Raw genomic sequence first — 57,151 nt, 5'->3', positions numbered from 1 at the left:
AGGCGTACGGATATCATGCGACACCCCTGCCAATAATAAGGTGCGCTCTGCATCCAGTCGCGCCAGTGATTCGGCCATTTCGTTAAAAGTATGCGTCACTTCACGCAACTCTTCCACGCTGTCTTCCGGCAGTTTTGGCGCTGGTTCGCCATTGCGCAAACGCTCGGCTGCATGCACCAGCATGGTCAGTGGGCGGTTAATACGCGCAGTCAGCAGATAGGCGCCGACCAGTGACAGTAAGCCTACCACGGCAGCCCAACCCAGCCAGTGCCAAGGGAAAGGGCGGTCAACCTGGATTTTGGGAATCACTACCCAGAAGTCATCCTGGCCAACATTAAAGCTGATCCAGAGGCCGGGAATGTCGTAATGATTGACGGTGATAATGGTTTCTTCACCCAGGCGTTCGCGGATTTTTTGCGCGACCAGGTTGATAAACGGGTCTAGCGGCAGCGGCTCAATGTCTTCGAGGAAGTCGGCCGCATAGACGCGTACGCCTTCGCGTCCGGACAGTTCTGATAGTAAGGCCAGGCGGCGATTTTCATGGGAGGCAATCAGCGAGGCGCGGGTGTAGTTGACGATGGTGACTGCCTGTAAGGCGGCCGCTGTTGCGCGTGGTTCGCGGTCAAAATAATCAAAGATTTTGAGCGAGGCATAGATACTGACGGCCAACAAAATGGCAATCAGTAACATGATGCGGGACAATAGTCGGCGAGGCAGTAAGCGCACGTGAATGAGGCTTAGGCAGGTCGCTTATTGCGGCGCTTCGCCATCTGGAATAAACACATAACCAAAGCCCCACATGGTTTGCAGGTAGCGTGGATGTGCCGGATCTGGCTCGATAATGCGGCGCAAGCGCGATACTTGCACATCAATACTGCGGTCGAATACATCCAGTTCGCGGCCGCGTGCCAATTGCATCAGACGGTCACGCGACAGTGGCTGGCGCGGATGCTCGGTAAATACTTTTAATAACGTGAATTCGCCACTGGTAATGGTGATCGGCGCGCCGTTTTTGGTCAGGCTACGTGTGTTGATGTCAAACACAAATTCACCAAACTGAAACGCAGCACTTTTTTCTTCAACCGCCTGTTTAGGGGTGATTTCATGGCGACGCAATACGGCATTGATCCTGGCCAGTAATTCGCGTGGATTAAATGGTTTGGGCAGGTAGTCGTCAGCCCCCATTTCCAGGCCAACAATGCGGTCCACTTCATCGCCACGTGCGGTCAGCATGATAATCGGCGTCATGTGGTTGGCGCCGCGCAGGCGGCGGCAAATGGCCAGGCCATCTTCGCCAGGCAACATCAGGTCTAGAATCAGCAGGTCAAAGCTTTCGGCAGACATGGCTTTATCCAGCTCTTTGCCATCGGACACGGATTTGATATTGAATCCCTGTTCAGTCAGGTAGCGCTGTAAAAGTTCGCGCATACGCAAATCATCATCAACCATCAATATTTTTTTTAACTGTTCTGCCATACGTACCTTTTTACACAGAAGCGTGCGTTTTGTTAACGCGTCTGGCCGTGATCAGGATGACCTGACATCAAATGCTAAAACGGCTCAGCCATAAAACTTATCTTCATCATTATACTCCAAGCCGTATCTTGCATGAAGTGGGGTAGTTACAACTTGGTTACAAATAGCGCGGGGGATGAAATATTGCATTTACAATCCTGTTGCAAGATGACTGCCTGAAATTGACAGTCATGGCGATGAAAGAATCGCTATTTTTTGTTAAATCAGTTGATGCCGCGACCAGAGTTGCGTTATGTTAGGCAGCCTGATTTTAAAGTCAGGCAATATCTGTCATGTTAATCGTGCTTGGTTCTACTTGAAAAAAAGTGTTTTTCAAAAGCTTGTGTTTCAAAAAGCTTTAAGTGAAGCAAGAATTAGTGAAACAAGAATGAAGGTATTACGTTTGGATGTGGATGTGTAAAGCGAACAAACATTTGAAAGAGGTTTTTTTGCTAACAACGACCATGTTGCTGGCATCGCCTGTGTCTGCCGACCTTAAGTTACCTATTCGGCTGACGGATAATCGCATGATCGATAATGATGATGCGGGCCTCTCCAAAACCCTGGAACATAATTTCAGTCCTGAAGACCGTGCGCGTTTACGCAAGGCACTGTCTGATTATGCCCGTAACACCGACCCTGATCACCAACTCATGCTGCAAAAGCGCAAGGTGATGCACGACAGTATTTCCCAGCGATTTAATGAGTGTAACCGCGACAACGATGACTCGCTGGATCGCGAAGAAGCCACCCTCTGTTTGCCGCAGGTCGCGCGACATTTCTCTTATGTTGATCTTGATGGCAATGGTGTCATCACCCTGGATGAGCTGGAGAATGCTTATGCGCAGATGGTGGAGCGGCAACGCGAAGCTGAGGCGAAAACTCAGGCACAGCAAGCTATTGTGTCGGATTCAGACACTGATAAATCCAAAAATAAATCTAAATCCCCTTCTGCAGTGATTCCTGCCAACAGTACGGTGAACTCCACCGGCAAAGACGTTTCGGTCATACGCAAACGCCCTAGCTAACAATAGCTAAGCCGCTGTTCTATGTCTATCTACATGCCAACCTCAGCCCCGGCGTGTCTTTTTTCTCATCTGCGTCTCATCGGTGCTTAACACCATATGGATATCAGCCAATTATCGTTTGTCTGGTATCGCGGCTTAAAGGATATCCCCGCCGTGGCCTGGCAGGCATTGGCCGGATCTCACCCTATGCTGGATTACCGGTTTTTGCGGGCATTCGAGTTGTCGGCAGCCGTGGATCATCAAACGGGCTGGATTCCCTATCATTTAGCAGTGTTTAATGGCGAGCAACTGCTTGCTGTAGCGCCTTGTTATATTAAAACCCACTCCTATGGCGAATATGTGTTTGACTGGTCGTGGGCCGATGCTTATGAACAAGCGGGCGGCCAGTACTACCCCAAACTGATTTCAGCGATTCCTTTTTCGCCGGTCACCGGGCCCCGGCTGTTAATTCACCCTGATTGCGCTGAGCCGCAGGTTTTGGCAGCGGCGATGTTGTCGCAAATGCGTGACGTCTGTCAGACGCAGGCCTGGTCCGGGCTGCATGTGTTGTTCCCGGATGCCACTTCGGCGCGTGCATGCGCCGAAGCAGATGGCTTGCGTCGGCATGGCGTGCAGTTTCGCTGGGAGAATCCTGGTTACGCCGATTGGGAGGCGTTTTTAGCCGTGCTTAGCCGCGACAAGCGTAAAAAAATACGTCAGGAGCGCAACAAGGTCGCCCAGCAAGGAGTGCATTGCCGCGTACTGAGCGGGCATGACGTCAGCCCGGCAGAACTAGCGTTGTTTTATCAATGCTATTGCAATACCTATCACCGGCATGGCAGCAGCCCTTATTTATCATTGGCATTTTTTGAGCAAATCAGCCGTGACATGCCTGAACAGTTCAGGCTGTTTATTGCCGCACAAGATGGTGAAGATGTCGCTGCTAGTGTCTGTATTTGGGGTGAAGACACCTTGTATGGCCGTTACTGGGGCAGCCTGCGTGATATTTCGTGCCTGCATTTCGAGTTGTGTTACTACCAGCCGCAACAGTTCTGTATCAGCCACGGCATCCGCTATTTTGAAGGTGGTGCGCAAGGCGTACACAAACTGGCACGCGGTTTCACCCCTTATACGACTTGCTCCTATCACTGGCTAAGTCACCCCGATTTTCACCAGAGCGTGGCACACTTTTTGGTTCGCGAAGCCAGCACCATGCAGGATTATGTCGATGAACTTGAAGAGCGTAGTCCTTACAAGGCTAGTTGACCGCCGATAAGATTAAGTATCCAGATGCCACTTAAGCGCTCTAACGGTGCCTCTGCTTCGAGCCCCATCTGCCGCGCCGAGTAGCGCAGGCAAAATAAGGTGAAGGGAGCGGCTGTTCGAATCCCGCGGTGGCCTGCGTTTTGTGCAGGCCGCTAGGATGAGTTTCGCGACCGCTTATTTTGACGAGCAACGCAGGAATCAAGCGGAAGCTGGGGTGCATTTCTTTTGGTTACTTATTCTTTGTGCAAGCAAAGAAAAGTAACTCGCCTATAGGCGAAAGGCAATCCTACGAGTTGCCACTCACCACCAATCACCAAGGAATCTTTTTCCCATCATAAGCAATAAACTGCCCCGATTGCGCACTGTTTAAGCCTTCAATCACCTGCCGTAACCCACGCACACTGGTTTCCGCATCAATCAATCCATTCGGCCCACCCATATCCGTACGCACCCAGCCCGGGTGCAAAGCTGCTACCTGAATATTGAATTCGCGCAGGTCTAGCGCCAGGCTTTTCACCACCATATTCAAAGCAGTTTTGCTGCTACGGTAAATATATTCCCCTCCGCTGCCATTGTCTTCTATGCTGCCCATTTTGCTGGTCATGGCGATTAATTTCGCCTGGCTGGCACGGCGTAGTTGCGGTAAAAAGGCTTCTGCAAGATAGTAAGTGGTCAGCGTATTGACCTGGAACGCGTGCAGCCAGGCTTGTGGGTTGGTTTTACCGAAGGCACTATCAGGGTAGGTGCCAGCGTTACTGATTAAAATATCGATGGTGACTGCCGATAATTGCCCAGCCAGATCACGAATGGCACTCACATCGCTTACGTCCAGCGCCAATACCTGGATGTTCGTGTGTTTGGTCGCCAATTGCTGCAACGCGGTCGCCTTGGCCGGGTCGCGCACGGTGGCATATACCTGTTGACCGCTTTCAGCATATTGTTTGACGTATTCCAGCCCAATGCCACGGTTGGCACCTGTGATTAAAATCGTTTGTGTCGTCATTATTTGCCTCGTTTTCTTGAATCCATTGAATCTGGGATATGATTGAATTTTACGCTGGTTTGTTTGCCAGGGTGGTATTTTTGCAATTGCAACGGAGTGTTGAGTGGATGGGTGTGAGTCATCGTTTGAGTCAGGTGCGAGTCTGGATTGGGTTGTGTTGCATGTTGCTGGTCACACAGGCGATGGCGGGCGCTGTTGATGTCAGTAAAAGAATTCCGCTCAGGCCTTCTTTATTAAAGCCAGAAGATGTCGCAGTGGTTTACAACGTCAATGATGCGCAGAGTGAAGAAATTGCCCGGTATTATTTACAAGCGAGGCAAGTGCCTGCAGAAAACCTGATTGGCGTGGAGCTGCCTAGGCATGCCAAGGATGCGTTGACCGTGCCGGAGTTTGAGTCGTTAAAAGCGCAGCTAGATGCCAAGCTGGGCAATCAGCAAGTATTGTTGCTGGTGTGGCGCACGCCGTTTGCCGTTCAGTGCAACAGCATCACCAGTGCGCTGACCTTGGGGCTGGATTTAAATCAGTGCCGCAAAACCTGTGACCCCGGCCGTGATAGCCCTTACTTTAATAGCCTGTCATTGCGGCCATGGGCAGATCATCATATCCGCTTGTCCATGTTGCTGCCGATTAGCAGCGTAGATGCCGCCAAGGCCTTGATTGACCGTGGTGTGCTGAGTGAGTTTAGCTTAAATGACGCCGATGGCTACTTCCTCAAAACGCGCGATGTTGCGCGCTCCAAACCGCGTGAGCCATTTTTCCCACAAGATGGCATGACCATTAAATCCAAGAAACTCACCCTGCATACCTTGCCCCAGGAGTCGATTGAAAACCAGGGCTCGGTGATGTTTTATTTTACCGGGCAGAAGCAGGTGGATTTCATGCTGACCAATACCTATTTGCCGGGTGCGATTGCTGATCACCTGACTTCCTCTGGAGGCGTATTAGCAAGCTATAACGGCCAGATGCCAGCGTCACGCTGGCTGGATGCTGGCGTCACCGGCAGTTATGGCACGGTTTCCGAGCCCTGTAATTACTGGCAAAAATTTCCTAATCCGCAAATTGTGATGGCGCATTACCTGTCGGGTGAAACCTTGATTGAGGCCTACTGGAAGAGCGTGAAATGGCCGATGCAAGGTGTATTTGTCGGCGAGCCGCTGGCCAAGCCCTATGCCAGAAGTGCCCCGGTCATGGCTGAGTAACTGGTTTGCGGGCCTCTGGGCTGCTGTCATCATCCTGTCATTGCCTGCGCGCAGATGTGTCGTATAATCGCCGACATTGATGTGTTGAGAATGGCTTGTGCAAGATATTCGTTGGAAAGCGTTCTGGAGCCTGCTGTTTTGGGCATTTTGCTGCCTGATGGTTGGCTGGTTCTGCGGTGCGGAAACAGCATGGCTATTATTTACAGTCGGTGCATTGGCCTATCTGGCTGCGCATATTTACTGGATACACCGCCTGTATCAGTGGGCACTTAAACCCAGCCTTAATTTTATGCCGAACGGCAAAGGCATCTGGGAAGACATCTTTGCCAATCTCTATCATGAAATGCGCCGTCATTCGCGCAGCCAAAGCCAACTGAGCAGTACGCTGGAGCGGCTGCGTCATGCCACTAGTGCATTGCCGGATGGCGTGGTGGTGCTCAATAACCGTAACGAAATTGAATGGTTTAACGAACCCGCGATTCAACGCTTAGGCTTAAAGCGGCATCATGATGAAAATCAGCCGATTTATTACTTGCTGCGGCAAGCCGAGTTTGTCACGTATTTGCAGGCAGAGGATTACAGCGAGCCGCTAAAACTCAAGTCCTGGCGTAGCCCGGACGTGACGCTGGAATTACAGATTATTCCGTTTGCCAGCAAACAGCGTTTGCTGATCTGCCGCGATGTGTCGGCCATTGAAAAAACCGAGGTCATGCGCCGCGACTTTATTGCCAATGTGTCGCATGAGTTGCGTACGCCGCTGACGGTCATTGGCGGCTTCCTCGAAACCATTAGCGACATGCAAGGTGAGGTCTCACCGGATATCCAGCCTTATTTTGACATGATGCAGTCACAAACGACGCGTATGCGCCGCATTATTGAAGACTTGTTGACCTTGTCGCGCCTGGAAAATAACGTCACGCTTAAAGATGAAACCGATATTGCCATGCCTGCCATGCTGCAGCAGTTGCAGAAAGATGCGCAGGCGCTGAGCCAAGGCCAGCATACAGTGACGCTGCATATGGAAACCGAGGTCAATATTCGTGGCAGCTACAATGAACTATTGAGTGCCCTGAGTAACCTGACCAGCAACGCGGTACGCTATACCCCGGCGCAAGGCCGTATTGATATTTACTGGCAAATGCGCGGTGAAGATGCTGTATTCAGCGTGCAAGATACCGGCATTGGTATCGAGTCACATCATTTGCCGCGGTTAACTGAGCGCTTTTACCGTGTCGACAGCGGCCGCAGTCGTGATACTGGCGGCACCGGTTTGGGTTTGTCCATCGTCAAGCATATTTTGCATCATCATCAGGCCAGCTTGCAGGTTGAAAGTGAGCCAGGGCACGGTAGTCGCTTCCAGATTGTGTTTCCGGCCCAGCGGGTATTGCCTGCATGAGGTGTTCCGGCTGGTGGGTGATCATTTTACTGCTGGCCGGATGCAGCACGACGCCGGATGGCGGTTATGTAGATTCACCTAACGGGCGGCCGGTGCCAGTGCGGCAAGACCGCAATACCTTGCATCAACTGGCCAAGACTGACCTCGATCGCCTGGCCGATATTGAATATAGTGAAAATGTCAGTACTTTACGTTTGCTCATGCTCAAAATGTACAAGCGCAACCCGGCCGAAGCACAAAAATCAGGGCTGGGGTCGCCAGAGCAAATTGCCAGCTATGTGTTTGAGCAAACAGGTGTGCATCACTGGCAGTTTGATGCGCTGGGTGGCGCGCAAGATACCGCGGCGATTAAACTTGCACTCAATGCGCAATATAGTGGAGACCGCGTGTTGGCGCTGGTGGTTGGCATCCAGTCCATGCTGTTCCGCGCCCATGGTAATAAATCAGCTTTTTTCCTGACCGACAGCATAGAGCCGCAAAGTTTGTATAATGCGGCCAGGAATATTGAAATTGCAGTATGGAAGCTGACCAATGCCAGAAATGCGCAAGGTGACTTATTACTGCTCACCAACAGCCAGCCCGGTGAGGTGCAAAATCTCAGTTTTGAGCGCGAGTTTAGCAAGTTGATTGCCCGCACCGATTTGCTGGCGCTGACCCTGGCTGAAAAATCGCAACGCTTTATTTCGCGCCTGACACAAAGTATTACCACGGCGCCTTTTCTCCCTTTTAGATAAATTGACTCATGCAACAAGCACTGACCTTACTTAATGGCTTAACCCCTGCCGAGTTTATGGCGGAATACTGGCAAAAAAAACCATTGTTGATTCGTGGCGCAATGCCGGGCTTCCAGGGCCTGCTTGATCCTGCAGAATTAGCCGGGATTGCCTGTGATAGCGACGTGCCTGCCAGGTTGATACAGTTTGATCCTGATCGGGCACAGCACGGGGATGGCTGGAAAGTCAGACAAGGACCGTTTGAAGACGATGATTTTACGGCATTGCCAGCGCAGCATTGGACGCTGCTGGTGCAGGGCATGAACCATCTCCTGCCGGAAGCACAAGCCTTGCTGTCCCAGTTTAACTTTATCCCGACGGCCAGGCTGGATGACGTCATGGTTAGTTACGCGCCTACCGGCGGTGGCGTCGGGCCGCATATTGATAGTTATGATGTGTTCTTGCTGCAAGGCGCGGGCAAGCGTCGCTGGCGCATCAGCCAGCAAACCGACTTGCGCTTGATTCCTGATGCACCCTTGCGCATCCTGTCGCATTTTGTGAGTGAGCAGGAGTGGGTGCTGGAGCCCGGTGACATGCTTTACCTGCCGCCCAATGTAGCGCACTGGGGTGTCGCCGAAGATGATGATTGCATGACGTATTCGATAGGCTTCCGCGCGCCAGCTGCCCGGGAACTGGCGGTAGAGTTTCTCGAGGCATGCCGCCAGGATAGCCTGCCGGACGAGTTGTATCGCGACCCTCAATTGCAGCCAGTGGCAGATGCCGCCGCGGTAGATGCTGACATGGTTGGCAATGTGGCCGCCATGTTGCGCCGTTTACCGTGGCAAACTGAACAATTAGGGCCTTTTTTGGCCAAGTATTTTTCTGAGCCCAAGGCATATGTGGTTTTTTCGCCTAATCGTAAACTTAGCCTGGACAAGTTTACGCAGCGAGTGGCACAGCATGGGGTAGTGATGGACCTGCAAACACAGATGCTGCATTGGCAAGGGCAATATTTTATCAATGGTGAGGCGGTTGCTGCGCCTGTCGAGGGCGCGTCCTTGCTCAATGTATTGGCCAATCAGCGTCAGTTGGCCGCCACTTTGTGCCAGGCACCGACGGTCACTTGCCTGTTGCCGTGGCTGCATGACATGTACCTGTCAGGTTATGTACATTTGGCAGAAAATGCGGCTTAATTGCATTGGTAACAAATGATTTAGGCTGGATTTTTGTGAAAAAAACACAGGGATGTTGTTCTTGCACAAAAAAATCCTTTGTTTTTCACTGGATTTACGTTCTTTTTTTAATAAATTACTGATACAATTTTTTCACTCGGCTGGTTCTGCGTTTAGGGGATTGACCGTACATAATTTTTTGCTCATACATACTAAGGAAATAAAGATGACACGTTCTGCATTGTTGGCTGCATTGTTGGCTTTGGCTTTGACTGCTTGTGGTGAAAAACCAGCTGAAGAAGCGCCTGCTGCTGAGGCACCTGCTGCTGAAGCTCCAGCTGCTGAAGCTCCAGCTGAGGCACCTGCTGCTGAAGCCGCTCCTGCTGAAGCTGCTCCAGCTGAAGCTGCACCTGCTGAAGCTGCTCCAGCTGAAGAAGCTAAGTAATTCAGACTTGAGTAATCTGGTTTTAATTAGATCTGGTTTACTTAAAAGATTCACTTAAAATCCAAGCTTGCTTAGATGTAGAAAAGCCGACGAAAGTCGGCTTTTTTATTTGTGCTGCAATCACAGCTAAAAATGGTGGCCTGTCAGGCAGCGCTTTTGAGTGGGGTTAACTCATTTGCAATCTGGCAAATACGGATAAAGTCTTCTGCGACCAATGCCGCTCCGCCAATCAATCCGCCATCGACATCTGGCATGCTGAGTAATTGCGCAGCATTACCAGGGTTCATGCTGCCGCCATATAACAAGGAAATCTCTTCCGCTGCCTGTGCATCCAGCAATTCAATATGGCCGCGAATAAAAGACAGAATAGCCTGTGCATGTTGCGGTGTGGCGGCCTTGCCAGTACCGATGGCCCATACCGGTTCATAGGCAATCACCCCTTTTGATAAGGCATGGATACCCACATGTGCAATCACCGGGTTTAGTTGCCGTACCACTACCAGGTCAGTTTCGCCCTGTTCGTATTCATCCAGTGTTTCACCTATGCACAAAATAGGCGTTAGCCCGGCTTTTAAGGCAGCCTCAAAGCGTTCACCACAGGTTTCATCGCTATCATGACCGCGCTGTCTACGCTCAGAATGGCCAATAATCACATAGGTGCAGCCAAACTCCTTCAGCATCAGGGGTGATACTGAGCCTGTGTAAGCCCCTTTTTCATAGCGGCTCATGTTTTGTCCGCCCCAGCTAATATGGCTGTTTTGCAGCACTTGCTGGGCCTGATATAGGTAAGGGTGTGGCGGGCATACCGCATAACGGGCGCGGTGATGCCGAGTCTGTTGCAACAGGCTTTGCATGAATTGCTGGTTGTCTGGCAAGTTGCCGTGCATTTTGCGGTTGGCAACCACCAGCTTGGGGCGATTTGTCATCACACCGTTTCCTTTGAGGGTTTTCTTTCTATAATGACGGATATTCTACAGAAAACTTGACCTTATGCCCGCATTAGATTTTTCCTTACAACTGGCCTCGGACGCAGCTGATATTCCTGCGGCTGCACAATTTAAGCACTGGGTGCGTACCGCACTGCGGGTAGATACCAGCCTGACTATCCGTATTGTTGATGAGGCAGAAGGGCGGCAGTTAAACGCGGCATATCGCGGACGGGATTATGCCACTAATGTGCTGACTTTCCCGCTCACTGAAGAGCCTGTGCTCATGGGCGATATTGTGATTTGTGCGCCTGTGGTTGCTAAAGAGGCTGTTGAGCAGGGCAAGCCGCTGCTTGCCCATTATGCCCACATGACCGTGCATGGCGTACTGCATCTGCACGGTTATGACCATGAAGTGGATGCGCAGGCCGAGTTGATGGAGGCAATGGAAGTCGCCGTCATGCAAAAGTTGGGTTTTGTGAATCCTTATGCAGAATAACCTTTAACCCCAGGCGGCAAATCGTTACAATCCTTGCATGGAGTTTACCACTCACAGTCCTGTCAAAATCAAAGGCGAGCCGCTGTCGGCGCTCCCGCAGGACTTGTACATTCCGCCGGATGCGCTGGAGGTCTATCTGGAGACCTTTGAAGGGCCGCTGGATTTGTTGCTATACCTGATCCGAAAGCACAATCTGGATATCCTGGATATTCCCATGGCTGACCTGACGGTGCAATACATGGCGTATGTCGATAAGATGAAGGCGGTCAACCTAGAGCTGGCAGCCGAGTATTTATTAATGTCTGCCATGCTGATTGAGATCAAGTCGCGCATGTTGCTGCCCAAACCAACTGAGGTGGAGGAAGAAGAGGATCCGCGTGCGGAACTGGTCAGGCGCTTGATGGAGTATGAAGCAATCAAACTGGCTGCACAGCGGCTGGATGCGATGCCCAAAGTGGGTGAAGAGATTGATGTGGCCGCGGCGTATTACCAGCAGATCAGCCTGGTGAAGCCGCCGGAAGTGAGCCTGGATGACCTGGTGGAAGCCTGGCGCAATGTGCTTAAACGCGCCAAGTTGAATCAGCACCACAAACTGGGGCGTGCCGAGTTGTCTGTGCGCGAGCATATGAGTTTGTTACTGCGCAGGCTGAGTGCCGTGCAGGTGCTGCGGTTTGATGAGTTGTTCGACATTGAAACCGAAGGCGTGCCCAAGCTGGTAGTCAATTTCCTGGCCATGCTGGAGCTGGCCAAAGAGGGCCTGGTGCGTATCACGCAGCAAGAAGCGTTCGGTACCATTTATGTGCAAGCCAATAGTGCGGGTTAGAAGGCGATTGCATGCGTGAACCTGACAGCATAGAAGACATGAAGCGTATTCTGGAGGCTGCGTTGTTGACATCGCCGCAACCATTGGCGCTAGATGACTTGCTCAAGTTATTTGCCGGGCGCATGGAGCGCGCGACACTGCGTATGTTGCTGGATGAGTTAAAAGCGGATTGGGTGGAAAAAACATTGGACCTGGTGCAGGTGGCCAGCGGTTACCGCTTTCAGGCCAAAGCTGAGTATAGTGAGTATTTGTCACGCTTGAACCCCGAGCGGCAGCCAAAATATTCGCGGGCGGTGATGGAAACGCTGGCGATTATTGCCTACAGGCAACCCGTCACACGCGGTGATATTGAGCAGATTCGTGGCGTGGCCGTGAATCCCAATGTGATCCGCCAACTGCAGGAACGTGACTGGATAGATGTGGTCGGGCAACGTGAAGTGCCGGGCAGGCCTTCGTTGTATGCAACCACCAAACATTTTTTGGATGACTTGAACTTGCGTTCGCTGGCGGAATTGCCGCCTTTTGAAGCGTTTGCGCAAACAGAAATCCCGCTGGAGTAAGATAGATCATGCAAGCGTCACTACTTAAAATCAGAATCAACCACGAAGGCAACACTGCACTCGGGCCAGGCAAGATCGAGCTTTTGCAACATATTGCGCAGCATGGCTCAATTTCTGCGGCCGCCAAACAGATGCGCATGTCTTATCGCCGTGCCTGGGAGTTGGTAGACATGATGAACCGCTGTTTTGACCAGGCGGTGGTGGTGAGTTCAGCGGGTGGTTCTCATGGCGGTGGCGCGCAAGTGACCGAGTTTGGCCAGGCGCTGATAGGGGCTTATCAGCAGATTCTGCAAAAGTCAGCGCAAGCCGCCGCGGATGAATTGCATCTGATTACGCAGCATTTGAAGAAAGACTGATTTTTTTAATTATCGTAATGCATATATGGGTATAACGATGGTAGCATCGCATATGTATGATTAATTGATAACTGGGTGGACGTAATGAAAAAGTGGGTGTGGCTGGGGTTGTGCCTGATCAGCGTATTGGCACAGGCAGAAGATAAGAAAATCAAGGTATTTGCTGCGGCCAGTTTGACCGATGTCATGAACGTGCTGGTCAAGCAATATGGTCAGCAAACCGGTGTGCAGGTCGTGCCTGTCTATGGCGGTTCTGGCACCCTGGCTAAACAACTGGAACAAGGCGCGCCAGGCGACCTGTTTATTTCCGCAGACGAAAAATGGATGCAATACCTGAAGGATAAGCAATTGGTGCAGCTTGCCACAATCAAGCCATGGCTGGGTAACCGCTTGGTGATGATTACGCCGCAAAACAAACCGTTAACGATTAAAGCAGATGCCAGTACAGATATCAGCCAGCAAGCACCAGGCTATTGGTGCACGGGCGATACCTTATCGGTGCCGGTAGGGATTTATGCCAAGCAGTCGCTGACCAATCTGGGTTGGTGGGATAAGCTGAAAACGCGACTGGTCAGCACGCAGGATGTGCGGGCAACCCTGAGCCTGGTTGAGCGTGATGAATGCGATGTGGGCATTGTCTATGCCAGCGATGCGCAATCGTCCAGCAAGGTTAAAGTGGCTGGGGAGTTTGCTGAAAGCAGTCATGTGCCGATTATTTACCCGATGGCATTGTTGCCACAGGCGACAGCAGAAACCAATGCTTTTTACCACTACCTGCAATCTGCCGAAGCTAAAAAACTGTTACTCTCTTACGGTTTTAAACCCTTGTTCAACGATTAATCTGCAAGCTGTTTGTGACTGTTATGTGGTCGTTGTCTCCTGTTGAAATCGACATCGTGCTGTTGTCACTGAAAGTGGCTGCCTGCTGTGTGCTGTTGTTGTTGTTGCCAGCCATTGCCATGGCCTGGCTGCTGGCCAGAAAGCAGTTCTGGGGACATGCTGTTGTGGATGCGCTGGTGCATTTGCCCATGGTGTTGCCGCCGGTGGTGCTGGGCTATATGTTACTGGTATTGCTGGGGCGGCGTGGCTGGATTGGTAGCTGGCTGTATGAGCAGTTTCACATACAGCTGACCTTCCACTGGTGGGGGGCGGTAATTGCCTCTGCCGTGATGGCATTTCCGCTGATGGTGCGTGCTATTCGCCAGGCGCTGATGCAGGTAAATCCTTTATTGGAGCAGGCCGCGCAGACGCTGGGTGCCACCCCCATCAAGACATTCTTTTCAATTACCCTGCCGCTTTCTTATCACGGTGTACTCACTGGCGGTATTCTGGCATTTAGCCGTAGCCTGGGTGAGTTTGGCGCCACCATTACTTTTGCGGGTAACCTCGAAGGTGAAACCCGCACTTTGCCATTGGCGATTTATAGCCTTACCCAGTCGCCCGAAGGGGATGCTGCCGCCCTGCGACTGGTGATATTGAGTGTGCTGGTCTCTGTATTCGCTTTGCTGGCAAGCCAGTGGTTGGAGCGCCGTCTGCTCAGGAGTCAGCGCTGATGTTCACGGTTGATATCCAGATACAGCAGCCTTATGCGGCAAGCACTGCATTTAACCTGCAGGCAAGCTTCGCGCTGGCGCCAGGTCAATGCCTGGGAATCATGGGCGCATCAGGTTCAGGAAAAACCACTTTACTGCATAGTATTGCCGGGTTGTTGATGCCGTCTTCCGGCGTGATCCGCAGTGGTGATCATCTCTGGTTCGATCATAAACAGGCGATTCAGTTGCCGCCATGGCAGCGCCCGGTCGGTTTGGTGTTCCAGGATGGCCGCTTGTTTCCGCATATGAGCGTAGAGCAGAATTTACGCTATGGCATGCCCGCAGGCATGGCCAGGATCGTGTTACCCGAGGTGGTGGAGGTACTCGCTATCCAGCCCTTGCTTAAACGCAAGCCCAGCCAGTTGTCTGGGGGTGAAAAGCAGCGGGTGGCCATCGGGCGTGCTTTGTTGCGTCAGCCGTCGGTACTGTTGATGGACGAGCCATTGAGTGGCCTGGATGATCAACTCAAGCAACAAGTCTTACCTTATATCAAGCAGGTGATTGCAACGTTTGGTTTGCCAACGCTGTACGTCAGCCATGTGGGGGATGAGGTGGCGGAGGTCGCCGATGAGGTGTTAACGCTGGCGCAAGGAGTCTTGCGCCAGGCCAAATAAGCTGCTTATGAGGGTAAGCAGCTTGCTACTTAGTGGTGATGACCACCGGCACCATGCACGTGCTGGTGAGAAATTTCTTCCTGGTTCGCTGAGCGTACGCTGGCGATAGTTGCAGTAAACAGCAGGCGTTGACCAGCCCATGGATGGTTGCCGTCAACCACGACTTTGCCGTCTGCAATGTCAGTGATGGTGTACAAAATCACGTCGCCGGTTTCGTCTTCACCTTCAAACTGCATGCCCACTTTCAGGTCTTTGCTTGGGAATGCGCTGGCGGGTTCGATTTGCACCAAGGCGTCATCGTATTCGCCAAAAGCATCTTCCGGATCCAGGCTCACTTCCACCACGTCACCCACGTTTTTACCGTGCATGGCTTCTTCCACTTTCGGGAAAATATTGTCATAACCGCCATGCAGATAGGCAACCGGATCCTTGCTTTCTTCCAAGGTGTCGCCATCGCTATTTTGCAGTTTATAGGTCATGGTGACCACGGTGTTCATCGCTACTTGCATGTCTAAGATCCTAAAGTTCTTTGGTAAAACAGTATTCTAAAGGATATTGTCGGCATGTGTCATTCTTGACGGCGATAATATTGCCCGTAAATTTTTCGCCATTGCCAGGGTGGCATAGGCTGGGCATCTTGCCATAGGCCTAAGCCCTGTTGCTGCGCCTGGTGTTGTAGCGCATCTAGCTCAAAACGTTTTGAATAACGTGCGTTAAACCAGGCCATGCCCAGCGCAATTTGTGCTTGGCTGGCATCGGTGTTGTTGCAATGCAAATGCCCCAGTGTCCTGCCATACATATCACGGCCTTGCAGGTGGACGGCGATATTTGCGTGTTCGCAGAGTTGTTTCAGGCTACGCCTGGACTGTATGCCGAAGGCCTGTTGCCGCTCGGGAGCGTCTATATCCAGCAGGCGTAAGTGGTAGGTGAGGCTGTTGTCACGAATAATAACTGTGTCACCATCAATGACGTTGACCAGCGCAGGCGCTGCATGGGCATAAACGCTTGCCAGCAGCAGGCCAACTAGCAGCCAGGTTTTTATCATGGCACACTAATCCAGCAAGCTGGTGTAGTTGTCTGGCGTCAGTACGCTGGGAATCGCCTCTGGCAACAAGTCAGGGTAGTCTTTGCTGAAATGCAAACCACGACTTTCATGGCGGTCAATGGCACATCGTACAATCAGCTCGGCCACTTGTAGCAAGTTACGCAGTTCGATGAGGTCGTGGCTGACTTTAAAATTGCTGTAAAACTCACCCACTTCGTCCCTGAGCATGTGAATGCGATGCAGGGCGCGGCTCAGGCGCTTGGTGGTGCGCACAATGCCAACGTAGTTCCACATAAAGCGGCGTAGCTCATCCCAGGTGTGGGTAATCAACACCTCTTCGTCGGCATCGGTGACGCGGCTTTCATCCCAGTCAGGCAATGAAATGGTTGGCTGCAAGCCTTGTGCTTCTATGTCCAGTGCGCAGCTTTGACTAAAGGCCAAGCATTCCAGTAATGAGTTGCTCGCCAGGCGGTTCGCCCCGTGCAGGCCGGTGCAAGCAGTTTCGCCAATTGCATACAGGCAATCAATGTCGGTGCGGCCATGCATGTCAGTCATCACGCCGCCACAGGTGTAGTGCGCGGCAGGGACCACGGGAATTGGTTGCTTGGTGATATCAATGCCCAATTGCAGGCAACGTTGATAAATGTTGGGGAAATGCGATTGAATAAATTCGGCTGGCTTGTGGCTGATATCCAGGTAAACGCAATCCAGGCCGCGCTTTTTCATTTCAAAGTCAATCGCGCGCGCGACGACATCACGTGGCGCCAGTTCAGCGCGTTCGTCATGCCACGGCATAAAGCGCGTGCCATCAGGCAACAGCAATAAGCCACCTTCACCACGCAATACTTCTGAAATCAAAAAGGATTTTGCATGCGGGTGATAAAGGCAGGTTGGGTGAAATTGCACGAACTCCATATTCGCCACACGGCAACCTGCGCGCCAGGCCATGGCGATGCCGTCACCGGTGCTGATGTCCGGGTTGGTGGTATACAAGTAAACTTTGCCCGCGCCGCCTGTCGCTGTGACGGTATATTGTGCAGACAGTGTGATCACTTTGCCGGTCTGGTTGTTGAGCACGTAGGCGCCCAGGCAGCGGTTGGGGCCATCGCTGGCGGTTTGCTTGAACAGTTTGTGCGTGGTGATGAGGTCAACCGCGATATGGTGTTCAAGGATGGTGATGTTTGGATGTTCGCGCACGCGATCTGTCAGCGTGGTTTGTACTGCCTGACCCGTCGCATCGGCCACATGCACCACGCGCCTGTGGCTATGGCCACCTTCGCGCGTCAGGTGCAAGCGGTCATCGTCGGCTTCGCGGGTGAAATTTACGCCTTGCTCTAGTAACCACTCAATACTGGCGCGGCCATTAGTCACCACCATGCGCGTCACTTCACTGTCACACAGTCCGGCACCTGCATCCAGGGTATCTTTAATGTGTGCTTCTATGGAGTCTTCGCTGTTGTGTACGGCGGCAATGCCACCTTGTGCCCAGTTGCTGGCACTCAGGGTGAGTTCGCGCTTGCTTAAGATGCATACCCGGTGTTGATCGGCCAAACGTAACGCCAGCGATTGACCCGCCAGCCCGCTGCCAATAATCAGGACATCAAACACTTTATTCATATTGTTTTGAGATCAATGGAACTTTGAAGGGAATGCAGGGTCACATAATTGTCTGTATTGCGTGTTGCAGTGGCAGGCAAAAATAAGGGATGAGGCGATGTTACACACAGCAAATTTAGAGGCGTTAACGCGCACCGGGTTCGTCGAAAATAACACAAAAGCGTATACTACTCCCAATCATAAAATTACCCAAGGGAGTCATCGCGATATGACTGTTCAGGCGGCGAACGCCAAACAGCAAGAGAATAAAGAGTTTGACCAAATGCTGGTTGAGCGCGCTCAGCAAGGCGATAAACGCGCCTTTGGATTGTTGGTAGAAAAATACCACCGTAAACTTGGACGCCTGTTGTCGCGCATGATTCGTGACCAGGCCGAAGTTGAAGATGTGGTGCAGGAGTCTTTTATCAAGGCTTATCGTGCATTGCACAGTTTTAGGGGCGATAGCGCGTTCTATACCTGGTTATACCGCATTGGTATTAACACGGCCAAAAATTACCTGGTGTCTTTGGGGCGCAAGCCACAGGTGATGCAGGATGTGGAAATTGAAGATGTAGAAAACTTCGATGAAGGCGATGACATGCGTACGATGGAAACGCCTGAGACCTCGCTGATGACAAAAGAAATTGCGCAAACGGTGAACGATGCGATTGCCGCATTGCCTGAAGAGTTACGCACCGCCATTACTTTGCGCGAGTTGGAAGGCTTGAGTTATGAAGACATTGCAAACGTGATGCAGTGTCCGATTGGTACCGTACGTTCACGTATTTTCAGGGCGCGCGAAACGATCGCAGCAAAGCTGAGACCATTGCTGGATACGCCTCAGCATAAACGTTGGTAATCGCGCGATATTTGCTATAAAACGGTAGGCTACTAAACGGTAGCGGGTGTGTAGGTGTTATGACAAATTTTTTGTTAAATGCTAACATAAAAACATTGATTGACTTGGGGTTATTATGAAGCAGCAATTATCTGCATTGGTCGACGGTGAAGTCGATGTTGAACGCTGTGAACATATTTTTCTCGCAGCCAAATCTACGGGCGAGGTTGCCCAGGCCTGGCGTGACTATCATGTGATTCGTGATGTGCTTCGTGAAGAGTGCTGGGTGCAATCTGATATGACCAGCCGTATTATGGCGCAGCTGGATGACGAGCCAACCATGCTGGTGCCGCAAGCCGTGACTGTTTCTGACAAAGTCACCCATATCCGCCCGCGTTTCAGTAAATATAGCTGGTCAATTGCCGCTTCTGTGGCTGCCGCTTTCTTTGTCGGCATGTTCGTGCTCAATCAGCCTGAGGTTGGTGCACCAACACAAATTGCGGATAACGACACCGACCAGTATGTCGTCGCGCATCATAACTATGCGCCCAATAGTGCCACTTATTACATGCACAATGTAGCTTACAACGCTGGCGAATAACCTTACTGTCGTTACTGTATGTCACCTAAGAATGATTTCCTGCGGGCATTTCTGCCTGTCTTGTGTCTGGCTGCGATCAGCCTGCCAGCATTTGCCGAAGAGGACCTCTGGGCAACCATGCAGAAAACCGCTTCTGCTGCCCGTGAGTTGAATTATCAGGGCCTGTTTGTGTATCACAATGGGGCGATGATACGCTCGGTGCAGATTACCCATATTTATGAGGGTGGGCGCGAGTTTACCCGCAATGTGGTGCTGGATGGCAGGCCGCGCGAGGTCTTCAGTGAAGGTGATGATATCGTCATCTTCAATGCCAAAAATGACAAAGTCGTGATCGAGAAACGGCGTGGCCAGAATCTGTTTCCGGCCATGTTGCCCACACAGTTATATCCCCTCAAGCAAAATTACAAGCTGAAATTTGTCGGCCAGGAGCGCATTGCCGGGCGGCTGGCGCAAGTCATAGACATGGTGCCGAATGATAATCTGCGTTATCAGTATCGCATCTGGTCGGATGCCGAATATGGATTGTTGCTCAAAATGAGCATGCTTGATATGCAAGGCCATACGCTGGAGCAGATAGGTTTTAACCAGGTGGCCATGCTGCACACCAAAGACCTGGACTGGTTTCAGCCCAAGATCGATGCGACCAAACCATATGTCATGGATGACACCACTGATTTGACGCATACCGTGGATAATCTAGTGGTGGCAAACTTGCCCACGGGCTACAAAAAAGTCGATCAAATCCAGTTGAGAGTACCCGGCAGGACTGCGCCGGTGCAACAGTTGATTTTCTCTGATGGCCTGGCGTCCGTATCGCTGTTTGTGGAGCCCATGGCGAAGGGCATGCAGCCCCGCGTTGGTAAGAAAACCATGGGGTCAACCAATGTCTATGCGCATGTGTTGAATGGTTACCAGTTGGTCGTGGTGGGCGAAGTGCCTGCGCAAACGGTTGAACAAATCGCACAGCAGGTGACATTTAAAAAATAATTTTCATGCCTGGTGAACAATCATTCAACCAGTTCAATGACATGGTGCGCATCCAATCTCTCCGCAACTTGTATTTCTCTACAGCGTCGCCATGTAATGATGGTGACGCTTTCAAGTATCAATATTCCCGTGCTGCATTTAGCAGGATGGCGTAAACGATTTTTTAATCATTAAATGGTAGGATAATCATGATGAAACAATGGATTTCTGGCGTGATGTTGGCATGTGCAATCACCATCGCTATGCCAGTGGTGGCCGTAGAGGCCAAAGATTTGCCGGACTTCACTGAGCTGGCAGAAAAGCAAGGGCCTGCGGTGGTCAATATCAGCATTACTTCTGTGGTGCATGGTGGCAATATTGGCTTTCCTGGCATGCCAAATGACGAAAATCTGCAAGAGTTTCTGCGTCGCTTTGGTATCCCCGGCATGCCTGGTGGGCAAGGCCAGGACGGTGGTCAGGACTATAAAACGCAGTCATTGGGTTCTGGTTTTATTATCAGTGCCGATGGTTACATTCTCACTAACGCACATGTGGTGAATGAGGCAGATGAAGTGTTGGTCAAGCTGTATGACAAGCGTGAATTCAAGGCAAAAATCATTGGTGCAGATAAGCGTACTGACGTTGCTTTGATCAAGATTGAAGCGACTGGCTTGCCTAAGGTGACTGTTGGCGATCCGAACGCATTGAAGGTTGGTGAGTGGGTGGCAGCGATTGGCTCGCCTTTTGGCCTTGAAAACACCATGACCGCCGGTATTGTCAGTGCCAAGGGTCGTGCGCTGCCGCAAGAAAACTATGTACCATTTATTCAAACCGATGTGGCGATTAACCCGGGTAACTCAGGTGGCCCGTTGTTTAACCTGCGTGGCGAAGTGGTGGGCGTGAACTCGCAGATTTACAGCAAGAGTGGCGGCTCCATGGGCTTGTCTTTCAGTATCCCAATTGATGTCGCCATTGATATTTCCAATCAGCTCAAGGCGACTGGCCGCATTGCGCGTGGCTGGTTAGGTATCGGTATCCAGGAAGTGACCAAAGACCTGGCTGATTCGTTTGGTCTCAAGCAAACCAGCGGTGCTTTGATCGCAGGCATTGAGAAAAACAGCCCGGCGGATAAGGGCGGCTTGGAAGCTGGCGATATTATTCTCAAGTTTGATGGCAAGCCAATTACGACTTCAAGTGATTTGCCACGTGTGGTGGCGACCACCAAGCCGGGTAAAGTGGTGCCCGTGGAGATTGTGCGTAAAGGTGCTAATAAAACCTTGCAATTGGGGGTGGGCGAAATGCCTAGCGAGCAACCAGAAGTGGTTGCATCCAGTAAAGAGCCGGTCAAGCCTGAGGCGAATAAGATTGGCCTGACGTTGCGCGAGCTGACTGCGTTGCAGAAGAAGAAGCTAAATGGCAAAAATGGCCTGCTGGTGATTGAAAGTAGCGGTGCGGCGGCACAAGCCGGTATTCGCCGTGGTGATGTCATTCTTGGTTTGAATAACAATGAAAGCCAAAGCGTGGATGCATTTAACAAACAGATCAATGCCGTGGCTGCAGGTAAAACCGTGGCCGTGCTGGTACAACGAGGTGAAAATACCTTGTACGTGCCGATTAAAATCAAGTAAGGGCTGTTTTGATGTTACAAAAAGACAGGTCAGCCTGTCTTTTTGTTTTTTTAAAGGTCGAGATTAACGTTGCCTGCCTGGGCCTGGACGGAAAATAAATCACTGATATTCATGCATTTGTTGTAAAATGCACCCCATTTGAAAGGCGCTTCAAGCGCCTTTCTTGCTTGTAAATAACGCATAACTGAACATGAAAAATATTCGTAATTTTTCGATTATTGCTCACATTGACCACGGCAAATCGACACTGGCAGACCGCATTATTCAATTGTGCGGTGGTTTGGCCGACCGTGAAATGGAAGCACAAGTGCTCGATAGCATGGATATCGAGCGTGAGCGCGGCATCACCATCAAGGCACAAACGGCGGCCCTGCAATACAAGGCCAATAACGGTGAAATTTATCAGCTCAACCTGATTGATACCCCCGGTCACGTCGACTTTAGCTACGAAGTGAGCCGCTCGCTGTCTGCTTGTGAAGGGGCTTTGCTGGTAGTGGATGCCTCGCAAGGGGTGGAAGCGCAAAGTGTGGCCAACTGCTACACCGCGATTGACCTGGGTGTCGAAGTGACGCCTGTCCTCAACAAGATTGATTTGCCCTCTGCAGACCCAGCGCGTGTCTCGCAAGAGATTGAAGATGTCATCGGTGTGGATGCGACTGACGCAGTACGTTGTTCCGCCAAAACTGGTGAAGGCGTGCGCGATGTGCTGGAAGAGGTGGTTGCCAAGGTACCACCGCCAGTCGGTGATATTGATGCGCCTCTGAAAGCCCTGGTGATTGACGCCTGGTTTGATAACTATGTGGGCGTAGTGATGCTAGTGCGTGTGGTGGATGGTGCGCTGAAGGCCAAAGAAAAAATCCGCTTGATGGCGACGGGTGCTGAATACTTGTGTGAACAAGTCGGTGTGTTTACACCTAAATCACTACAGCGCACGCAATTAAGCGCTGGTGAAGTGGGTTTTGTGATTGCCGGTATTAAAGAGCTGGCAGCGGCTAAAGTGGGTGACACGGTAACGCTGGCAGGTAAACCTGCTGCTGAGCCACTGCCTGGCTTTAAAGAGGTGAAGCCACAGGTGTTTGCGGGTTTGTATCCGGTGGAGTCCAACCAGTTCGAATCCTTGCGTACTGCACTGGAAAAGCTGAGGTTGAATGACTCCAGCTTGCAGTTTGAGCCGGAAAATTCGACTGCGCTGGGTTTTGGCTTCCGCTGCGGCTTTTTGGGTTTGCTGCATATGGAGATCGTACAGGAGCGCCTGGAGCGCGAGTACGACATGGATTTGATCACCACTGCGCCTACAGTGATTTATGAGCTGTTACTTAGAAGTGGTGAAGTAGTACAAATCGAGAACCCGTCACGTTTGCCTGAGCCTTCACGGGTGGAAGAAATTCGTGAGCCCATGATTGTGGTGAACTTGCTGATGCCACAAGACTATGTGGGACCGGTGATGACCTTGTGTAATAACAAGCGTGGTATCCAGCGCAATATGCAATACATGGGCCGCCAGGTCATGTTGAGCTACGAGATGCCGTTGAATGAGGTGGTGCTGGATTTCTTTGATAAGCTGAAGTCAGTCTCACGTGGCTATGCCTCCATGGACTACGAATTTCTTGAGTTCCGTGCTGCGGACCTGGTCAAGCTGGATATTATGGTCAACGGCGAGCGTGTCGATGCATTGAGCCTGATTGTGCACCGCGCCAATAGCCTGTATCGCGGCCGTGAACTGGTGTCTAAAATGCGCGAATTGATTCCACGCCAGATGTTTGATATCGCGATTCAGGCATCGATAGGTGCCAACATTATTGCGCGTGAAACAGTGAAGGCCATGCGTAAAAACGTGATTGCCAAATGTTATGGCGGTGATATTACGCGTAAGCGCAAGTTGCTGGAAAAACAAAAAGAAGGTAAAAAGCGTATGAAGCAGGTGGGTAACGTGGAAATTCCACAAGAGGCCTTCCTTGCTATCTTGCGTGTAGAAGATAAATAGTCACTTTTAGTGCAATAGCTTACTCAGGAAACAAGCATGTATTTTGCAATCTTTATGTTGGTGATTTTGCTGGTCTCAGGCGTGATCTGGCTGCTCGATATTCTAGTCTTGCGCAAACAACGCCAGGCAGGTGCCTTGGGCGATGTTGCCGACCCGTGGTATGTGGAATACAGTAAAAGCTTTTTCCCTGTTATTTTGCTGGTATTCATGGTGCGTTCTTTTGTGGTCGAGCCATTCAAGATTCCTTCCGGCTCCATGATGCCAACCCTGCTGGCAGGCGATTACATCCTGGTGAATAAATTCACTTATGGTTTGCGCGTGCCTATCCTCAATAATGTGTTTTACCCGGTGAGCCTGCCTAAGCGTGGCGATGTATTCGTGTTTCATTATCCGCCCGACACCTCGATTGACTATATCAAGCGCGTCATTGGCCTGCCAGGCGACAAAATTCAGTATAAAGACAAGCAGTTAACCATTAATGGCAAAGTCATCAACCTGGATTTTGTGCAACCGTATCAATATGCACTGAATGTGAATGACGAAAGCGGTAATGCGCGCGCAGTGGATGTGACTGCATCCCGCTTGAGCGAGCAATTGGGCGACGTGAAACACGATGTATTGATTCATGACATCATGAACCAGTATAGCCCTGGCAGCGCGGGTGACCGCCTGATGCAAGGGGAAACCATCACCGTGCCAGAAGGTGAGTACTTTGCCATGGGCGACAACCGTGATAACAGTTCAGACAGCCGTGTCTGGGGCTTTGTCGCAGAAAAGCACCTGGTCGGCCGGGCATTCTTTATCTGGTTTAACTTTGACCAATGGCGCCGTATCGGGCAAAGTATTGGTTAAGTGCACGGTGAACCGTGTGGAAACAGACATCTTCTTGAGGGATCGTATAATGAATGACTCAAAGAGCGCTCACCAACACGGTATCGGCTTGATCGGCTTTTTGCTGGTATTAACGGCGTTTGGCATCCTGGGCACCGTCGCCTTGAAGGCATTGCCATCTTATATGGAGTACTATTCCATCCAGGCGACCGTGAATCGTATTGCACATGATCCCTTGTTGCAAAGCGACAGTGATATGCGCACTGCGTTTGATCATCAGATGCAAGTCGACAGCATCCGTGAGGTGACTGGCCGTGATTTGGACATCAGTGGAGGTACGGTGGCCATGCGCTACCAGAAAAAAATCCCACTGACAGACACCATGACGTTGTTGATCGACTTTGATGCCGCCAGCAAACCTTAATGGCTGGCTTGATCGTATTTAAATGAACGCACTCCCGGTACTACAAACCAGAATTAGTTACAGCTTTACGCAGCCTGCCTTGCTGCAACAAGCGCTCACCCACCGCAGCTTTTCTGCCACTAATAATGAGCGTCTGGAGTTTTTAGGTGATAGTGTGCTCAACTTTATTATTGCGCACCAGCTGTTTAATTTGTTTCCGCATCTGCCAGAAGGCGATTTAAGCCGTTTGCGCGCCAAGCTGGTACGTGAAGCCAGTCTGGCTGAAATTGCGACCGACCTCAATCTGGGCGATGCGCTCAAACTGGGTGAAGGCGAACTCAAAAGCGCTGGTTGGCGCCGTCCTTCTATTCTGGCTGATGCGCTGGAAGCGATTGTCGGCGCGGTCTACCTGGATGGCGGCTTTGACGCTGCCCAACAAGTGGTTGCATTGTTGTATCGCGACAAGCTGCAAACCATAGACCCCAAGGCGATCGATAAAGACGCCAAATCACAATTACAAGAATATCTGCAAAGCAAGAAAATGGATCTGCCGGAGTATCAGGTCGTTTCTATTGAAGGTGAGGCGCATGCGCAAACCTTCACCGTGCAGTGTTTTATTAAAAAGCTCAAGCTGACCACCACTGGCGTGGGCACCAGTCGCCGTGTGGCGGAGCAACAAGCGGCCAAATTGGCCATGGACGAGATTCAATCATGACAGAAGAAATTACCCCCGCTACAGACGATTTTCGTTGTGGTACCGTTGCCATTGTGGGTCGCCCCAATGTCGGTAAATCCACACTGCTAAATCATATTTTAGGCATGAAGCTGGCGATCACCTCACGCAAGGCGCAGACCACACGCCATCGCCTGCTGGGTATTCATACCACAGACGATACGCAGTTTCTGTTTGTGGATACGCCTGGTTTCCAGCAAAAACATATCAACGCGCTGAATAAAACACTCAACAAAACCGTCACCCAGGTGCTTACAGAGGTCGATGTCGTATTGTTTGTGATTGAGCCGATGAAATTGGGCGAAGCCGATGAAATCGTGCTCAAGCTGCTGCCTAAAAATAAACCGGTATTGCTGGTCGTGAATAAGGCGGACCTGATGGGTGACAAAGGTAATTTGCTGCCTTTAATTCAGGACTTTGACCTGCTGTTTGACTTTGCCGGCATTGTCCCGGTCAGCGCCAAAAAGAGTTTATACCTTGATGAGTTGCTGTCAGCCGTGCGCGAGCACTTGCCGCAACAGCCTGCCATCTATGCTGAAGATGAATTGACCGACAAGAATGAACGCTTCCTGGCCGCCGAGCTGGTGCGTGAAAAAATCTTCCGTCTGCTGGGTGACGAAGTGCCATACTCTGTGACGGTAGAGATCGAGAAGTTTGAAACGGTTAAAAACCTGCGCCGTATTTTTGCCGCCATTATTGTCGACAAAGATAGCCAGAAGCCGATGATCATTGGCAAAGGCGGCGAAAAGCTCAAGCAAATTTCCACCGAAGCCCGCCAGGATATGGAAAAGCTGTTCGGCTCCAAAGTCTACCTGGAAACATGGGTCAAGGTAAAAGGCGGCTGGGCAGACGATGCGCGAGCACTGAAAAGTCTGGGCTTCTAATAGCAGATTCACTACTGGCATTTTATGGCAGTAAAATCCCCCGATTCCGGTAGCCACAAGCAATCGCAGCAACCGGTTTTCATTCTCCACACCTATCCTTTTAAAGAAACCAGTCTCGTGGTTGAAATGTTCAGCCGCGACCTCGGGCGTATTGCGGCCGTGGCTAAAGGCGCGCGGCGGCCACTTTCTGCCATGCGAGGCATGCTGCAATCTTTTCAGCAACTGGCTGGCACCTGGTCGGGCAAAAACGAACTCAAAACCCTGCATGAGTTAGAATGGATGACCGGCCTTACGCTGCTGCGCGGTGATGCGCTTATGTGCGGCTTTTACATGAACGAGTTACTGCTGCGCTTGCTGCCACGCGATGACGCTCATGCGCAACTATTCGAATATTACGCACAAACCATACAATTACTCTCGACCTTGCAACAGGATGTAGGGAGTGGTCAGCTCGCCGAAATTCTGCGTCGGTTTGAACTCAAAATGTTGCAAGAGCTAGGCTATGCCGTCCCCCTCACGCATGACGAAAATGGTGAGATTATCCATGCGGATGAAACCTATCGTTTTGAAGCGGATTATGGCGCCTGCTCGCCATCGGCAACCCGCAATGGTTTGTTGATACAAGGTGCAACGCTGCTGGAAATGGCGCGGGGTAACTACTCGAATGTGACGACGCAGTCGCAAAGCAAGCAATTGATGCGCTATTTGTTGCAGCATTACTTGGGTGAGAAGCCGTTGCATACCAGGCAGTTGTTGGTGGATTTACAGGGGTTTTAAAGGCGTTTAATTGTCTGAGCGTTTCTTTTCGCCTTTAGGCGAGTTACTTTTCTTTGCTTGCACAAAGAATAAGTAACCAAAAGAAATGCACCCCAGCTTCCGCTTGTATCCTGTGCTACTCGGTTTGCCGGGCGTCCATCGAAACTCGCCCTGACAAGCCACACACTTCGTGGCTTGTTGCGGAACTCGGACAGCCGATGGCCGAGAACCCCCACCAACCCTGCGTTGCTCGGCGCGGTAGATGGGGACCCCGAACACCAAGTGAGCGCAACGGTTGATAATTTAAATAAACGAATCTGTTTTTTAAACCGTTAGAACTTCAACTATATGAGTTTGGCGAGATAAATCCCATTCCATCACGCTGAGTAGCGGAGACAAAATAAGAGTAGAGGGAGCGACTGTTTGAATCCCGCAGTAGCTCACGTTTTGTGTGAGCTGCCAGGTTGAGTTTCGTGACCGGCTTATTTTGTTGAGCAACGCAAGGGAGCCTTTAGGCCGTGATGGCTGGGTGCCCTCTTCTTTGGTTACTTTCTGAGGGGCAAGCATCAGAAAGTGACTCGCCAAGAGGCGAAAGAATATCCATATTTAAACGCGAAGATACGTTCAAGCAACTGGTAAACAACTTGGATTTGGGAAGGGCATGTCTGTTTGCCTGGAAACCTTTAAGTCTAAACAGGAATATCTTTCTATTTTTCGCATGATTAATTTGGTTTACCATCATCAACAGTTAAAATGTTGTCATTCACCCAATTACAAAGAGAGCTATGTTAAAACTAGGCGTTAATATTGATCACGTCGCAACCATTCGTCAGGCGCGTGGCACCAAATATCCAAGCGTGGTGCAGGCCGCATTGCGTGCTGAGCAGTCAGGTGCAGACAGCATTACCTTGCATTTGCGCGAAGACCGTCGCCATATGCAGGATGCAGATATTTTTGCTTTACGGCCCTTGCTGCAAACTAAAATGAACCTCGAGTGCGCTGTCACCAGTGAGATGATTGATATTGCGATTCAGGTGAACCCGCAGGACGTCTGCCTGGTGCCTGAGCGCCGCGAAGAGCGTACGACTGAGGGTGGTTTGGATGTGCTCACACACTACGCCAAAGTAGAGCATGCGGTGAAGAAATTGTCTGATCAAGGCATACGCGTGTCACTGTTTATTGCACCAGATTTGGCGCAGATTGATGCAGCGGCAAAAATGGGGGCGCCGGTGATTGAACTGCATACGGGGACTTTTGCCGATGCTGAAACAGAAAAAGACCAGTTGGATGAACTGGAAAAAATTGACGCCGCGCTCAAACATGCAAAATCGGCCGGCCTGGTCGTGAATGCTGGTCACGGCCTGCATTATCATAATGTGCACCATATTGCGCGCTTGCCAGGTTTTGAAGAGCTGAATATTGGTCACGCCATTGTAGCGCATGCTTTGTTTGTAGGCTGGGATAGCGCCGTGCGTGAGATGAAGGCGCTGATGAAAGAGTTTTCACCTAAATGATGCAATTACACAATCATTGTGGAGAACATCAATGATTTACGGCATAGGCACAGATATTGTCGAAGTTGAACGGATCGAGGCGTCACTGGATCAGTTCGGTGATAGCTTTGCCAAACGGATTCTGGCACCCAGTGAATGGGCAGATTATGAAGCCAGCAAACTCAAAGCCCGTTTTCTGGCCAAACGCTTTGCCGCTAAAGAAGCGTTTGCCAAGGCTATTGGTACCGGCATCCGCGGTGATGTCAGCTTTCAGAATATTGCTGTCACCCATGATGCGCTAGGGCGTCCTTTGTTACAGCTGTCATCGACACTGCAAGCCTTTCTCAAACAGCATCATATTTACCAATCGCATATCAGCATCAGTGATGAAAAAAATCTGGCACTGGCCTATGTCGTGCTGGAAACGACCCAAACAGCATGACCGCAGATCAGTTAGTGGATATTCAGCGCCGCTTTAGTGGCGTACGCCGTTTGTATGGCGAACAAGGCTTGGCCCGTTTGCAAAAAACGCATGTGCTGGTGATTGGTATTGGTGGTGTCGGCTCGTGGGCGGTTGAAGCGCTGGCGCGCAATGCGGTTGGCAAGTTAACCCTGGTCGATTTAGATAATATTGCCGAGTCGAATATGAATCGCCAGATTCATGCGCTGGAAGAGACGTTGGGCAAGGCCAAGGTGACTGCCATGCGCGAGCGGATTGCTGCGATTAATCCGCTTTGTGAGGTGGTTGAGATTGAGGATTTTGTAACCCCCGAAAATCTTGCCTCGATGTTGGCCGAACAGCCGGATGTGGTGGTGGATTGCATGGATGACACCAAGGCCAAAATTGCCTTGGCGGCTTATTGCAAACAGCAGCAATTGGCGTTGATTATGGTAGGCAGTGCAGGCGGCAAGCTGGATGCGACGCGCATACGCCTGGCTGACCTGGCACATGTACAGGGAGATCGCATGCTGGCCAAGGTGCGCAACCAGTTGCGACGAGACCATGGATTCCCTAAAGCATCGGATCATAAAAAATCAGCCAAATTTGGCATTGTGGCCGTGTATTCGGATGAGCCGGTAGAGCGGCCTGAAGAGGCTTGTGAAACGTCGTCGGCAGGGCTGACTGGCCTCAACTGTGCGGGCTATGGCTCCAGTATCTGCGTGACGGCCAGTGCCGGGTTTGTCGCGGCACAACAAGCGATTCAGCAATTGATTGCGCTTTAACGCACTTAAGTCTATTCAGTGCTCGCGGCACGCCATCGGCCAATCAGGTTGAACAATGTGGGCATGGTGGCGTCTATTTTAAAAAGCCAGGCATAAACATTGCATGTTTTCGTGCATTAACCGCGCGGAAACCATCCAGACTTAACTTTTAAATGCGCTGGTTTTCAGCTTGTCATCATGACTTCAAGCGACGGTGCTATCCGTTACAGTGTCATATGGCCCAAGTACGCTTAATCCATTAAAGGTGATTGCCATGCAATTGGATGTGTTTTTAAAGAAGGTTTCTATCAACCATGCCTTGAATGTGCTGGTCTGGCATATTGCCGAGGCGGGGATTGAAATTGCTGCCCTGATCAAGCAGGGTGCATTGGAAGGCGTCACTGAAAAAATGACCAGTACCAATGTCCAGGGCGAAACGCAGATGCAACTGGACATTCGCAGTCACGAGGTGGCTGTGGCTCACTTGCGGGCTTCGGCAGTGGTGGCTGGCGTGTTGTCAGAAGAAGTGGATGCGCCAGTCTTGTTTGAGACGCTGGATGCACCATTCCTGGTCAGCATGGATCCTTTGGATGGGTCTTCCAACTTGGCGATTAATGGTGTCGTCGGTAGTATTTTCTCGGTGATTCCTAATCTCGGCGTGGCTACGCTGGGGGATCAGGCCTTTTTGCAACCGGGGCAGGACCAGCGTGCCGCGGCTTATATCATGTATGGTCCTGCTACCTTGCTGGTGCTCAGCATTGGCCAGGGCACGCATGTATTTACGCTGGACCAAACGACTCAATCATTTGTATTAACGCAACAAACCGTGCAGATGAGCGAGGAAACGTCTGAGTTTGCCATTAATGCGAGTAATCAGCGCTATTGGCAACCTGCCGTTCAGCGCTATATTGCTGAATGCCTGCAAGGCAGCGAAGGCCCGCGTGGGCGCGATTTTAATATGCGCTGGTGCGCCAGTATGGTGATGGATGTGCACCGTATTTTGACGCGTGGCGGCGTGTTTCTGTATCCGCGCGATAGCAAGCAGCCAGTCAAGGCAGGTCGCTTGAGATTATTATATGAGGCTAACCCCATGAGTTTGCTGGTGACGCAGGCCGGTGGGGCAAGTATAGACGGGCTGGAGGATGTGCTGGCCCTTCAGCCGACGGCATGTCATCAGCGTGTGCCGGTCTTGTTAGGCGCTAAGCAGGAAATCCAGCGCTTGCGTGATTATCATCAGCAAGTTTCAAAATAATAAAGGAGTATGACATGGCATTGATTTCGCTCAGGCAATTACTCGACCACGCCGCAGAACACAGCTATGGCCTGCCTGCGTTTAATATCAACAATATGGAGCAGATTCTCTCCATTATGAAGGCGGCCGACGAAGTCGACAGTCCGGTGATTTTGCAAGCCTCAGCAGGCGCACGTGGTTATGCCGGGGAGTCTTTTTTGCGCAAAATGGTTGAAGCGGCGATTGAACAATATCCGCATATTCCCATTTGCATGCACCAGGATCATGGCGCGTCACCCAAGGTCTGCCAGATGGCGATTCGCAGTGGGTTCTCCAGCGTGATGATGGATGGCTCGCTGCGGGAAGATGGAAAAACGCCTGCGAGTTATGAATATAACGTTGAAGTGACACGCCGTGTCGTCGAGTTCGCGCATGCCGTTGGCGTGTCGGTTGAGGGTGAACTGGGCGTGCTGGGCTCGCTGGAAACCGGTATGGCAGGTGAAGAGGATGGGGTGGGTGCAGAAGGTAAACTGGACGAATCGCAGTTGCTGACCGACCCGGATGAAGCGGCTGCGTTTGTCGAGGCCACCAAGGTCGATGCACTGGCCATTGCCATTGGGACCAGTCATGGCGCGTATAAATTCACGCGGCCACCTTCAGACGATACGCTTTCGATTGAACGTATTCGTGAAATCCATGCCAAAATCCCTAACACGCATCTGGTCATGCACGGTTCGTCCAGTGTGCCGCAATCTCTGCTGGAGCAAATTCGGCATTATGGCGGCAATATCAAGGAAACCTATGGCGTGCCGGTGTCACAGATTGTAGAAGGCATTAAAAATGGCGTGCGTAAGGTTAATATTGATACTGATATTCGCCTGGCGATGACGGCGGCGATTCGTGCCTATATGGTCGAGCATCCTGAGGAGTTCGATCCACGCAAATATTTCAAAGAAGCGACCACGGCAGCACAGCATTTGTGTAAAGAACGCTTTGAGGCCTTTGGTAGTGCCGGACAAGCGAGTAAGATAAAAGTAATTTCGCTGGAAAAAATGGCAGCTATCTATTAGCAACATGAGATAAACAGCCTAAAAAAGCAATTATAAATCGAGGGGGCATGAGCAAAGGAATCCCATCATGCGAGAAAAATTAGTCATTGGTAACTGGAAGCTGCACGGCGGCTTGCTTGAAAATCAAGGCTTGCTGAACAGGCTCAAGCAGGAGTTGCACGACCTGGACGGCGTAGCGACAGCCGTGTGTCTACCTTATGTATACCTGTATCAGGCGCAAGACTTGTTGCAAGACTCTTCGATTGCCTGGGGCGCGCAAAACGTCAGCCAGTTTACCGAAGGCGCGTTTACCTCCTGCATTTCAGCCAAAATGGTGGCCGAGTTTGGCTGCACCTATACCATTATCGGCCATTCTGAACGCCGTGCCCTCAAACTCGAAAGTAACCAGGTCGCCACCAAGCGACTGCTCAATGCCTTGCATGCCGGGCTGACGCCTATTTTTTGCGTGGGCGAGACGCAGGATGAGCGCGATGGCAATATGGCCGAACTGATCGTGCGCAACCAGATGCTGAATGTAGTGTATGGCCTGGATGATGAAGCCTTCGCGCTAGCCAAAAAATTCAATATGGTCATTGCCTATGAGCCTGTGTGGGCGATTGGCACCGGCGAGCATGCCACGCCTGAGCAGGCACAGCGCATGCACGCGTTTATCCGGATGATGATTGCTGAGCGCGACCGCGAGTTTGCCGAGCAGATTCGTATTGTCTATGGCGGCAGTATGGCGCCTAAAAATGCCTACAGTTTACTCAGCATGCCAGATATAGATGGTGGCTTATTGGGCCGTGCCGCGCTGGTTGCTGAAGATTTTGTCGATATCTGCAAGATTGCCAGCCGTTGCTACCAGCAAAAAACAGCTGTGCGTGAGTCATCGCGAGCGGTCCCCGTGTTTGAGGCATGAGCCAGAGTTGATCTTTCGATCTGGTGAGCCGGACCTGATGTGCGAGCCGAAGGGCGTGTAATTTCATAAAACTGTCACAATAGACACTGGTTCAGTGGATACAATAATCGCCATGAAAAATACCACGCCTGCTCTGCTTGACAGAGACCTTAGCATTCTCAGTTTTAATGCTCGTGTACTGTCTTTAGCGCAGAGAGAGGACTATCCCTTACTCGAGCGTTTACGTTTTTTATGTATCGTCTCTAACAACCTCGATGAATTCTTTGAGGTGCGCATGCCGTTGCAGATGGAGGCGTATCAGCAAGGTGTGACCAGCGGGCCGGTGTCAGCCACGACCTGTGAACAAGTGGCTACCATGGCACAGGCGCTGGTGGCGCAACAATACCAGTTGTTTAATGATGCGCTGATGCCAGCGCTGGCGAAAGAAAGCGTGCATCTGGTGTCTGGTGGTGTGCGTACGCCGGAGCAAACCACCTGGGTGTCTAATTACTTCAAGCGCGAAGTGTTGCCGTTTTTAATGCCAGTCTCGCTGGATCCATCGCATCCGTTCCCGCAAGTTGCCAATAAGTCTCTCAATTTTATTGTGCGCATTGCTGTTGATGACGAAGAGAAAATTGCGATTGTACGTGTGCCGCGTGTGGTGCCGCGGCTGGTGCAGTTGCCGCCGTCCATCAGCAAAGGCGAACAATGCTTTGTATCCTTGACCAGTATTATCCGCGCCAATCTGGAAGTGCTGTTCCAGGGCGCCAACATCCTGCATTTCTCCCAGTTCCGCGTCACGCGTAACAGTGACCTCGAGGTGGATGAAGATGATGTGATCAACTTGCGTACGGCCTTGCGTGAAGAGCTGGCGCATAGACAATATGGTGAAGCCGTGCGCCTGGAAGTCACACAGGAATGTGATGACACGCTGGCCGAGTTTCTGCTTAAGCAGTTTAACCTGCCGCCGCTCGCGCTTTATCGCGTTAACGGGCCGGTCAATCTGGGGCGTTTGATCCAGTTGCCAGACATGGCCAAGGGCGACCACCTCAAATTTGTGCCTTTTCAACCGCACTGGCCACGACATATCAAACGTAATACCTCCTTGCTGGCACAAATGCGTGAAAAAGACCTGCTGATTCACCAGCCCTACGAGAGCTTTGAGGTGGTCATCCAATTACTGGAAGAAGCGGTCAAAGACGATCAGGTGCTTGCTATTCGCATGACGATTTACCGTACCGGTGCGGATCCACGCATGTTGCGCTTGCTACAAGAGGCCGTGCGTCGTGGCAAAGAAGTGCTGGTGGTGGTGGAGCTCAAAGCGCGCTTTGACGAAGAGGCAAACATTAACTGGGCGGAGGCCTTGGAGTCGGTTGGCGCGCAAGTGGTATATGGTGTTGTGGGCTTGAAAACGCACGCAAAAATGTTGCTGATTATGCGTCGCGAAGGCAAAGTGATACACCGTTATGGCCATCTTTCTACCGGTAACTACAACCCCAAAACCACGCGTCTATACACAGACTGGAGCATGCTGACTGCGGATGCCAACCTGACGCGCGAAATGGAAACGGTGTTCCGCCACCTGACCAGCGAGTTGCCGATTCCGGCCTTGAAACATTTGCTGGTGGCACCATTCACCCTGCAAAACAGCATGATCAAACAGCTGGAAAAAGCACAGCGTCTGGCCAAGCAGGGTAAACAGGCCAGGGTGATTGCCAAAATGAACGCCCTGACAGATGTGCCGTTGGTGGCCGCTTTGATGAAGGCTGCCAGCGCAGGCGTGGAGATTGACTTGATTGTGCGCGGTGCCTGCATCTTGCCGGTCGACTCACCCGCAGTCAAAGGTCGGATCCGCGTGCGTTCTATCGTCGGTCGCTTGCTGGAGCATTCACGCGTGTTTTATTTTGAGCTGGATGGGCAAGTGCATATGTGGCTATCCAGCGCTGACTGGATGAGCCGCAATATGATGCGGCGGGTTGAGCTCGCCTGGCCTATTAAAGACCCGGCCATGCAAAGCCGCATTTACCAGGAAAGCCTGCAGCTTTACCTGCAAGACAACAAGGATGCCTGGCAATTGGCAGAAAAAGGCCAGTATGTGCCTGTGGCACAATTGGCGCAGGATGCCGAGCCGCTGTCTTGCCAGAACCTGTTATTGCAACAATATCATTCCATGTAGTGCCGCGCGATGTCAGTGAAAAATTTGATTTTATGGCGTCATGCCGAAGCCGAAGTGTTATTGCACGGCGCCTCTGACCTTGAGCGCGCGCTGACCAAAAAAGGGCATAAACAGGCCAAGCAAATGGCGAGCTGGCTCAAAAAGTATCTGCCAAAACAGACGTATGTGCTGGTGAGCCCTGCGGTGCGTACGCGTGAAACCGTGGCTTATTGGGGCGATGATTGGCAGGAGGATAGTCGGCTGGCGCCCGAAAGGCCATTGGAGCCTTTATTGCAGTTGCTGGCGCAAAGTCCGTTTGAGACTGTGATGCTGGTCGGCCACCAGCCCTGGATAGGGGAACTGGCAGCACAAAGCCTGGGCATGCCGGACGGGCAGATCAGTATTAAGAAAGGTGCCGTGTGGTGGTTGCGGCTACCAAAATCGGGGCCACCCTATAAATTATATAGTGTGCAAAGCCCCGATTTGATTGAGTAAGCGGTGGCTATGACCTGGCTACTTTAAGTCAGGTGCATGCAGGCTTATTTCTTTGGTCTGCCGGTTTTAATCGTTGGCACGGCCGCCATCGCTGCTTTCAAAGAGGCGTCATCCATTGCTGATAGCAGCTTCAAGCCTGCCCTCAACAGTTCGCTCTTCTTGGCTGGTTTGGCCAGGCCTTCGAGGCGTTTTTTCAAGGTAGCGATTTGCGCATACTCTTCTTTTGGCATGGTGAAGCTATCGCGCTCCATTTTTACCTTGCTGGTTTTGGGTTTGTCCTTTTCAGTCGTTGTCGCTGTTTTGTTCACCACTTTAATGGCTGAGCTGGCAGGAGCCACTTTTTTCGTAGCGGCCGCTGTTTTTGCAACGGCTTTGGCAATCGGCTTGATCGCAGGTTTGGCCGTGGCTGGTTTTACAGTAGAGGGCTTTGCAGCAACAGGTTTCGCGCTGGCAGGTGTAGCGGCAACCGGTTTGGTTGCGACTGGCTTGCTAGTTTTTGCTGTGGCTGGTTTATTGGTGCTCAAGGGTTTGGCGACTGGTTTGCTGGCCATGTGGTTCTCCTGAATTGATATTGTGAAAACAGTGTATACCGTTTTTTGCTGGCGTCAATTGTCATAAATATTTCATATTTTTGTGGTGTTATAGAGGCTGTTTTTCATGACAAAATGCAGCACCTTTAATCAGGGAGTATGAGATGCGCAGGGTATTGGTGGCAAATACCAAAGGAGGCTGCGGCAAAACCACTCTGGCCACCAATCTTGCTGGCTATCTGGCGCAACTGGGGCACAAAATCGTGCTGGAAGATATTGACCGCCAGCAGTCTTCAGCTGACTGGCTGGCGCGCCGCCCATCGCATGTTGCCACCGTGTTTAACGCGGAAGACCTTGGTAAATCTGCCTTGCAGAAAGCAGATTGGGTGATTACTGACTCGCCGGGCGGGCTGCGGGACAAAAAGATTTCTGATGCGGTGACCGAGGCTGACCTGGTGTTGGTGCCTATTGCGCCATCTGCATTTGATATTGGGGCCACGCAGGACTTTTTGGAGCTGCTGGCTGAAGAAAAAGCCGTGCGCAAGCACAAGACATTTGTTGGCCTGGTGGGCATGCGTGTGATGCCTCGCACGCGCTCAGCAGAGCGCCTGCTGGCATTTATGGATGAATCAGGCTTTGCCGTGCTTTCTATGCTGCGTTCATCACAAATTTATGTGACGGCAGCGGAGGAAGGCTTAAGTATTTTTGAATTGTCGAACAGCTTGAAAGAGGTCGACATTGCGCAGTGGAACCCGGTCACAGACTGGATTCTGCAAAACAGTTAAAGCGAGCCTGTGACAAACAGGGAATCAAAGGGAGTGCTATGAAAGACAAGGTAAATCCGGTGTATCTGGATAAAGTAAAACAATTGAGCGCTGATGAGGCTGAACGCATTCTGTCACGCATGGGTGGTAAATTGCCTAAGCGTTTTATCAAGGAAAAACTAAGCCAGGAAGAAGCACTGGCTTTGCAGCTTGAGATTGAAGATGAACAATTGCAGGAGTGGCGCGATAAAGTGGTCAAGCTGCGTGAAGAAGACGAAAAGCGCGACAAGAAGAAAAAAGACTGAGTTGTCATCAACACAATAAAAAACGGGCATACATGCCCGTTTTTTATTTAACTATTTTATTTAGCTATGCCTGATCTCTAGCTGCCAGCCCAGTTTTTGCCATAACAGACATTCCTCTTCCAGCAGGTAATGGGTTTGCGGGTGCTGGCTGGCCCATTGTGACGACAGTGCCAGGATAAATTGCTGTTTATGACGCTCCAACTGCAAGTGTTTGAGCGCTGGCAGGCGGCGCGAATGGCAGAAAATCACTGCTAACCGCAAGGCCATCAACTGGCAGACCAGGTCCTGGTTGTCAAAGTCGGCGGCCAGTTTGCGTAATTTGCCCTGATGGCCAAGTACCAGCAGGCTGATGGTATGCAACTCACTTTGTGCAAAACCCATCAGTTCTGTGTTGTCCAGGATGTAAGCGCCGTGTTTATTGCAGTCGGTGTGCGAAATGGCCCAGCCGATTTCATGACACAACGCAGCCCAGTGCAACAGTGGTTTTTGGCTGTCGCAAGCCTGCATGGCGTCATAAAAATACAAGGCCAGCTTGCTCACATTGTTGGCGTGGTCCATTTCAACGCCAAAGCGTTTACACAGCCGCGCAATCGATGCCGTGCGCAAATCTTCGGTCGCATGGTCAGAGCTCAGCATGTCATATAGCACGCCATGACGCAGGGCGCCGTTCGCCACCATCAGTGTGTCCAGTTTCAGGGTGTCAAACACGGCGGTCAATACCGCCAGCCCGCCACCAATCACGGCACGCCTGTCGTCCTTGAGGCCTTCCATATTCAGGCGGTCGGCAGATTTGGCCTTAATTAAAATTTGCTTCAGCCATTCCAGTTGTGCCCGTTCGATGCGATCTGTAGCAAAACCGGCACCCGCCAAGACATCTGCGACGGCACCCACGGTGCCAGAGGCGCCATAGGCCACTTCGGACTGGCCGACGTAGCGGCTGGCAATCATGTCAATAATGGACTCGGCGGCAATTTCGGCGCGCTCAAAGTTGCGCTCGCTAAACTGGCCATCGGCAAAATATTTTTGTGACCAGCCCACAGAGCCCAAACGCAAGGATTCGGTGACGTTAGCCTTGAAATGCTGGCCGAGGATAAACTCGGTAGAACGCCCGCCGATATCCACTACCAGGCGTTTTTCGTCTGATTGCGGCAGCATGCGGCTCACGCCCTGGTAAATCAGGCGCGCTTCTTCCACGCCGGAGATAATCTCAATCGGATAGCCGAGTACTTTTTGTGCCTGTTTGATAAACTCGTCGCTGTTGGCGGCTTCACGCAAGGTTTGCGTGGCAACCGCGCGTACATGCTCAGGTGCAAACCCTTTCAGGCGCTCGCCAAAGCGGGCTAAGCATTTCAGGCCGCGCTCAAACGCCTGCGGTTTCAGGTTACGTTCTTCATCCAGGTCGCCGCCTTGTCGCACAGCTTCTTTTAAATAGTCGACACGTAGAATCTGGCCGTCCACAACGCGTCCGATTTCGAGGCGAAAACTGTTGGAACCCAAATCTACGGCAGCGAGTTGGGTGTCATGAGTAATATTTAGCATGCGATAATACGGATAGGTTACTTAAGGTAGCGGTTAATGGCCTTGGGGTATTCTGGAAAATAGCGTTCAATCACGCTTAAATCAAAGCTTCTCAAAATACTGGTGTTAGATTCGCGGTCGAGCAAAAACTGGAAAGAAGCCGCCACCAATTCGGCAACGTTGTGCTTGGCATCGAGCAACGGATCCGCATAATCAGGTTTGACACTGACTTGATGCGTAGTGATGTGCGACCCATGTACCGTGACAGAAAACGAGTTCGGACTGGTTTCAGTCACCTCAATAGTCGCCATGCTTGCCTCCCCAGACAAATGCTGCAAACAGTATAAATCGTTATGTTGGCAGAGGCCAGTGAAACTAATATGAAAATGAAACCGCATAGGCAGGCTTGATTTCATCAAATCGTCATGTCAAAAAAATAACATCAAAAAAACTCTAAGATACTATTTATGCGTCACTTATTTTACCTCGTATGCTTACTTTGCATTGCCCACAATGCCAATGCTGCACGCCCATTGGTCACGGATGATGCCCGTTTGACCAATGCCCATGGCTGCCAGTTGGAAAGCTGGATGCGCAGTTATAAAGGCGGCCATGAACTATGGGCACTGCCTGCATGCAACCTCGGCGAGAATTTTGAAATTACCCTGGGCGGCGGTAGCTATCGTAACAGCGATGACAACTATCACACCGAAGACTGGGTCGCCCAGTTTAAGACGCTGTTTAAACCGCTGGAAACCAATGGCTGGGGCATAGGCTTTGCCGCCGGGCGCGTCATGCATCCGGATATTCAGCCTGGGCCCAACCAGTTGGGGAATACCTATTTTTATGTGCCGGTTTCTTTCTCGCTGCGTGATGACGACGTCATTGTGCATGTCAACGTTGGCATGCTGCGCGATCGGCAAGAAGACCGCAACAAGGTCAATATGGGCGTAGGCTCAGAGTTTAAACTTGGCGGCAACTTTAAAGGCGTGGCAGAAGTTTTTGGTGACCATACACAAAATCCGTTTTATCAGGTTGGCTTGCGTTATTCGCTGGTGCCGGAGGTGTTTCAGATTGATGGCACAGTGGGGCAGCAGGTGAATGGCAATAGTCAGACGCAGTGGTTGTCGATTGGGGTGAGATGGACGCCATAGCGGGTGGTTCTTTATTAGTCGTATTTTTTCGCCTTGTTGGCGAGTCACTTTCTGGTGCTTGCCCCCCAGAAAGTAACCAAAGAAGAGGGCACCCAGCCATCACGGCCTAAAGGCTCCCTTGCGTTGCTCAACAAAATAAGCCGGTCACGAAACTCGCCCTGACAAGCCACACTCTTCGTGGCTTGTTGCGGAGCTCAGACAGTCGCTCCCTCTCTTCTTATTTTGTCTCCGCTACTCAGCGTGATGGGATGGGATTATTCTCGCCAAACTCACATAGTAGAAGTTTGGACGGTTCCAAAACCAGATTCTTTTTCTTCAATTCGCGAATGGTTGCAGTCGCATGGTGTTCGGGGTCCCCATCTGCCGCGCCGAGTAGCGCAGGCAAAATAAGGTGAAGGGAGCGACTGTTCGAATCCCGCAGTAGCTCACGTTCTGTGTGAGCTGCCAGGTTGAGTTTCGTGACCGCTTATTTTGACGAGCAACGCAGGAAACAAGCGGAAGCTGGGGTGCACTTTCTTTTGGTTACTTATTCTTTGTGCAAGCAAAGAAAAGTCACTCGCCGAAAGGGCGAAAAGAAATGTTTCCTAAAATCGCCAGCATTCCAATCTGGTCATCAAACCTACTTCAACAAGATAATCCGATTAATCTGCCCCAATCTAAACGCCGTCTTAGTTAATTTGCCCCCTTTTAGTGCCAATGGACGAATCGGGCAGGGCGGGATACGCCGACCATCTTCTAGCAGGGTGTCGTCTTCTGCCGTCGATTGCCAGACACCACCATTCACTGGCCGGAATTGCCAGCGGATATACCCAACTTTGGCACCCAGTTGCAACATTTCGTCACGGTCCGGCGCCTCGCTGACCAGTAGTTCACTTTCGAGTTCTTCGTCATACTTGCCAAACGCCTGTTTGCAGGCGAGGGCTTCATGTTCACTGGCGCCGACATAGGTGCAGGCGCGGTGTTCTTCGCGTTGCACGTCCCAGGCGCCTAATTGCCAGGCGGCGTCAAGTACGGCTTCTTCGACCACCTCAGGTTGCCGCCAGCGGTCATTAATCTGCAAGGCTGAGCCGGGCACGGGCTGCAAGATGGGTTTGAGCATGGGCAGGGCGGGCGTAGGTTGTTTGCGGAAGCCATGCCAATGCAACATGAGTAGCAAAGGCGTATCTGCGCGCGGGACGGCGGTCAGCGTGACTGCGTAAAGTGGCAGTTTCATGACCTGCATTTGCTCGATTAACGTGTGAAAGAGATTCATACCTACTCTCCTAACCTGACATCTGAACAAAGAATGCTGCTTTAACAAATAGCTAGCAAAAACTGTGCTGAATCGACCAGTTTGAATGGGTGAACAAGCAGCCAATGGCGTGTGTTGTGGTCTCTATGCACGCAATGGCGGTATGCTTTAATCACAGGTTAGGCTGCATCCAAGCAATCTCTTCAAATCCCCCTCTTGAAAAACGGTTTTTATTTCCCCATCTAAACGTAAGTTTTTGTGTTCAACCCGTTTTTGGAGAAATTGTCATGACGACAGCGACAGCAGAATCGCAATCTAAACAGACCATGGGCTTTCAGGCCGAGGTCAAACAATTATTACAATTGATGATTCACTCGCTCTATAGCAACAAAGAGATCGTGTTGCGCGAGCTGATTTCCAACGCATCGGACGCGGCTGACAAGTTGCGTTTTGAGGCGATCTCTAACGGCAGCCTGTATGAAAACGACAGCGAGTTAAAGATCAACATCACGTTTGATAAAGACGCACGTACGCTGACCATTGCCGATAACGGTATCGGCATGCGCCGCGAAGAGGTGATTAACAACATCGGCACCATTGCCAAATCTGGTACCAAAGAGTTCTTCCAGAACCTGACCGGTGATCAAGCCAAGGATGCCAACCTGATTGGCCAGTTTGGCGTTGGTTTTTACTCCAGCTTTATCATTGCCGACAAAGTGACGCTGATTACACGCCGTGCCGGTGAAACCGAAGCCATTAAATGGGAATCTGGCGGTGAAGGTGATTTCACCATTGAAACCACTGAAAAAGCCGGTCGTGGTACTGAGGTCATTTTGCATCTGCGCGAAGGTGAAGATGAGTTCCTCAACGACTGGAAACTGAAAACTATCATCCGCAAGTATTCTGACCATATCACTTTGCCTATCGTCATGAAGAAATCCGAATGGAAAGATGGCGAGAATGGCGAAGGCGGCCAGATGGTGACTACCGATGAAGATGAAACCATCAATAAAGCCTCGGCATTGTGGGCGCGTAGCAAAAGCGACATCACTGAAGAAGAGTATAACGAGTTTTACAAACACGTTTCGCACGATTACGAAAACCCGCTGGCTTATACGCACAGCCGCGTAGAGGGCAAGCAGGAATATATTTCATTGCTGTATGTGCCGGGCAAGGCACCGTTTGATTTATACGACCGCGATCGCCGTCAGGGCATCAAGTTATATGTGAAGCGCGTATTTATTCTGGAAGATGCAGAAAAGCTGATGCCGCAATACCTGCGCTTTGTGCGCGGCGTGATTGACTCAGCTGATTTGCCGTTGAACGTATCGCGTGAAATTTTGCAGGACAGCCGCGACGTGGAAGCGATTAAAAATGGCTCTGTGAAAAAAGTATTGAGCTTGCTTGAAGATGTCGCTGAAAACAAACCAGAAGACTACGCCAAGTTCTGGAACGAGTTTGGCCGTGTGCTTAAAGAAGGCCCCGGCGAAGACTTTGCCAATAAAGACAAGATCGCTGGCTTGCTGCGCTTTGCCTCTACCCATGCCGATACCGAGGAACAAAACGTGTCGCTCAAAGCCTACATCGAGCGCATGAAGCCTGAGCAAGAAGCCATTTACTACATCACAGCCGATACGTTTGCCGCGGCGAAAAACTCACCGCACCTGGAAATCTTCCGCAAAAAAGGCATTGAGGTGTTGCTGATGTCGGACAAGGTAGATGAATGGTTGCTGGGCGGCTTGACCGAGTTTGAAGGCAAGAAATTGCAGTCGATTGCCAAAGGCGATTTGGATTTAGGCAAACTGGAAGACGAAGCCGACAAAGAAGCACAAAAGCAGGTTGAAGAGCAGGCTAAGGATTTAGTTGAGCGCATTAAAACCGCGCTGGGCGAGAGTGTCAAAGAAGTCAAAGTGACGCATCGCCTGACCGACTCACCAGCGTGTCTGGTGGCTGGCGAGCATGATTTGTCCGGTAATTTGGCGCGTATCCTGAAGGCTGCAGGCCAGAAAGCGCCAGACAGCAAACCTATCCTCGAGATTAACCCTGGTCACAGGCTGGTTGAAAAACTCAAGGCCGAAGCTGACGACACCAAATTTGCCGACTACGCGCATGTGTTGTTTGACCAGGCCTTGTTAGCTGAGGGCGGACAACTGGAAGATCCGGCCAGTTTTGTCAAACGCATGAACAGCCTGATTCTGTAGTTTTGTTATGAGCTTTGATAAAGCCCGCCTTGGCGGGCTTTATTTTTTATATCTAAAAGTTATAAATATATTTATATTTATTATTTATTGATATTAAATGGCTTTGCTAGAGTACATGGCGAGAACCGTATAAACAGAGGTGAATGTCATGATACGCAGTGTGGCCGCAGTGATTCCATTATTGGTTTCGTTTTCATTTGGTAGTGCTTGGGCAACCGATGGTTATTTTGCGCATGGCTATGGCGTGCGTGCCCAAGGCGTTGCTGGTGTAGGCATTGCCTTGCCGCAAGATGCATTGGCGGCTGCGGCTAACCCGGCGGGTCTGGGGAAAGTTGGTGACCGCATTGATGCGGGGGTGACATGGTTCCGGCCGGTGCGGGAGTCTGAGTTAGAAGGTAGTCCTTCACCAAGTGCAAATGGCACCTACAAAGGCAACGATACGCAGAATTTCTTGATCCCTGAGTTTGGCTACAACAAACAATATTCTGAAGATGTGACGCTGGGTGTGAGTGTGTATGGCAACGGTGGTATGAATACCGATTACAAAAACGGTATTCCACTGTTCCAAAGCCAGGGCCGTGCCGGGGTGGACTTGATTCAGGTATTTGTGGCACCAACGGCTACTTGGAAAGTGTCTGAAAAGCATATTATCGGTGCTTCATTAAACCTGGCTTACCAGCGCTTTGAGGCCAAAGGCTTACAAGGTTTTGATAATGCAAGCTTTAGCGCCGCGCCAGGGCGGGTGACCAATAACGGGCATGACAACTCTTATGGCGCAGGCGTGCATATTGGCTGGCTGGGTGAAATCACCGATACCGTGACCTTGGGCGCAACTTACCAGAGTCGTACTTATATGAGTAAGTTTGATAAATACAAAGGCCTGTTTGCCGAGCAGGGTGACTTTGATATTCCATCTACCTATGGCGTGGGGATCGCAGTGAAAGCGACCCCGGCATTGACGCTGGCGGCAGACTTTCAGCGCATTAACTATAGTGAAGTGGATGCAGTGGGTAATGCTTCACTGACGAATTTGTTTAATGGCCTGGGTAATGACAATGGTGCCGGTTTTAACTGGCAAGACGCCAAGGTGTATAAGATTGGTGCTTTGTATCAATACAGTCCGACCTTGACCTTGCGTGCTGGGTTTAACCATGTCGACCAGCCTATCCGTCGTGGCGATACCTTGTTGAATATCCTGGCGCCAGGAGTGGTGAAAGATCACGTATCACTTGGCGCGACTTGGGTATTAAGCCCACAGTCTGAACTGTCATTCTCTTATACCCATGCATTTGAAAACAAAGTGGATGGAAGTGGTTCGATTCCTGCTGCCTTTGGTGGCGGTGAGGCCAATTTGAAGATGTATCAGGATGCACTGGGCATTGCCTATACCTGGAAACTGTAAAACTTTTTTATTGACGCCGCTTTCGGGCGTTATAATCAAAGGCCACAACATGAATTTTGTGGCCTTTTTTATGTCTGACACATTCTTGTTGTAGGCTTGCTTTTTGCTTTTGACTCACTTAAAGCAAATTTGTGATCAACACCCCAGGGGAAGATGTATGACTGCCAATGTGAAAAAAACACGTAAAAACGCTCAACAACCTGACAGTGCCCAAGCGGCTGACGAATTCGTACTCGAACAATTACCTATCCCACAAGCATTACGTAACCATCTCACTTTTTCATTAGGCAAGTCCAACTCATGGGCGACGACACGCGACTGGTACCAGACTGCGGCCTTTACCGTGCGTGACCACTTGATGAGCCGCTGGGTGAATACGCGCGATGCTTACCGTGATGCTAATACCAAGCGTGTGTATTACCTTTCCCTGGAGTTTTTGATTGGCCGCATGCTGTCTAACGCCGCACTTAATTTGGGCATTGCACCGGAACTAAGCGAGGGCTTGCAGGAGATTGGCCAGAAGCTCGAAGGCGTGGCCGAGCTGGAGCCGGATGCTGCTTTAGGTAACGGTGGCCTGGGCAGACTGGCCGCGTGCTTTGTCGACTCAATGGCGACTATGGATATTCCGGCGACCGGCTATGGTATTCGTTACGACTATGGCATGTTCAGACAAACGATTGAGAACGGCCAGCAGAAAGAAAACCCGGACAACTGGTTGCGCTACCAGAACATTTGGGAAGTGCAGCGCCCTGAGCATACCTGTGAGGTGAAGTTTTATGGCCGCGTGTTGCATGTGCATACCGAACACGGCATTGAGCATCACTGGGTAGACCACGAAACCGTGGTGGCCATGCCGTATGATGTGCCGGTGCCTGGCTATGGCACGCAAACCGTGAACAACCTGCGGTTATGGTCGGCCAAGGCGACGAACGAGTTTGACCTGGCACACTTTAATGAAGGTAATTACGAGAAGTCGGTTGAAGGCCGCCATAGCGCCGAGACCATTTCACAAGTGCTGTATCCCAACGATACTTCTGAGTCTGGCAAGGCATTGCGCCTGAAGCAACAATACTTCTTTGTCTCTGCCTCAACGCAGGATATTCTGCACCGCTTCACCAACTACAACGCTGACTGGAATACCTTGCCGGAAAAAGTGGCGATCCAGTTAAACGATACACATCCGGCGATTGCGGTTGCGGAAATGATGCATCAACTGGTAGATCACTATCACTTGCCATGGGACAAAGCCTGGAAGTTGATCACCAAAATGTTTGCTTATACTAACCACACGCTGATGCCCGAGGCACTAGAAACCTGGTCGGTCGATTTATTCGCGCAGTTATTGCCACGTCACCTGGAAATCATTTACGAAATCAACCATCAGTTCTTGCAGATGGTTAACCAGCATTTCCCTGGCGATACTGCCTTGTTGCAACGCGTTTCTATTATTGATGAAACGCATGGCCGCCGCGTACGCATGGCGCACCTGGCGATTGTCGGTAGCCATACCGTCAACGGCGTGGCCGAGCTGCATAGTGAGTTATTGAAAACTACCTTGTTTGCTGATTTTAATAAAATCTACCCGGGCAAGTTTACCAATGTGACCAATGGTATTACACCGCGTCGCTGGTTAAACCAGGCCAATCCTTTGCTGACGGAATTGTTAACCAAGCATATTGGCGCTGGTTTTCAGAAAGACCTGAGTTTGATCAAAAAGATTGAGCCGCTTGCTGATAATGCCGCGTTCAGAAAAGCGTTCCGTGAGGTTAAAAAAGCCAACAAGCAACGCCTGGCCGACAAAATCCTGCAAAAAACAGGCATCGCCATTAATACCAATGCTTTGTTTGATGTGCAGATTAAACGCATCCACGAATACAAGCGTCAGTTATTAAATGTGTTGCACGTGATCACTTTGTATAACCGTATCCGTAGCGGACAAGTGAGTCAGCACACGCCGCGTGTGGTCATTTTTGCCGGTAAGGCTGCGCCAGGCTATTGGCTGGCCAAGCAGATTATCCGCCTCATTAACGATGTGGCGACCATGATCAATAATGACCCAGCCGTGAATGACAAGTTGAAAGTGGTGTTCTACCCCAACTATGAGGTCAGTGCGGCAGAAATCCTGTTCCCGGGGGCGGATTTGTCTGAGCAGATTTCAACCGCAGGCACCGAGGCCAGCGGCACCGGTAATATGAAAATGGCGTTGAATGGCGCGTTGACCATAGGCACGCTGGATGGTGCTAATGTGGAGATCAAGGAAGAGGTTGGCGACGAGAATATCTTTATTTTTGGCCTGACCACGCCTGAAGTCGCACAACTCAAAGCCAGCAACTATAACCCGTGGGATTATTACCATGGCAACAGCGAGCTGAAACAAGTCATAGACATGATAGGTAACGGCTTTTTCTCGGTAGAAGAGCCTAGCCGTTACCAGGCCATCGTCGACACCTTGTTGCATAAGGGTGACCAATACCTGTTGCTGGCGGATTACGCTGCCTATGTCACCACACAGGAAAAAGTGGCTGCCTTGTATCAGGATGAAGAGGCCTGGTCACGCATGGCGATTTTAAATGTGGCGCGCATGGCAAAATTCTCCAGTGACCGCACGATTGCTGATTACGCACAACGTATCTGGCAGGTTTCACCATTTAAAGCCTGATTTTTTATCTGGCAGCGTCAACAAAGCAAGTCCATCTGGACTTGCTTTGTGCTTTATGGGTACACTGCATTTAACTTGTTAAAGAGCGTTATCATGAAAAACACAGCATGGGTATTGTTGGCCGGTTTATTAATCACAGATGCACAAGCGCTGGACCTCAAAGGCCTGGGCGATATTGTTGAAAAAGTCGGTGGTAGCTCGTCCAGTAGCAGTGGTGGTAATAGTAGCGCCGTCAGTAACTTGAGCGAACAGGAAACCAGCGACGGCCTCAAGCAGGCGCTTAACCAGGGCGTGAGTAAAGCCGTTGGCCTGTTGGGCACGACCGATGGTTTTATGGGCAATAAAGAGGTCAAAATCCCGTTGCCGGATTCATTAAAGAAAATTGAAAAAGGCATGCGCATGGTGGGTATGGGCAGCCAGGCCGATGAGTTGATCTTAAAAATGAACCGCGCCGCCGAACAGGCCGTGCCTGAGGCCAAAACGTTATTGGTGAATTCGGTTAAGCAAATGAGTGTGACCGATGCCAAAAATATTCTCACCGGTCCGCAAGATGCCGCCACGCAATATTTCAAGAAAACCACTTCTACCGATATGGCGGCCAAGTTCCTGCCTATCGTGCAAAAAGCCACGGCCAATGTGCAACTGGCAGACACCTATAATAAATATGCCGAAATGGGCAGCAAGTTTGGCGTGATTAAAAAAGAGGATGCCAATATTAACCAGTATGTGACGCAGAAGGCACTGGATGGTGTATACCTGATGATTGCCAAAGAAGAAGCCGCCATTCGCCAGGACCCGATGGGCCAGGCCAGTAATCTGCTCAAAAAGGTATTTGGTGCTGCCAAGTAGCCGACTCTCATCAGCTTCTATATTGCACCCGCGCGTCGGCGCGGGTGTGTCGACATAATTCCTTCTTTTTATTTTAATCATTTTGTCATGATGCACCTCTAATCTGCACGGCATGTGCAGGTGGTGCAAATGAGCAGTCAAAACTCTTCAATTAATTCTTTCGTGGTTTGGCGTCTGCTGGACGGCAAACCGGGCCATGAGCATCAGTCCTTAGGCCTGGTCAATGCCATGCAGCAGCGCCTGGCGATGCAAGTGGTGGATATTCCTGTGGGCCGTAGCGGCGCTGGCTGGTTATACCTAGCGGCGGGAGTCTGGCCTGCTGGCAAGTCGCTGCCTAAGCCGGATTTGATTGTGGGTGCGGGCCATGCTACACACGGCCATATGCTTGCGGCCAAGCGTGCTTACGGTGGACAAACCGTGTGTATGATGCAGCCGAGCCTGCCTGCCGAACTATTCGATGTCTGCCTGATTCCTGAGCACGACCAATACCGTGGCTTTTCCAGTTTTATCGAAACACGTGGGGTGATTAACCATATCCAGCCTGTAAGCGCGGAAAAAAAAGACAGCAACCAGGTGCTGATTATGGTCGGTGGTCCCAGCAAGCATTTTCACTGGGATGAACTGGGCGTGATTGCACAGGTGTATGACCTGGTGCGCAAGCATGTTGACGTCAATTTTATATTAACCACTTCCAGACGAACGCCCGCCAGTTTTGTGTCGGCCATGCAGCGCGTCAAACTAGCTAACCTGGCGATTATCCCGATTGCCGATACACATAAAGACTGGGTGCAAACCACCCTGGCAACGGTATCCAGCGCCTGGGTTACTGAAGACTCGGTATCCATGGTCTACGAAGCACTGACGGCGCAAGTGGCGGTCGGCCTGATTAGTCTCTCGGCCAAAGGCAAGAGCCGAGTCAGCCGCGGCATCGAAAAGTTAATCGACCGCCAACTGGTCACGCGTTACGACCCTTACGGTTTATACCGCCAGTTTATGCGGCCTGTGCTGGGGTTTAATGAAGCTAGCCGTTGCAGTGATGCTTTGCTGGCTCATTTCAATCATCGTTCTGCACGCGGTCGCCTGGTCTCGCGCTTAGCCTGATGATCACGAGTGGATGATCGAATGCTAGTGGTTAAATTTTAGTGGTTGAATTTTAGTTTTGCGAAAACTGACAGTGTTACAGGTATTACCCGCCTTGCAATCGGGCGGGGTGGAGCGGGGCACATTGGAGATTGCGTCGCACCTGGTCGCTCAAGGTCATCGCTCTTTAGTGATGTCGGCGGGTGGGCGTATGGTGCCAGCGCTAGAGGCGGCAGGGAGCCGCCATTTGACTTACCCGATTGGTCGCAAATCATTACTGACTTTTTTATTGATCCCCAAATTGCGTGAATGTTGGCAGCGTGAGCAGGTCGATATTGTGCATGTGCGCTCGCGTTTTCCGGCATGGGTGGTTTATTTGGCCTGGAAAGGCATGCCTGCGGCACAACGTCCGCGCCTGGTGACCACGGTGCATGGCTATTACCGGCCAGGTCGGTATAGCCGCATCATGACCTGCGGTGAGCGCGTGATTGTGATTTCAAAAACGATACTGGCTTATGCACAACGCGCCTATCAGGTAGATCCACAAAAAATGCAGCTAATCTACCGCGGCGTGGATACCGCTGAATACCGGCCCGGCTATCAGCCGGACGATGGCTGGAAGCAGGATTGGTTTGCCGAATACCCACATACACGCGGCAAACGCCTGCTTGTGTTGCCCGCCAGAATTTCGCGCTGGAAAGGCGCGACAGATTTTGTGGATATGTTGCGCATTGTTTGTCAACAGCATCCGGATGTACATGCCCTGCTGGTCGGCGAAGTGGCCGCTGACAAACAGGCGTTTGCCGAGTGTTTGCAGCAGAAAATTCATGCGGCCGGTTTGGCTGAACACATCACGTTGACCGGTTATCGTCAGGACGTGAAACAGATCATGGCGATGGCGAGTATTGTGTACTCCTTATCGACCGAGCCTGAGGCGTTTGGCCGCACCACGCTGGAAGCCTTGAGTTTGGGCGTGCCGGTGATCGGTTATGCGCATGGCGGGGTGGCCGAGCAATTGGCGGCACTATTGCCAGAAGGCGCCGTGCCAGTGGGTAATGTGGCCGAAGTCGCCATGCTGACACTGAGCTGGTTGGCACAAGCGCCCACTGTGTTGCCTAATACGCATTTTTCATTACAAGTGATGCAGCAGAGAACACTGGATGTGTACCAGGATGTGATGGACGATGCCGGGCGAGGAGATTGACCATGATTATTCACTCAAATACCTCCCTCGCCATGCCGCGCATATTGACCAATGCCTGCTTGCTATTTGCCGTGATGATCATTGCCTGGAGCCCGTTTTCTGGTGGCGCAAGATTGCCCACCTTGTTACTGGCTATGGTCGGTGGGGGATTGTTATTGGTAAAGCTTTCAGCATTACGCGAGCAGCGTGCAGTGCGCCGCTGGACCGTCGTGTTTTTGCTGTTATGGTTGCCGATGTGGTTGTCATTGCTGCATGCCTTTGATGTCAAAGCCACATTTGCCGCTATCGCCTGGTTTGGCCTGATGTACCTGGCAGGCGTGACCCTGGTTGTGTTGTTACAGCAGGCGCTGGTCAGGCAGTTACTCGCGCGCTGGCTGGGTTGGGTCATTGCCCTGTGGATATTAGATAGTGCGATTCAATACCTGTTCGGGGTAGATATGCTGGGCATGCCCAAAACGCCTGAGGGCCGGATTACCGGCATGTTCAGCGATTTGCACCAAGGCATCCTGATGTTGGCTGTGTTACCCCTTATTTTTTATCACTGGCAGCCTAAATATGGCTGGCTGGCCTGGGCAATGCTGCTGGGTGCGGGAGTGGTGGTGGTGTTATCGGGTGCCCGCGGCTATCTCTATATTTATATGTTGCTGTTGTTATTGGGATTATGGCGTCACCAGCCTGGGTGGAAAGCCTGGCTGGCGGTGTTGTCTATCCCACTGCTGGTTGCAGTATTTTCCAGTTTGTTAAATCCGCAATTGGCCAAAACAAAACTTCAGGCCACACAAACCATGGCAGCGTCGGAGCAGACGACATTCGACCGCTTTAATCACGCATTGACCTATCGCCTTAACCTGTGGGAAACCGGATTGCATATGTGGCAAGCCGAACCGCTCACCGGCATTGGCAGCAACAACTACAAACGTGCCTATGCGCAGTATGCTAGCCGCACGGATGACCGTTTTGTGGCTAACCGTACGCATAGCCACAATATCTACGTTGAATGGCTGGCTGAAACCGGGCTGGTGGGTGGCCTGGGCTTGGTCTGTATCATCGTGTTATGTGTACGCTGGTTTAGGCAGGCAACAGTCGCTGATCAATCTCAGGCCTGGCCTTACGCCTTGCCGTTGATGGTGATTTATTTCCCGATCAATACCACACAGCCGATGCTGGTGCCTTGGTGGTTTCCGGTATTACTGTTACTGGCCTGCGCGTTTATTGCCAGCCTGGAGCGGAGCCAAGATGACCATCCAACCTAGGTTGATGTCATATCAGGATGTCGATTGTTTGAGCGCTAGGCTGGATCACACCGTCGTGCGCGACTTGCCACGCGACCCGGCCATTAGGCGCATCCTCATCATGAAGTGGGGCGGTATGGGCGATATCGTCATCAGTACCGTCATCATGGAGGATATCCGGCAGGCTTTTCCGCAGGCCGAATTGCACTTGAACACCATGCCAGCCTGGCAATCACTATTTGCGGATGATCCCAGGTTTCAGCGGGTGTGGTGCGTGAACTTGCAGCAAAAGCCAGGCCGCTGGCGCGCGTACAAACAGTGGCTGGCAGAAGTAGTTTCTATGCAATACGATTTGATTATTGACCTGCAAACCAACGATAAAAGCCGTGGTTTGCTGGCGATGCTCCGTTTGATGGGCAAGGCTCCAACTTGGTTATTGGGTAATCATCCGCGTTTCCCTTACACCATTCGTCAGCCGCAGCGCCTGCCACAGGCACACAGTTTCCAAATCATGCAGCAAACCTTGCTGGCGGCCGGTATTCCTTTGCACACGCATGGTCCCAAGTTACATATTGCGCCATCTTCAGTGACGGCTGCCGAGCAGTTGTTGTCGCAACATGGTTTGCAATCAAAATCGTTTGTGGTTTTTTTGTGTGGTAGCCATGCCAGTGGCCTGACCAAGCGTTGGGGGGCTGCCAATTATGGCGCCTTAGTTGAGTATTATCTGCAGCAGGGCCAACGCGTGGTTTTGCTTGGCGGACGTGATGAGGCGGAAGAGTGCCTGGCAATTGCCCGCCCATATCCGCAACAAGTGGTGAACTTATGCGGGCAGACCAGTTTGCTTGAAGTCCCTGTCATCTGCGCGCATGCCAGTGCGATTGTGGCTAATGATACAGGGACCGCGCATCTGGCCGCGGCGACGCACACGCCCATGACGGTGATCTGTGGCCCGACCAATCCCTTGCGGGTGAAACCACCAGGCCAGCAGGTGCAGGCCGTGCAACTGGACCTCCCGTGCAAGAACTGTTACGCCAAGCAGTGCAGCCATCATAGCTGTATGCAACAACTCACCCCGCAACGCATCCTGCCTTATTTGGCTGAGGCCAGGCATGCCTAAGGTGATTTGGTGGGGGCGGTCAGACCGCAATTATTCGCGCAACCGGATTTGTCGGCAATTGCTGCAATCTATGGGCTATGAGCTGATTGATTTTTCACCGCGCATCAGTGCCCTGGCCGATATTGAGGCACAGTTAAAAGGCCTGCGCGCAGACCTGGTGTGGGTGCCCTGTTTCCGGCATCGCGATGTGGCAGCCGCCACGCGATGGGCGCGCAAGAGAAATATTCCTGTGTTGTTTGACCCTCTGATTAGCGCCTGGCAAAAACAGGTGTATGAGCGGCGGAAGTTTGCGGTTGATAGCAGGCAGGCCCAACAACTATTGCGCCGCGAGTCACAGTGGCTGCAAACGGTGGATATGGTATTGCTGGATACTGAGCCACAACAGCACATGTTTACGCAGCGCTTCATGTTGTCACCGGCAAAAACGGCCTGTGTCTATGTAGGCGCTGAGCAGCCCTTGTTTACCCCGGTGGAGGTTGAGCCGTGTCCGGCGGCGATTGAAGTATTGTTTTATGGCAGCTTTATTGCCTTGCATGGGGTCGCAACCGTGATCAATGCCGCCAAAATGACCGCTGGCCAGTCCCATATTCAATGGGTGCTGTTGGGGGATGGGCCAGAAAAAGCCAGTGCACAACAACAGGCGGCGGGCATGGCGAATGTGCGGTTTGAGGCGGGCATTCCTTATACGCAACTGCCACACCGCATCGCGCAAGCGGATATTGTGCTGGGCGTATTTGGGGATTCGGAGAAAGCTGCACAAGTGATTCCCAATAAAGTATTCCAAGCACTGGCTTGTGCAAAACCGGTGATTACACGTGCAAGCGCGGCTTATCCGGTTGAGTTAAGCCATGACAGGCCGCGAGGGTTGTGGCAAATTGAAGCCGCTAATCCGGTTGCGCTGGCCGAGGCTGTGGTGCAGTGGTCGCGTTGTGCACGTGACCAGGGGCAGGCTGCGCATGGTTGGTATCAAATGCATTTTTCAGAAACCCGTTTGCGTCAGCAGCTCATGTCAGCGCTTAACGCCATCGGTTTGCCGGTTGCATGATGTTGGACGTCCCTTTATGACCTGCGCACGCATCCTGGTTGTAACACTCTCGAATATAGGCGATGCCATCATGACTACGCCAGTACTGGCTTCCTTGCATGCCCAATATCCTGATGCGCGGATAGATCTGGTCTGTGATGTCCGCTCATCAGCCTTGTTTGAACCATGCCCTTATATGGGCCGATTGTTGAAACGGGACAAAAAGAGCGGCTGGAAAGGCTATTGGCAACTGATTGCTGCGTTAAGGCAAACGAATTACGACGTCATTGTGGATTTACGCACCGACTTTCTGCTGTATTTGCTACGCGGAAAGCAGAAATTCAAAAAGTTATCCAATCAAAATACTTTGCACTTGCATTCGGTAGAAAAACACCTGGCAGCCATACACGGCTTGGTTGGCCGTCGCACGCCGCTTGTGCAGTTATGGGCCAGCGAGCAAGATCAGCAAACCGTGGCCGCGCAGTTTTCAACACCAGGGCGCTGGCTGGCGATTGGGCCAGGGGCAAATTTTTCCGGAAAAATCTGGCCAGTTGAACGTTATGTGGCCGTCGCCAATGCCTTGGCTGCGCACATTGATGGCGTCGTTTTACTGGGCAGTGCGGCTGATTGCTCACTGGCAAAGCATTTTACTGCGCAGGCTACCCTGCCGGTCTACGATGCGTGTGGTCGTTTGAGCCTGCCGCAATCCTACGCTCTGCTTAAACAATGCCATGTGTATCTGGGCAATGATTCTGGCCTGGGCCATATGGCTGCCGCCGCTGGGCTGCCTACCTTCACCCTGTTCGGGCCAGGCTCCCCTGGGCGCTACTTGCCGTGGTCCACGCAGGCGTATTTTATCCAGGATCCGCAACAGAGCATTTCTGGCATCACCGTGCAAGAAGTGGTGGATAGATTGCACACATTGCTGCTTCAAACGGGCAAATAAGTGCATGGCCAGCATCTATGTAAAGCTACAACAGGTATAAATAATCCTCATGAATCATACGCAGAGCGCTTACACACAATTAGCCAGGCTGATGGCCTATATCAAGCCTTATTGGCTGACATTTGCCATGGCCTTGGTGTGCCTGGTGGTGCTCTCCGCCAGTAATACTGGCTTTTTGAGTACGATCAAGCATGTGACAGATGAAGGCTTTGCCGGTCACGCAGAAAATAATTCACGCATGTATCTGGCTGCCATGCTGTGTGGCCTGTTATTTGTGCGGGCGCTGGCCGGGTTTGGCTCCAACTACCTGATGCGTATCGTCGGGCGGCGAGTGATTGAAGATGTACGCAATCATGTGTTTGGTCATATGCTCACGCTACCCGCCAGTTTTTTTGACCAGCATGCCATCGCCAATATCACCACCAAAATGACCTTTGATTGCGAGCAACTATATAGTGCGGTCACCAAAGTCATTATTTCCTCCATCCGCGACAGCCTGACCATTATTGGCATTGTGGCTTATATGTTGTATCTGGACTGGAAGCTGACAATGGTGTTTTTAATGCTGGCGCCGCTGATTACCCGCTACCTGAAGAAAATGACGCCCAAGCTGCGCAACTCCGGCAAGCAGGTGCAAGCCAGTATGACTGATATGACGCAAGTCATTGAAGAAGCCGCCAGCGGCCAGCGTGTGGTCAAGGTATTTAATGGCCAAGCCTATGAATATCAGCGTTTCAGTAATATTGCCGCAACAAATCGGCAGATGATGGTGAGGCTAGGGCGCATTTCCGGCTTGAATAGTATGTTTGTCGAAGTGTTGGCAGCGATCGCGTTGGGGACGGTCATTTATTATGCCGCCGGCGAGTTCACCGCCGGCGAGTTCGCCGCCTTTATCGGTGCCTTGCTGATGTTGATTGGCCCGGTGAAAGCCATTGCTTCTGTCAACGAAGATGTACAAATTGCGGTGACCGCCTGCCAGAGTGTATTTGCCGTGCTGGATACCCCGGCAGAAAGCAATCAGGGGCAGTTGCTATTGGGGGCGCCCATTAAAGAGATTCAATTGCAGAATGTGGCTTTTAAATATCCTTATGGGCAGCATGCGGCATTGAAGCAACTCAACCTGACGATCCAGGCGGGGGAAAGTATTGCGCTGGTTGGCATGTCGGGCGGGGGAAAGTCCACGCTGGTCAATCTGTTGCCGCGCTTCCACGAAATACAGCAAGGCAAGATCACGATCAATGGCATCGACATCCAGCAACTGCCATTGCCACATTTGCGGCAGCAATTTGCACTGGTCAGTCAGGACACTGTGCTGTTTAACGACACGATATACAACAATATTGCTTACGGTAGTTTGCGTGGAGTCACGAAAGAGGCTGTGATTACTGCGGCCAAGGCAGCGTATGCCTGGGAGTTTATCGAAAAGCTGCCGCAACAATTGGATACCCATATTGGTGACCGCGGCCTGCGCCTGTCAGGCGGCCAGCGGCAGCGGCTCTCGATTGCGCGTGCGATGCTCAAAAATGCACCTATATTAATTCTGGACGAAGCGACCTCAGCACTGGACAACGAATCCGAGCACAAAGTGCAGGCGGCTTTAAACCAGCTCATGCAGGGCAAAACCACCATCATGATCGCCCACCGCTTAACGACCATACAACATGCCAGTCGAATTATTGTGATGGATCAAGGTCAAATCGTGGAAGAGGGGCAGCACGAGCAACTCATGCAGGCTGGCGGCAAATACGCCGCACTCTACAATATGCATGAAATTAGCAAATAACTGTTGACACTGTTTTTGAAACTTTGCTATAGTCTCACCTCTCGACGCAACACAAGTTTTACTAGTCGATTCGGACGCGGGATGGAGCAGTCTGGCAGCTCGTCGGGCTCATAACCCGAAGGTCACAGGTTCAAATCCTGTTCCCGCAACCAAGCAAAAAGTCGTTTTAAAATTAAATGAATTTGATGCTTGACCGAACGAAAAACCTCTGTATAATGCGCACCTCGTTACGAAATAACGGTAACGAAAACAGCGAAAAGCTGATGTTCTTTAAAAA

Annotated in this window: 58 protein-coding genes and 1 tRNA gene (1 of these 59 cut by a window edge); 48 read left to right on the top strand and 11 right to left on the bottom strand. The window is 51.3% G+C overall.

Going from position 1 to position 57,151, the window contains the following annotated elements; genetic code table 11:
* Both ACIDE9_RS09715 and ompR read right to left on the bottom strand, forming a co-directional pair.
* On the bottom strand, positions 1–726 hold the 5' portion of the coding sequence (locus ACIDE9_RS09715) for a sensor histidine kinase (RefSeq protein WP_370583270.1). 588 nt of this gene lie to the left of the window's left edge; only the first 726 of its 1,314 coding nucleotides appear in the window; it begins with the start codon at positions 724–726; the stop codon falls past the left edge of the window.
* A 24-nt stretch (positions 727–750) separates the two neighbouring features.
* Complete coding sequence (gene ompR / locus ACIDE9_RS09710) at positions 751–1,476, bottom strand: two-component system response regulator OmpR (protein WP_194741642.1); 726 nt, start codon at positions 1,474–1,476, stop codon at positions 751–753.
* Positions 1,477–1,768: 292 nt separating this feature from the next.
* On the opposite strand from ompR, the gene ACIDE9_RS09705 reads away from it, so the two are divergent.
* From ACIDE9_RS09705 to ACIDE9_RS09695, 3 genes are all read left to right on the top strand, one after another.
* Positions 1,769–1,936, top strand: coding sequence for a hypothetical protein (locus ACIDE9_RS09705; RefSeq protein WP_194754635.1), 168 nt, complete (start codon positions 1,769–1,771; stop codon positions 1,934–1,936).
* Between the two features lie 28 nt (positions 1,937–1,964).
* Complete coding sequence (locus ACIDE9_RS09700; protein WP_228519973.1) at positions 1,965–2,543, top strand: EF-hand domain-containing protein; 579 nt, start codon at positions 1,965–1,967, stop codon at positions 2,541–2,543.
* A 96-nt stretch (positions 2,544–2,639) separates the two neighbouring features.
* Positions 2,640–3,788, top strand: coding sequence for a GNAT family N-acetyltransferase (locus ACIDE9_RS09695; protein ID WP_411994438.1), 1,149 nt, complete (start codon positions 2,640–2,642; stop codon positions 3,786–3,788).
* Positions 3,789–4,098: 310 nt separating this feature from the next.
* Here the strand turns inward: ACIDE9_RS09695 and ACIDE9_RS09690 are convergent, their stop codons facing one another.
* A complete protein-coding gene (locus tag ACIDE9_RS09690; protein ID WP_411994436.1) occupies positions 4,099–4,791 on the bottom strand; it encodes an SDR family oxidoreductase in 693 nt (230 codons plus the stop codon).
* A 107-nt stretch (positions 4,792–4,898) separates the two neighbouring features.
* Between ACIDE9_RS09690 and ACIDE9_RS09685 the strand changes: the two genes are divergently transcribed.
* The 5 genes from ACIDE9_RS09685 to ACIDE9_RS09665 all read left to right on the top strand — a co-directional run bounded on the left by ACIDE9_RS09685 (position 4,899) and on the right by ACIDE9_RS09665 (position 9,716).
* Positions 4,899–5,990: a TIGR03790 family protein gene (locus tag ACIDE9_RS09685; RefSeq protein WP_411994672.1), complete on the top strand. Its 1,092-nt coding sequence runs from the start codon at positions 4,899–4,901 to the stop codon at positions 5,988–5,990.
* A 97-nt stretch (positions 5,991–6,087) separates the two neighbouring features.
* Positions 6,088–7,386: a phosphate regulon sensor histidine kinase PhoR gene (gene phoR, locus ACIDE9_RS09680; RefSeq protein ID WP_411994434.1), complete on the top strand. Its 1,299-nt coding sequence runs from the start codon at positions 6,088–6,090 to the stop codon at positions 7,384–7,386.
* Positions 7,383–8,120: a hypothetical protein gene (locus ACIDE9_RS09675; RefSeq protein WP_411994432.1), complete on the top strand. Its 738-nt coding sequence runs from the start codon at positions 7,383–7,385 to the stop codon at positions 8,118–8,120. The genes phoR and ACIDE9_RS09675 overlap by 4 nt, the downstream gene beginning before the upstream one ends.
* Positions 8,121–8,128: 8 nt before the next feature.
* Positions 8,129–9,292 carry a JmjC domain-containing protein gene (locus ACIDE9_RS09670; RefSeq protein ID WP_411994430.1) on the top strand — a complete coding sequence of 388 codons (1,164 nt, stop codon included), beginning with the start codon at positions 8,129–8,131 and terminating at the stop codon, positions 9,290–9,292.
* A gap of 61 nt (positions 9,293–9,353) precedes the next feature.
* Positions 9,354–9,716, top strand: a complete 363-nt coding sequence (locus ACIDE9_RS09665) for a hypothetical protein (protein ID WP_411994428.1) — start codon at positions 9,354–9,356, stop codon at positions 9,714–9,716.
* A gap of 143 nt (positions 9,717–9,859) precedes the next feature.
* Here ACIDE9_RS09665 and tpiA (ACIDE9_RS09660) read toward each other — a convergent pair whose 3' ends face one another.
* Positions 9,860–10,642 (bottom strand): triose-phosphate isomerase, encoded by a 783-nt coding sequence (gene tpiA / locus ACIDE9_RS09660; protein ID WP_194755048.1) that lies wholly within the window; start codon positions 10,640–10,642, stop codon positions 9,860–9,862.
* 64 nt (positions 10,643–10,706) lie between these two features.
* Between tpiA (ACIDE9_RS09660) and ybeY the strand changes: the two genes are divergently transcribed.
* The 7 genes from ybeY (at position 10,707) to ACIDE9_RS09625 (ending at position 15,086) form a co-directional block, all read left to right on the top strand.
* Complete coding sequence (gene ybeY / locus ACIDE9_RS09655; RefSeq protein ID WP_411994426.1) at positions 10,707–11,141, top strand: rRNA maturation RNase YbeY; 435 nt, start codon at positions 10,707–10,709, stop codon at positions 11,139–11,141.
* Positions 11,142–11,178: 37 nt separating this feature from the next.
* Complete coding sequence (locus ACIDE9_RS09650; RefSeq protein ID WP_411994423.1) at positions 11,179–11,964, top strand: segregation and condensation protein A; 786 nt, start codon at positions 11,179–11,181, stop codon at positions 11,962–11,964.
* An 11-nt stretch (positions 11,965–11,975) separates the two neighbouring features.
* Positions 11,976–12,524, top strand: coding sequence for an SMC-Scp complex subunit ScpB (gene scpB / locus ACIDE9_RS09645; protein ID WP_411994421.1), 549 nt, complete (start codon positions 11,976–11,978; stop codon positions 12,522–12,524).
* 8 nt (positions 12,525–12,532) lie between these two features.
* Positions 12,533–12,880 carry a winged helix-turn-helix domain-containing protein gene (locus tag ACIDE9_RS09640; protein ID WP_194754624.1) on the top strand — a complete coding sequence of 116 codons (348 nt, stop codon included), beginning with the start codon at positions 12,533–12,535 and terminating at the stop codon, positions 12,878–12,880.
* Between the two features lie 84 nt (positions 12,881–12,964).
* Positions 12,965–13,720, top strand: a complete 756-nt coding sequence (modA, locus tag ACIDE9_RS09635; RefSeq protein WP_411994420.1) for a molybdate ABC transporter substrate-binding protein — start codon at positions 12,965–12,967, stop codon at positions 13,718–13,720.
* Between the two features lie 23 nt (positions 13,721–13,743).
* On the top strand, positions 13,744–14,433 hold the full coding sequence (gene modB, locus ACIDE9_RS09630; RefSeq protein WP_411994418.1) for a molybdate ABC transporter permease subunit: 690 nt from the start codon (positions 13,744–13,746) through the stop codon (positions 14,431–14,433).
* A complete protein-coding gene (locus ACIDE9_RS09625; RefSeq protein ID WP_411994416.1) occupies positions 14,433–15,086 on the top strand; it encodes an ATP-binding cassette domain-containing protein in 654 nt (217 codons plus the stop codon). The genes modB and ACIDE9_RS09625 overlap by 1 nt, the downstream gene beginning before the upstream one ends.
* 29 nt (positions 15,087–15,115) lie before the next feature.
* Here the strand turns inward: ACIDE9_RS09625 and ACIDE9_RS09620 are convergent, their stop codons facing one another.
* From ACIDE9_RS09620 to nadB, 3 genes are read right to left on the bottom strand one after another with little or no spacing between them, the layout of a single operon-like run.
* Positions 15,116–15,595: an FKBP-type peptidyl-prolyl cis-trans isomerase gene (locus ACIDE9_RS09620; protein ID WP_194741658.1), complete on the bottom strand. Its 480-nt coding sequence runs from the start codon at positions 15,593–15,595 to the stop codon at positions 15,116–15,118.
* A gap of 59 nt (positions 15,596–15,654) precedes the next feature.
* A complete protein-coding gene (locus tag ACIDE9_RS09615) occupies positions 15,655–16,131 on the bottom strand; it encodes a thermonuclease family protein (RefSeq protein WP_411994414.1) in 477 nt (158 codons plus the stop codon).
* Positions 16,132–16,137: 6 nt separating this feature from the next.
* Entirely contained in the window at positions 16,138–17,748 is a 1,611-nt protein-coding gene (nadB, locus tag ACIDE9_RS09610; protein ID WP_194754619.1) for an L-aspartate oxidase, read from the bottom strand.
* Between the two features lie 208 nt (positions 17,749–17,956).
* Between nadB and rpoE the strand changes: the two genes are divergently transcribed.
* The 18 genes from rpoE (at position 17,957) to ACIDE9_RS09520 (ending at position 35,875) form a co-directional block, all read left to right on the top strand.
* Positions 17,957–18,586, top strand: a complete 630-nt coding sequence (rpoE, locus tag ACIDE9_RS09605) for an RNA polymerase sigma factor RpoE (RefSeq protein ID WP_019883135.1) — start codon at positions 17,957–17,959, stop codon at positions 18,584–18,586.
* Between the two features lie 115 nt (positions 18,587–18,701).
* A complete protein-coding gene (locus tag ACIDE9_RS09600; RefSeq protein WP_411994411.1) occupies positions 18,702–19,166 on the top strand; it encodes a sigma-E factor negative regulatory protein in 465 nt (154 codons plus the stop codon).
* 18 nt (positions 19,167–19,184) lie between these two features.
* Complete coding sequence (locus ACIDE9_RS09595) at positions 19,185–20,153, top strand: MucB/RseB C-terminal domain-containing protein (RefSeq protein WP_411994409.1); 969 nt, start codon at positions 19,185–19,187, stop codon at positions 20,151–20,153.
* A gap of 188 nt (positions 20,154–20,341) precedes the next feature.
* Positions 20,342–21,760 (top strand): DegQ family serine endoprotease, encoded by a 1,419-nt coding sequence (locus ACIDE9_RS09590; protein ID WP_194754616.1) that lies wholly within the window; start codon positions 20,342–20,344, stop codon positions 21,758–21,760.
* Between the two features lie 190 nt (positions 21,761–21,950).
* Positions 21,951–23,744 (top strand): translation elongation factor 4, encoded by a 1,794-nt coding sequence (gene lepA / locus ACIDE9_RS09585; RefSeq protein WP_194754615.1) that lies wholly within the window; start codon positions 21,951–21,953, stop codon positions 23,742–23,744.
* A gap of 36 nt (positions 23,745–23,780) precedes the next feature.
* Positions 23,781–24,596: a signal peptidase I gene (gene lepB / locus ACIDE9_RS09580; protein ID WP_194741665.1), complete on the top strand. Its 816-nt coding sequence runs from the start codon at positions 23,781–23,783 to the stop codon at positions 24,594–24,596.
* Positions 24,597–24,645: 49 nt separating this feature from the next.
* Entirely contained in the window at positions 24,646–24,999 is a 354-nt protein-coding gene (locus ACIDE9_RS09575) for a DUF4845 domain-containing protein (RefSeq protein WP_194754613.1), read from the top strand.
* 22 nt (positions 25,000–25,021) lie between these two features.
* The gene (gene rnc, locus ACIDE9_RS09570; protein ID WP_194741667.1) at positions 25,022–25,693 is read left to right on the top strand and encodes a ribonuclease III; all 672 of its coding nucleotides are present in this window, start codon (positions 25,022–25,024) and stop codon (positions 25,691–25,693) included.
* Entirely contained in the window at positions 25,690–26,595 is a 906-nt protein-coding gene (gene era, locus ACIDE9_RS09565; RefSeq protein WP_411994406.1) for a GTPase Era, read from the top strand. Before rnc ends, era begins: the two co-directional genes overlap by 4 nt.
* 24 nt (positions 26,596–26,619) lie before the next feature.
* Positions 26,620–27,372: a DNA repair protein RecO gene (gene recO, locus ACIDE9_RS09560; protein WP_194754611.1), complete on the top strand. Its 753-nt coding sequence runs from the start codon at positions 26,620–26,622 to the stop codon at positions 27,370–27,372.
* Between the two features lie 764 nt (positions 27,373–28,136).
* A complete protein-coding gene (gene pdxJ / locus ACIDE9_RS09555; protein WP_411994403.1) occupies positions 28,137–28,865 on the top strand; it encodes a pyridoxine 5'-phosphate synthase in 729 nt (242 codons plus the stop codon).
* A gap of 31 nt (positions 28,866–28,896) precedes the next feature.
* Entirely contained in the window at positions 28,897–29,286 is a 390-nt protein-coding gene (acpS, locus tag ACIDE9_RS09550) for a holo-ACP synthase (protein WP_411994401.1), read from the top strand.
* Positions 29,283–30,068: a ThiF family adenylyltransferase gene (locus tag ACIDE9_RS09545; protein WP_411994399.1), complete on the top strand. Its 786-nt coding sequence runs from the start codon at positions 29,283–29,285 to the stop codon at positions 30,066–30,068. The genes acpS and ACIDE9_RS09545 overlap by 4 nt, the downstream gene beginning before the upstream one ends.
* A gap of 253 nt (positions 30,069–30,321) precedes the next feature.
* Positions 30,322–31,299: a class 1 fructose-bisphosphatase gene (locus tag ACIDE9_RS09540; RefSeq protein WP_411994397.1), complete on the top strand. Its 978-nt coding sequence runs from the start codon at positions 30,322–30,324 to the stop codon at positions 31,297–31,299.
* A 14-nt stretch (positions 31,300–31,313) separates the two neighbouring features.
* Positions 31,314–32,348 carry a class II fructose-bisphosphate aldolase gene (gene fba / locus ACIDE9_RS09535; protein ID WP_194754606.1) on the top strand — a complete coding sequence of 345 codons (1,035 nt, stop codon included), beginning with the start codon at positions 31,314–31,316 and terminating at the stop codon, positions 32,346–32,348.
* Positions 32,349–32,415: 67 nt separating this feature from the next.
* Positions 32,416–33,246, top strand: coding sequence for a triose-phosphate isomerase (tpiA, locus tag ACIDE9_RS09530; RefSeq protein WP_411994394.1), 831 nt, complete (start codon positions 32,416–32,418; stop codon positions 33,244–33,246).
* 112 nt (positions 33,247–33,358) lie between these two features.
* The gene (ppk1, locus tag ACIDE9_RS09525) at positions 33,359–35,401 is read left to right on the top strand and encodes a polyphosphate kinase 1 (protein ID WP_411994392.1); all 2,043 of its coding nucleotides are present in this window, start codon (positions 33,359–33,361) and stop codon (positions 35,399–35,401) included.
* A gap of 9 nt (positions 35,402–35,410) precedes the next feature.
* Complete coding sequence (locus ACIDE9_RS09520) at positions 35,411–35,875, top strand: SixA phosphatase family protein (protein WP_194741679.1); 465 nt, start codon at positions 35,411–35,413, stop codon at positions 35,873–35,875.
* A gap of 44 nt (positions 35,876–35,919) precedes the next feature.
* Here the strand turns inward: ACIDE9_RS09520 and ACIDE9_RS09515 are convergent, their stop codons facing one another.
* Positions 35,920–36,426, bottom strand: coding sequence for a hypothetical protein (locus ACIDE9_RS09515; RefSeq protein ID WP_411994390.1), 507 nt, complete (start codon positions 36,424–36,426; stop codon positions 35,920–35,922).
* Between the two features lie 143 nt (positions 36,427–36,569).
* Here ACIDE9_RS09515 and ACIDE9_RS09510 point away from each other — a divergent pair, with 143 nt between their 5' ends.
* Together ACIDE9_RS09510 and ACIDE9_RS09505 are read left to right on the top strand one after the other, a co-directional pair.
* Positions 36,570–37,190 (top strand): ParA family protein, encoded by a 621-nt coding sequence (locus ACIDE9_RS09510; protein ID WP_019883106.1) that lies wholly within the window; start codon positions 36,570–36,572, stop codon positions 37,188–37,190.
* Between the two features lie 38 nt (positions 37,191–37,228).
* Positions 37,229–37,474 (top strand): hypothetical protein, encoded by a 246-nt coding sequence (locus tag ACIDE9_RS09505; RefSeq protein WP_194741681.1) that lies wholly within the window; start codon positions 37,229–37,231, stop codon positions 37,472–37,474.
* Between the two features lie 60 nt (positions 37,475–37,534).
* On the opposite strand, the gene ACIDE9_RS09500 is transcribed toward ACIDE9_RS09505, so the two are convergent.
* Both ACIDE9_RS09500 and ACIDE9_RS09495 read right to left on the bottom strand, forming a co-directional pair.
* Entirely contained in the window at positions 37,535–39,013 is a 1,479-nt protein-coding gene (locus ACIDE9_RS09500; protein ID WP_411994387.1) for an exopolyphosphatase, read from the bottom strand.
* A gap of 17 nt (positions 39,014–39,030) precedes the next feature.
* Positions 39,031–39,303: a hypothetical protein gene (locus ACIDE9_RS09495; RefSeq protein ID WP_228519969.1), complete on the bottom strand. Its 273-nt coding sequence runs from the start codon at positions 39,301–39,303 to the stop codon at positions 39,031–39,033.
* A gap of 156 nt (positions 39,304–39,459) precedes the next feature.
* On the opposite strand from ACIDE9_RS09495, the gene ACIDE9_RS09490 reads away from it, so the two are divergent.
* Positions 39,460–40,146 (top strand): hypothetical protein, encoded by a 687-nt coding sequence (locus ACIDE9_RS09490; RefSeq protein ID WP_411994385.1) that lies wholly within the window; start codon positions 39,460–39,462, stop codon positions 40,144–40,146.
* Positions 40,147–40,765: 619 nt separating this feature from the next.
* Here ACIDE9_RS09490 and ACIDE9_RS09485 read toward each other — a convergent pair.
* Complete coding sequence (locus tag ACIDE9_RS09485) at positions 40,766–41,398, bottom strand: diguanylate cyclase (RefSeq protein ID WP_411994383.1); 633 nt, start codon at positions 41,396–41,398, stop codon at positions 40,766–40,768.
* Between the two features lie 266 nt (positions 41,399–41,664).
* Here ACIDE9_RS09485 and htpG point away from each other — a divergent pair, with 266 nt between their 5' ends.
* The 12 genes from htpG to ACIDE9_RS09425 all read left to right on the top strand — a co-directional run bounded on the left by htpG (position 41,665) and on the right by ACIDE9_RS09425 (position 57,026).
* Positions 41,665–43,578 carry a molecular chaperone HtpG gene (gene htpG / locus ACIDE9_RS09480; RefSeq protein ID WP_411994381.1) on the top strand — a complete coding sequence of 638 codons (1,914 nt, stop codon included), beginning with the start codon at positions 41,665–41,667 and terminating at the stop codon, positions 43,576–43,578.
* A 148-nt stretch (positions 43,579–43,726) separates the two neighbouring features.
* Positions 43,727–44,980 (top strand): OmpP1/FadL family transporter, encoded by a 1,254-nt coding sequence (locus ACIDE9_RS09475; RefSeq protein WP_411994379.1) that lies wholly within the window; start codon positions 43,727–43,729, stop codon positions 44,978–44,980.
* Positions 44,981–45,137: 157 nt separating this feature from the next.
* Positions 45,138–47,639 (top strand): glycogen/starch/alpha-glucan phosphorylase, encoded by a 2,502-nt coding sequence (locus ACIDE9_RS09470; RefSeq protein WP_411994377.1) that lies wholly within the window; start codon positions 45,138–45,140, stop codon positions 47,637–47,639.
* Between the two features lie 93 nt (positions 47,640–47,732).
* Positions 47,733–48,488 (top strand): DUF4197 domain-containing protein, encoded by a 756-nt coding sequence (locus ACIDE9_RS09465; protein WP_194754594.1) that lies wholly within the window; start codon positions 47,733–47,735, stop codon positions 48,486–48,488.
* Positions 48,489–48,617: 129 nt separating this feature from the next.
* Positions 48,618–49,589, top strand: coding sequence for a mitochondrial fission ELM1 family protein (locus ACIDE9_RS09460; protein ID WP_411994375.1), 972 nt, complete (start codon positions 48,618–48,620; stop codon positions 49,587–49,589).
* Positions 49,590–49,647: 58 nt separating this feature from the next.
* Positions 49,648–50,772, top strand: coding sequence for a glycosyltransferase family 4 protein (locus tag ACIDE9_RS09455; protein ID WP_411994374.1), 1,125 nt, complete (start codon positions 49,648–49,650; stop codon positions 50,770–50,772).
* A 2-nt stretch (positions 50,773–50,774) separates the two neighbouring features.
* Positions 50,775–52,025: an O-antigen ligase family protein gene (locus ACIDE9_RS09450; protein ID WP_411994372.1), complete on the top strand. Its 1,251-nt coding sequence runs from the start codon at positions 50,775–50,777 to the stop codon at positions 52,023–52,025.
* Positions 52,009–53,121: a glycosyltransferase family 9 protein gene (locus tag ACIDE9_RS09445; RefSeq protein WP_411994370.1), complete on the top strand. Its 1,113-nt coding sequence runs from the start codon at positions 52,009–52,011 to the stop codon at positions 53,119–53,121. Before ACIDE9_RS09450 ends, ACIDE9_RS09445 begins: the two co-directional genes overlap by 17 nt.
* Entirely contained in the window at positions 53,114–54,166 is a 1,053-nt protein-coding gene (locus tag ACIDE9_RS09440; protein ID WP_411994368.1) for a glycosyltransferase, read from the top strand. Before ACIDE9_RS09445 ends, ACIDE9_RS09440 begins: the two co-directional genes overlap by 8 nt.
* 16 nt (positions 54,167–54,182) lie before the next feature.
* Complete coding sequence (locus ACIDE9_RS09435) at positions 54,183–55,091, top strand: glycosyltransferase family 9 protein (protein ID WP_411994367.1); 909 nt, start codon at positions 54,183–54,185, stop codon at positions 55,089–55,091.
* A gap of 49 nt (positions 55,092–55,140) precedes the next feature.
* Positions 55,141–56,874, top strand: a complete 1,734-nt coding sequence (msbA, locus tag ACIDE9_RS09430; RefSeq protein WP_411994365.1) for a lipid A export permease/ATP-binding protein MsbA — start codon at positions 55,141–55,143, stop codon at positions 56,872–56,874.
* Positions 56,875–56,949: 75 nt separating this feature from the next.
* A tRNA-Met gene (locus tag ACIDE9_RS09425) sits at positions 56,950–57,026 on the top strand.
* Positions 57,027–57,151 lie beyond the last annotated feature (125 nt).

The organism is Methylophilus sp. 'Pure River' (assembly GCF_046765995.1).
Classification (GTDB): Bacteria; Pseudomonadota; Gammaproteobacteria; order Burkholderiales; family Methylophilaceae; genus Methylophilus.
This window is presented reverse-complemented; position numbering and strand designations above follow the sequence as displayed.

Coding starts and splice junctions, on each gene's coding strand:
- ompR (WP_194741642.1), bottom strand. CDS start 1,476: ATGGCAGAACAGTTAAAAAAAATATTGATGGTTGATGATGATTTGCGT.
- ACIDE9_RS09705 (WP_194754635.1), top strand. CDS start 1,769: ATGTTAGGCAGCCTGATTTTAAAGTCAGGCAATATCTGTCATGTTAAT.
- ACIDE9_RS09695 (WP_411994438.1), top strand. CDS start 2,640: ATGGATATCAGCCAATTATCGTTTGTCTGGTATCGCGGCTTAAAGGAT.
- ACIDE9_RS09690 (WP_411994436.1), bottom strand. CDS start 4,791: ATGACGACACAAACGATTTTAATCACAGGTGCCAACCGTGGCATTGGG.
- ACIDE9_RS09685 (WP_411994672.1), top strand. CDS start 4,899: ATGGGTGTGAGTCATCGTTTGAGTCAGGTGCGAGTCTGGATTGGGTTG.
- ACIDE9_RS09675 (WP_411994432.1), top strand. CDS start 7,383: ATGAGGTGTTCCGGCTGGTGGGTGATCATTTTACTGCTGGCCGGATGC.
- ACIDE9_RS09670 (WP_411994430.1), top strand. CDS start 8,129: ATGCAACAAGCACTGACCTTACTTAATGGCTTAACCCCTGCCGAGTTT.
- tpiA (WP_194755048.1), bottom strand. CDS start 10,642: ATGACAAATCGCCCCAAGCTGGTGGTTGCCAACCGCAAAATGCACGGC.
- ybeY (WP_411994426.1), top strand. CDS start 10,707: ATGCCCGCATTAGATTTTTCCTTACAACTGGCCTCGGACGCAGCTGAT.
- ACIDE9_RS09650 (WP_411994423.1), top strand. CDS start 11,179: ATGGAGTTTACCACTCACAGTCCTGTCAAAATCAAAGGCGAGCCGCTG.
- scpB (WP_411994421.1), top strand. CDS start 11,976: ATGCGTGAACCTGACAGCATAGAAGACATGAAGCGTATTCTGGAGGCT.
- ACIDE9_RS09640 (WP_194754624.1), top strand. CDS start 12,533: ATGCAAGCGTCACTACTTAAAATCAGAATCAACCACGAAGGCAACACT.
- modA (WP_411994420.1), top strand. CDS start 12,965: ATGAAAAAGTGGGTGTGGCTGGGGTTGTGCCTGATCAGCGTATTGGCA.
- modB (WP_411994418.1), top strand. CDS start 13,744: ATGTGGTCGTTGTCTCCTGTTGAAATCGACATCGTGCTGTTGTCACTG.
- ACIDE9_RS09625 (WP_411994416.1), top strand. CDS start 14,433: ATGTTCACGGTTGATATCCAGATACAGCAGCCTTATGCGGCAAGCACT.
- ACIDE9_RS09620 (WP_194741658.1), bottom strand. CDS start 15,595: ATGCAAGTAGCGATGAACACCGTGGTCACCATGACCTATAAACTGCAA.
- ACIDE9_RS09615 (WP_411994414.1), bottom strand. CDS start 16,131: ATGATAAAAACCTGGCTGCTAGTTGGCCTGCTGCTGGCAAGCGTTTAT.
- nadB (WP_194754619.1), bottom strand. CDS start 17,748: ATGAATAAAGTGTTTGATGTCCTGATTATTGGCAGCGGGCTGGCGGGT.
- rpoE (WP_019883135.1), top strand. CDS start 17,957: ATGACTGTTCAGGCGGCGAACGCCAAACAGCAAGAGAATAAAGAGTTT.
- ACIDE9_RS09600 (WP_411994411.1), top strand. CDS start 18,702: ATGAAGCAGCAATTATCTGCATTGGTCGACGGTGAAGTCGATGTTGAA.
- ACIDE9_RS09595 (WP_411994409.1), top strand. CDS start 19,185: ATGTCACCTAAGAATGATTTCCTGCGGGCATTTCTGCCTGTCTTGTGT.
- ACIDE9_RS09590 (WP_194754616.1), top strand. CDS start 20,342: ATGATGAAACAATGGATTTCTGGCGTGATGTTGGCATGTGCAATCACC.
- lepA (WP_194754615.1), top strand. CDS start 21,951: ATGAAAAATATTCGTAATTTTTCGATTATTGCTCACATTGACCACGGC.
- lepB (WP_194741665.1), top strand. CDS start 23,781: ATGTATTTTGCAATCTTTATGTTGGTGATTTTGCTGGTCTCAGGCGTG.
- ACIDE9_RS09575 (WP_194754613.1), top strand. CDS start 24,646: ATGAATGACTCAAAGAGCGCTCACCAACACGGTATCGGCTTGATCGGC.
- rnc (WP_194741667.1), top strand. CDS start 25,022: ATGAACGCACTCCCGGTACTACAAACCAGAATTAGTTACAGCTTTACG.
- era (WP_411994406.1), top strand. CDS start 25,690: ATGACAGAAGAAATTACCCCCGCTACAGACGATTTTCGTTGTGGTACC.
- recO (WP_194754611.1), top strand. CDS start 26,620: ATGGCAGTAAAATCCCCCGATTCCGGTAGCCACAAGCAATCGCAGCAA.
- pdxJ (WP_411994403.1), top strand. CDS start 28,137: ATGTTAAAACTAGGCGTTAATATTGATCACGTCGCAACCATTCGTCAG.
- acpS (WP_411994401.1), top strand. CDS start 28,897: ATGATTTACGGCATAGGCACAGATATTGTCGAAGTTGAACGGATCGAG.
- ACIDE9_RS09545 (WP_411994399.1), top strand. CDS start 29,283: ATGACCGCAGATCAGTTAGTGGATATTCAGCGCCGCTTTAGTGGCGTA.
- ACIDE9_RS09540 (WP_411994397.1), top strand. CDS start 30,322: ATGCAATTGGATGTGTTTTTAAAGAAGGTTTCTATCAACCATGCCTTG.
- fba (WP_194754606.1), top strand. CDS start 31,314: ATGGCATTGATTTCGCTCAGGCAATTACTCGACCACGCCGCAGAACAC.
- tpiA (WP_411994394.1), top strand. CDS start 32,416: ATGCGAGAAAAATTAGTCATTGGTAACTGGAAGCTGCACGGCGGCTTG.
- ppk1 (WP_411994392.1), top strand. CDS start 33,359: ATGAAAAATACCACGCCTGCTCTGCTTGACAGAGACCTTAGCATTCTC.
- ACIDE9_RS09520 (WP_194741679.1), top strand. CDS start 35,411: ATGTCAGTGAAAAATTTGATTTTATGGCGTCATGCCGAAGCCGAAGTG.
- ACIDE9_RS09515 (WP_411994390.1), bottom strand. CDS start 36,426: ATGGCCAGCAAACCAGTCGCCAAACCCTTGAGCACCAATAAACCAGCC.
- ACIDE9_RS09510 (WP_019883106.1), top strand. CDS start 36,570: ATGCGCAGGGTATTGGTGGCAAATACCAAAGGAGGCTGCGGCAAAACC.
- ACIDE9_RS09505 (WP_194741681.1), top strand. CDS start 37,229: ATGAAAGACAAGGTAAATCCGGTGTATCTGGATAAAGTAAAACAATTG.
- ACIDE9_RS09500 (WP_411994387.1), bottom strand. CDS start 39,013: ATGCTAAATATTACTCATGACACCCAACTCGCTGCCGTAGATTTGGGT.
- ACIDE9_RS09495 (WP_228519969.1), bottom strand. CDS start 39,303: ATGGCGACTATTGAGGTGACTGAAACCAGTCCGAACTCGTTTTCTGTC.
- ACIDE9_RS09490 (WP_411994385.1), top strand. CDS start 39,460: ATGCGTCACTTATTTTACCTCGTATGCTTACTTTGCATTGCCCACAAT.
- ACIDE9_RS09485 (WP_411994383.1), bottom strand. CDS start 41,398: ATGAATCTCTTTCACACGTTAATCGAGCAAATGCAGGTCATGAAACTG.
- htpG (WP_411994381.1), top strand. CDS start 41,665: ATGACGACAGCGACAGCAGAATCGCAATCTAAACAGACCATGGGCTTT.
- ACIDE9_RS09475 (WP_411994379.1), top strand. CDS start 43,727: ATGATACGCAGTGTGGCCGCAGTGATTCCATTATTGGTTTCGTTTTCA.
- ACIDE9_RS09470 (WP_411994377.1), top strand. CDS start 45,138: ATGACTGCCAATGTGAAAAAAACACGTAAAAACGCTCAACAACCTGAC.
- ACIDE9_RS09465 (WP_194754594.1), top strand. CDS start 47,733: ATGAAAAACACAGCATGGGTATTGTTGGCCGGTTTATTAATCACAGAT.
- ACIDE9_RS09460 (WP_411994375.1), top strand. CDS start 48,618: ATGAGCAGTCAAAACTCTTCAATTAATTCTTTCGTGGTTTGGCGTCTG.
- ACIDE9_RS09450 (WP_411994372.1), top strand. CDS start 50,775: ATGATTATTCACTCAAATACCTCCCTCGCCATGCCGCGCATATTGACC.
- ACIDE9_RS09445 (WP_411994370.1), top strand. CDS start 52,009: ATGACCATCCAACCTAGGTTGATGTCATATCAGGATGTCGATTGTTTG.
- ACIDE9_RS09440 (WP_411994368.1), top strand. CDS start 53,114: ATGCCTAAGGTGATTTGGTGGGGGCGGTCAGACCGCAATTATTCGCGC.
- ACIDE9_RS09435 (WP_411994367.1), top strand. CDS start 54,183: ATGACCTGCGCACGCATCCTGGTTGTAACACTCTCGAATATAGGCGAT.
- msbA (WP_411994365.1), top strand. CDS start 55,141: ATGAATCATACGCAGAGCGCTTACACACAATTAGCCAGGCTGATGGCC.